We start from the raw sequence: 57671 nt of genomic DNA, 5'->3' as shown, positions 1-57671 counted from the left end.
TACCGTAAATTCGGCTGGGAGCTTTATATCGAGTACAAAACATACACGCTGGAAACCTCCAAGCTGCCCGCGTTTGCCGATCCCGGCGGACATATGGAAACGACCTCGGACATCGCTCTGCTGAATCGGATCTACGAAGCGTACGCCGTCGGCTACAACGGCATGCTGATGCGCGACGAGGCGTGGTGGAGACGCAATCTGTTCGAATCCAAGCCCGGTATAGCGGCTGTCTATTATAATGGGGAGGGCGTGCCCGCCGGATACGTATACTATCAGGTCCGGAATTTTGAGATGACCGTTCACGATATGGCATTTTTGGACGAGCAGGCGCGCAAAGGGCTTTGGCGGTTTCTCGCGAACCATGACTCGATGATGAAAAGCGTCGTGATGAGGGCGCCGGTTGACGATCCTTTGCCTTTTATGCTCGATGACCCCAAAATCAAACAGGAAATCGTTCCGTATTTTATGGCGCGCATCGTCGACGTACAAGCGCTGCTGCAGCAGTATCCGTTTGTCCCGGGTGCGAAGAGGCAGCTGCTGCTGGAGATAAACGACGCCCATGCGGCGTGGAACGACGGCGTTTTCGCCGTGCAGATCGACGAAGCGGGGAAGGCGTCTGTCGAACGGCTTGAGAAAGGAAAGCTGTCCTCGGAAGCGGCTTTCGCAGGCGGAGGGGAAACGAAACGAATCGCTTGCGGGATCGGCACGCTGAGCGCAATGCTGATGGGTTATATGAGGCCGGCACGGCTTCACGCGCTCGGCCGTTTGAACGGCAGCACGGAGGATGTGGCGATATGGGAAGCCTCACTGCCGGTACGGACGACATTTTTGGCCGACTACTTCTAATGGATGGAATGGCTGAATTCCAGGCCGGAAGTCTGTCCTTACGTTGAGGGAGCCGTTTGAGTACGACAAGTCTATAATAACGGCCGGTTTCTGCGAGGGTTTGCAGGCTCGGCCGTTTTTTACGAGCAGGGTGTATCCGGTGATCTTCTATGAAACTTGCAACCGTTCCGCTTATGTTTTTCGTTTGAGATTAAGGACGGCGGGCAACAATGGTTACTAGAATCGGAAAGCTCGGCTTTTCGGGAAGTTTCGGAAACGTTCTAGGAGGAACCATGGAAGAGATAGGGATCACACTGGCGCGGACGCTGGCCGGGTTTTCGGTATTGCTGTTGATGACGCGTCTGCTGGGCAAAAAGCAGCTCGGTCAACTGACGTATTTTACCTATATTACAGGTATTGCGCTCGGGAATATTGCCGGAGATATGGTTGTGCATCGGGATATAACCATGACGTCCGGCATAACCGGCTTGGTCGCTTGGGCTTTATTGTCGATAGCGATGGAGCTCATCGCTCTCAAATCTTCGAGAGCGCGCGTGCTGCTTGACGGCGAGCCCAGCATCGTAGTCAAAAAAGGGGTCATTCAAGATCGGGTACTTGCCCGGCTCCGCCTGAACATGGACGATTTGAGCATGCTGCTGCGCAATAACCAGGTATTCAGCGTTAAGGAAGTGGAGTATGCGATTCTGGAGCCGAACGGGCAGCTTAGCGTGTTGAAAAAGCCGGAGCAGGAAACCGTGACGAAAAGCGATTTGTCCTTGCAGCCGTCCAAACGGAAGTACGTACCGACCGAGATGATTGTCGACGGGAAAATCGTCCGCAAAAACTTGCAGGAGCTTCAACTGTCGCGCGAATGGCTGGAGGGCGAGCTCCGCGAGGCCGGAATCGAGTCGGTCGAGGACGTGTTTTTCGCCGAGCTGCAAAGCGACGGCTCTTTGTATGTAACGAAACGGAGCGGTAACGGACTGCATTAGGGCGGTGAACCTAAGGCTCCCGAGTACAGGCCCGGCGAATTCCCGGCGGTCGGCGTTTTCGATCGTCGATACGGGAATCGCCGGGCCTCTTTTATAATATAAGACTTGGGGCAAGCTTGAGGTCTTAGTCCTGCTCCCCCGTGGGTCGGACGGCTGCCCCGACTTAGGTCCAGGTGCAAAAACCGCCGCCGGTCCGTTTTGGCAAATCCCGAATCAGTCTAGAATAAGGACATAAGCAAGCGAGACATAAACGAAAGGCGGTGAACGAAAATGAGATTGAATCGAAACGGCGGCTTCGCACTTTTCCTGATCGCCTGCGGCGCGCTGATCCTGCTGGATAAAGTCGGTTTTGGTTTCGGTTGGCTGATGGGTTACCTGATCCCGATCGCGATGGTCGGACTCGGCTTCTACGGAATGAAAAACGGCAAAACGTTTATCGGATTGGCACTTATGGTGGTCGGCGCGATTATCCTGCTTGGGAAATTCTCCGGAATCATCGGCGTTCTGATCGCGATCGCGCTTATCGCATACGGCGTATCCCGGCTTAAGAACAATGCAACCTATTAAACAACGCAAACACATAGGATAAAGAAGGTTCGTAAATACAATCGGGCAAAAACCTGGGCTCCCCGCAAGGGCAAATCGCTTGGCTTTCCGGGGATCAGTTGAAGGAGGATAAGCAATGAGCATACTACGACGAATGCGTGACATGACGGTCGCTACCTTAAACGAGCGGCTCGAGCAATCCGAAGATCCGGTCCGCTTGATCGATCGCTACCTGATCGAGCAGCGGCAGCACATTCAAGAAGCCGAGAGGCTTTACACACAAGCGATGCATCACGCTCAAACGCTGCGGCAGCATTATTTGACCGCCGAGCAGTATAAAGAGAAACGCGAGCAGCAAGCGCTGGTAGCCTTGAAAGCCGGCGAAGACGAAGTGGCGCGGCTTGCCCTGCACGAGAAAATGCAGCACGAGGAGAAAAGCAACCAATACCGCGAGCTCTACGAACAGAGCAAGCAAGCGATTCTCGAGCTGGAGGATCAACTGCGGCAGCTGAAAGCCGATCACGACGAAGTCGCGGCCAAGCGCAGCTACTACATGGCTCGCATCGAAACGGCCCGTCTGCAGCAGCGGATGAACAACTACATGGGGTCTACCGGCTTCAATCCGACCCCGCGCATGTTCAACCGTTTGGAGGATCGTGTGTCCGACATGGAGATGGAAGCAAGATCGCTCAGCGATCTGCGTAAAATCGGCCGGGAAGCGATGCTGCAGGTCGGCATGACGCTGAACACCGCTCTCGACCAAGAATTGAACAAACTTAAACAAAAGCTTGAAAAGGAAGGCTGGTCGTCGAAATGAGAAAACTGTACCGTTCCCGCAGGGACAGCAAGCTGACAGGTTTGTGCGGAGGACTGGCGGAAATGTTGAATGTCGATCCGACACTGCTGCGGCTTATCGTTGTGGCAACGGCGATCTTCTCGGGCGGCGCTCCCGTCATCTTCCTGTACATTATCGCAAGCATAGTGATTCCGAAGGAGCCGCAATTTCCGGGAATGTTCCCGCCGAACGGCAATCCGTTCGGTCCGGGGCCGGCGCAGCCGCCGATGTACGGCAGCCAGCCGATGCAGCCTCCGGTAAGCAGCTATGGCTACGGAGCCCCTGCAGCCGCGCATCAGCCGCAGCCGTCGGCCGCGCCGAAAGCAAGCCAATCCAATCAGGAATTGGATGAAATGATGAAAGACATCGAGCAAAAAGCAATGCGCAAAGAACTTGACGAACTTCGGGCCAAACTGGCCAAATACGAGAAGGGAGAATAAAACAATGGGCGTATTTACACGAATTAAGGATATGACGAAAGCATCGATCAACGAAGTACTGGACAAGGTGGAAGATCCGATCATTATGCTCAACCAATACATCCGCGACATGGAGGAAGAAATCGCACAAGCGGAAGTAACGGTCGCCAAGCAAATCGCCAACGAGCGCAAGCTTCAGCAGCGCCTGCAGGAGTCGATCAAGCTGTCGGCGGAGCGCGAAGTACAAGCGGGCAACGCACTCAAGAACGGTCACGAAGAGGCCGCTCGCCAAGTGCTGGAAGAGAAGCTGTATCACGACCAGAAGGTTGCCGAATACACCGATATGCATCTTCAATCGAAACAGCAAGCTGAGGAATTGGTGCAGCAGCTGCACGAAATGAAAGGCGAGTACTACAAATTGCGCAACAAGCGCAGCGAGCTCGTATCCCGTGCCCAGCTGGCCAAAGCGAAGAAGCAAATGGCGCAAGTGACGTCGACGAACACGATCGAATCCGGCCATGCCGCACGCGGCTTCCACCGTATGGAAGAGAAAATCATCCAAATGGAAGTGGAAGCGGAAATCTCCCGCAAGCCTTACGTGCCGACCGGCGCAAGCTATGCATCGGCCGCAGGATATACGGCGTACGCACCGGTCGATCCGGTTAAGCAGCAGCGCGTCGACGAGCAACTTCAACTGCTCAAAAGCAAGCTTGGCGTAAACGAGCCGCAAGCTGCGCAAACTTCCCAAGAACAAGAGTAAACGATCTTACTGAAAAAGCGCTTTGAGCGCAGGAAAAATTATGATATGCTAGCGAGTGACCAAGTTAGAAGCCATAGGGTAACGACTCTATGGCTTTTCTTCCCATTGGAACGTCAGGCAAGCCGAACGATTTGCGACAAGGAGGTGCGGCAATGAACGAATCAAAACGGTACAACAAACGAAATACTTACATGGTTTTGATCGCCGCCGGCGTCTTTCTGCTCGTGAACAAGGCGTTCGGCGTTTACATTGTCGTGGCCTTGAGCTCGATGATATTGGGGCTTCACAATATCGTGACGCAGTCGGGGAAGAAAGGATATATTCTTCTTGCGATCGGCGCGATCATCATTTTAGGCAATAATTTTCCGCTGGTCATCGCCATTATTTTGCTGTCTTTCGGCTTTTTTTATTTGCGGTCCAAGAAGATGCACCCGGATGATTCCTACATCCAGAAGCATAAGCTGATGGAAAGCATGAAATGGGACAAATCGCCGTGGGTGCTCAAAAACATGAGCGTATGGAACATCATCGGCGAGGTCAACATGGATTTATCGCTTGCGATACCCGAGCAGAAGGAATCGGTCGTTATTCTGCAAGGCATTATCGGCGATATCGATATTGTGGTTCCCGAAGATATGGGCGTGTCCGTACAGAGCTCGCTTATGTTCGGGCAAGTCGATGTAGCGCGGGAGAAGGAAGCCGGCCTGCTGAACAAAGTGGCTTGGCAGTCCCCGAATTATGAGACCAGCGAACAAAAAGTGAAACTGATCGTCTCCTATATCGTAGGAGATGTAGACATAAAAGTGATGTAAGCCAGTCCCGCAAAGCTTTCGCCGCCGTCGAACGGCATACGGATCATGCATCCGTCCCGTAGCTTACGATAAAGCCCGAGCTCGGCATCCGGTGCCGGATTTCGGGATTTTGGCCGCTTTGCGGGGCTGTAACGTCGAATATATTCGGGTATTTGTTTATACCCGGGAACATAGAGAATTTAGATCGGCCGGGAAGGAGAGACAGGGATGAACCGCAAGCTGACCAATATGATTTGGCGCAACATGGGAGAGTCCATACTTCTCTGCCTTTTTTTATTTGGCGTCGTCATATACATTTTATCCTCCGGCGGATTTTTGCGTCCGTTCGAGACGTGGCAGGTCGGGGTTAAAATAAGTCTGATGCTGATCGGCATCGTGGTAACGGCCGGTGCCGCGTTCGGCTACTGGTATACGAACAGGGTGATCCGCAGACTCGATCAATTGCGCGAAGCGATGTTATACTTGGAGAAGGGAAATTTGTCGCGGACGATTCCGCCTCTCGGCGAGGACGAGATCGGAAGGCTGGGCGAGCAGCTTGGGCGCATCAGTCAAAAATGGGAGGAGCAAATCAATTCGCTACAGAGGCTGTCGAACGATAACGCGCAGCTTGCCGAGAAGGCGCGCTATTCTGCGGTAATCGAAGAAAGGCAGCGGCTGGCGCGGGATTTGCACGATGCGGTCAGCCAGCAGCTTTTTGCCATCTCGATGACGGCAACGGCGGTGGCCCGGACGCTGGAGAAGGATTTTGATAAAGCCAAGCGGCAAATTCAGCTGATCGAGGAAATGTCCGCGGTCGCCCAATCGGAGATGCGTGCGCTTCTTTTGCACTTGCGGCCCGTTCACCTTGAGGGCAAGCGTCTTGCCCAAGCGCTGCTCGAGCTGCTGCAGGAGCTTCAAGCGAAGGTGCCGATTGAGATTGACTGGGAAATGGACGAGGCGATCCAGCTTGCCAAAGGAATCGAGGATCATCTGTTCCGGATCGTGCAAGAAGCGCTGTCGAATGCGCTGCGGCATTCCAAGGCGTCGAAGCTGGAAATCCGGCTTGTACGTCCTGCGTCCGATGCGGTGCGGCTCGTAATTCGCGACAACGGGGTAGGCTTCGAGCTGGACGCCCAGAAGCATGCTTCATACGGGCTCGTATCGATGAAGGAACGGGTGAATGAAATCGGCGGCTCGATCAACTTGGTTACCGCTCCGGACAAAGGGACGAGAATCGACATCAGAATTCCGATTACCGTCCAGGTTACGGCCGGGGAACAGGCTCCCGTCCCGGAGCATGCAGGTGCAGCCGATTAAAATGCTCATAATACCGGAAGGGAGATGTACAAGCTGATGGATACGCCGATTAAGGTGCTTTTGGTAGACGATCATGAGATGGTGCGGATCGGGCTTGCCGCCGTACTCGGAACGGAAGACGGCATCGAGGTGGTGGGCGAAGCGGGGAGCGGCGCGGAAGGCATAAAGCTGGCGCTGGAATACAGACCGGACGTTGTGCTGATGGATCTTGTGATGGACGGCATGGACGGGATCGAGACGACGCGGCGCCTGCTTCAGCAGCATCCCGACTGCAAGGTCATCGTGCTCACCAGCTTTCTTGACGATGAGAAAATGTACCCTGTCATCGAAGCCGGGGCATTCAGCTATTTGCTTAAAACCTCGCGGGCAAGCGAGATCGCGCAAGCCATTCGTTCGGCGGCGAAAGGACAGCCTGTGCTGGAAGCCCAAGTTGCGACGAAAATGATGAACCGGTTCCGCCAGCCCAAGCAGGAGGCGCTGCCGCATGAGGATTTGACCGAGCGCGAGATGGAGGTGCTTCGTCTGATTGCCCGCGGGAAGTCGAATCAGGACGTAGCCGACGACCTGTTTATCGGGGTTAAGACGGTCAAGTTTCATGTAACGAACATCCTCGCCAAGCTGGGTGTTGAGGATCGTACGCAAGCAGCCATTTACGCCTTCAAGAACGGCTTGGCGGAATAGCTGCTTTCGATGTTGTCTATCGGAAAAATCATGGATGCGGCTCTAAAACCTGCGGTTAACGCCGGCATAATAGATATCGGCAGGCGTTAATCCTTAGGGAGTGAGGAGATGTCTGCTATGGAAGCATGGATATACGGAGGGCTGGCTGCCGCCGCCGCAGCGGCCGGTCTTACATATGTGCAAATACGCAAGCGCGGCGGCCGGAAGGGTAAAGTGACAAACCTGACCGCGTACAGAAAGCTTACGCAAAAATGCTCGTACTGCAAGAAGAAAGCCGACAAGCTGATCTTTTATTCCAATTCCGAGGGGCAGGTTGTAGGGCTGTGCAAAGCTTGCAAACCTAAGGCGGAGCGCCAAAACATGCTGCCGATTTAAAAACTTGGATTTGATTAGCTATACGCAGATGCAGGAAGCTTTCGCAGAGACGCGTCTGCTGCGCAGGCACGGGAATATGACGGGGCATCATAGGCAAAGGTGAGGAATGGGAATGACGAACATCGGCAGGACGCGTTATGCCCTGTATTTCGGGCTGCTCGGAGCAGTTTGCTTTATTATTGTGGCCTTGTTGACCTTTAACAGAGGGTTGAGCGGCTTTGACAAGAGCTTGATCGGACATGTACAAGGTCTCGAATCGGAAGCGCTTACGCCATTCATGAAAGGCATATCGTATATCGGCACGACGGTACCGATGGTCGTGTTGTCCTTATTGATCATGATATTTTTGTTTACGGTGCTGAAGCACCGGATGGAGCTCGTGCTGTTCGTCGTTGCCGTGCTCGGAACAAAAATTTGGAATGATTTGCTGAAAAACTTGTTCGAACGCGACCGGCCGGTCGAGCACAGGCTCGTCGAAGAGGTCGGCTACAGCTTTCCAAGCGGCCATTCGATGGTAGCTTTCGCTTTTTACGGAATACTCGCATTTTTACTGTGGCGTCATCTTAGAACGCGCACGGCCCGCACGGTCGTCATTGTATTGGCGATTGCGATGACGCTGCTGATCGGGATCAGCCGCATTTATTTGGGCGTGCATTATCCAAGCGACGTACTGGGCGGGTATTTGGCAAGCGCGTGCTGGCTTGGGGTTACGATTTGGCTGTTCCAGTGGTATATGGAGCGGAAGGCTCGCAGGTAGCGCCGGACTTTGACTAGAAACGCAAAGCGTTTTACAATGGAAGGGAAAGGTATGCGAGCGAGGAGCCCGAAACGGCATGTAGCGGACGGTTGGAAATGAGGGATAGGGCTTGGATGGAACGGCTAAATGGATCGTCATCGGCGTTGTGGTGATCGTTTGTGCGCTTTTTCTATGGCTGATGCGAAAAAAATATTAAGGGCTATGGCAAGCTTGCGGTCCAAGGACAGCTAGACGACAGCCGGAACATTCGAACGGAGAGCGATCGTACAACGATAATCCCCGCCAGCTTTGTTCGGGGCTGTCTGTTTTGTTATAAGGCATTCGAAGGCGCTCCGGCGGCGAACGACCGATTGAACGGCCCAAGCGGGCAAATGACGGTACGAAGGCTGTCTTCTTAGCGTACACTATACGGACACGGTATCGGTGCTGCAAGCAAGCGAAACGCACAACCGTACCTGTGTAAGGAGTGATCGGGATGATCCGCTTAAGGATGCCGAGTCTAGATGATCCGCATCTGTATCGACTCATTGAACGCGAGCTTGTACCTTACGCCAAGGCGGTTTTCCCGACCTTGCAAATCGGCAGGAAAGACGTCGAGAAAATGCTGGACCGCAGCAAGGTGTATGTCGGCGAGCACCGCGGAGGCAAAATGCCGATCGGCTTCGTCAGCGTTTCAAGCGCGCAGCGCGTGCTTCGCGTTGAAATGCTTGCCGTCGAGCGGGATTTTCAAGGCAATGGATGGGGGAGCGCGCTCATGGCCGTGGGGGAAACCTACGGCAGGCAAACAGGCTGCACGCGCGCGCAGCTGTACGTTGACGAGAGCAACGATAAAGCCAAACGCTTTTATGAGCGTATCGGCTATGCGACGAATTCGTTCGTACCGGAATATCAATGTTATTTACTTGAAAAGCCGTTATGATGTCCGCCGCAGCATGAGAGACAAAACACATAAAACCAGGGACACAGCCGGCGCTGCCCTGGTTTTGTTTGTGTAAAGCCCTTCTACAAAAATACCGGAAACAATAATGCCACTGACGATAGATCGACGGCCACGCGTTCTCCGTAAGGGCGGAAAGGAACGGGGCGGTAAGGACTCGGCGGAAGTTGACTAGCCGATACTTCAGCTTTTTCGCTTTTGTTTTTGCTTTTTGTTTTGTTTTTCTTAATGGATGTTTTGCCGGCATCTTCATCATCGATTCCTGCGGCTCCCGGACGATCGTTCAAAACAAGGCGGCCCTTCTCTAGACCGCTTAATATGCCGATATGACGGCTTCCGTCGTTCTTGACGACGCAAACCGCCCGGCCGACGAATAGCTTGCAATGTTCTTCGTTTATCGGATGAACCAAGTGCATGCCCACACCTCCGCATGATCATCTACGATATATGTTATTCAACCGTAGGCGTTTCGGCATAGACGAATGTCTTGGGTACCGGCTTATTATATTTTGCAAGCATAGGCCCGAGCGTGTTCGGAGATAGAGGGAACGGAATTTCGAATATGGCGCGTGAAAAGGAATTCTTTGCAGGAACGGAGGTATGGCATGGAAAAATGGCTGTACGCCGCCGTGCTTTGTCTGATCGCGGCGATTGTCGCAGGCGGGCTGATCGGACAAGCGGGGGCCGAGAACGGCAAGGACATGCTGGCGGTTGCCGGATATGCGGAAGAACAGATGGAAGGCGCGAAGGATGTGACGATTCGCTTCGGCGGCGAGCTGGATGCGGATGTTCAGGCGGAGGGCTGGCTGACGGCAGGCAAAAGACTGTCTCGTCTGCTCGACTTGAAGGAAGAGACGGCTCCGGCAGGAGCGGCTGCGGGGAGCGGAGACGGGGGAACGGATAAAGCGATGTATCGGGCGAGCACAATTTTGCCGTACGGCGGGGGGAGCATTTCGCTTGTGCTTTTCGACACCGGCGAAGGGAAGCAAGGGTATGCGGTCGTCAAGCGGGAGCTGAAGGCCGATCGCTTGGACGGCGAGGCGCTGGCGGAATGGCAGCGGCAAGTTTCGGAAATGCTTCTGGAGAACGGCTTGCACGGCAAATGGAACATCGCGGTGCAAGGCCTCGTCAGCGAGAAAGCGCTCGGGTCCGGCGAGAAGACGGACGTGCTGCTCAAGCGGATCGGCCAATATTTTCACGGCAAGGAGCTGGAGAGATATACGGATAACGGAACGGTGAGCGTAACCTTTTCGTCCAAAAAGCTGAAAGGAAGCGTGCGCAGCGGCATGTACCGCGTATCGCTGCAGGCGGCTCTGCACAAGCAGTCGCAAGACGGACGGTGGCGGTTAACGATCGGAACGCCGGTGATTACGACCGAATATTGAGCGAATGTCGAATGCTGTCGTTCACAATGGCGCGTTTATCAAGATTGTGGTAAACTAATGCATTAGAATGGCCGAGGCCAGAGTCATTATGTTATAGAAAGTATGGTGCGACAGTGTACCCAACCAACGTGGAAGTAAACGATTCGAAAATAAAGCTCACCGACAATATGAAGGAAACGGGAGCCGTCTTTTTCATATTCGGAGCAACCGGCGATTTGGCGCGCCGCAAGCTTTTTCCGGCGATTTACAGCTTGTTCTGCGAAGGCAAGCTTTCGGAGAGATTTGCCGTGATCGGTTTGGCGCGGCGTCCCCGCACGAACGAGCAATTCCGCGAGGATGTATACCAATCGATCGATCAGTTTGCACGGCATAAGGCGTCTAAAGAGGATGAGGAGTGGCAAAATTTTGCCTCTCATTTCGAGTACATGCCGCTCGATATTACGAATGTAGATGCGTTCCTCGAGCTGAAAAAAACGGCGGAGCGCGTCGAGGGGCAGTTCGGCATCGCCGGAAACCGCTTGTTTTATTTGGCGCTTGCACCGGAATTATTCGGCAGCGTGGCGCATCATCTCCGCGACGGCGGACTGCTGGAGACGCGCGGCTGGCACAGGCTCGTCATCGAGAAGCCGTTCGGCTACGATCTTCCTTCGGCGGAGAATCTCAATACGGAAATCCGCAAAGTGTTTAACGAGGAAGATATTTACCGGATCGACCACTATCTCGGCAAGGAAATGGTGCAGAACATCGAGGTCGTCCGTTTTGCGAATGCCTTTTTCGAGCCGCTGTGGAATAATAAATATATCGCCAACATTCAAATCACGCTGAGCGAAACGGTCGGCGTCGAGGAACGCGGCGGCTATTACGACAATGCGGGCGCCCTGCGCGACATGGCTCAGAACCATATGCTGCAGATGGTCACTATGATGGCGATGGAACCGCCGAGCCGGCTGCATCCCGAGGATATCCGCGACGAGAAGGTTAAGGTGCTCCGGAGCTTGCGGCTGTACGAATCGCCGGAGGATGTTCGCGCTCACGTCATCCGCGGCCAATATGCCGAAGGCGAAGTGAAGGGCGAGCTGAAGCCGGCATACCGGGCTGAGGATTCGGTCAATCCCGAATCCAAAACGGAAACCTACGTTGCCGCGAAGGTGCTGGTCGATAATTTCCGCTGGGCCGGCGTGCCGTTTTATGTTCGTACGGGCAAGCGGATGCCGGTTAAATCAACCGAGGTCGTCGTTGAGTTCAAGAGCATGCCGGACAATGTTTATTTGGCCAAGAAGGGCAAGCTTCAGCCTAATCTGCTTGTCTTCCGCGTCAATCCGATGGAAGGCATCTACATTAAAATCAATGCCAAGGAGCCGGGCTCCGAGGGGACGATTTTGCCGGTTGCGATGGACTTTTGCCAAAGCAATCAAGTCGGCTTGAATACGCCGGAAGCCTACGAGCGTCTGTTATTCGACGCGGCGCGCGGCGATTCGACGTATTTTACGCGGTGGGACGAAGTCGCATCCGCCTGGCAGTTCGTCGACCGGATCGCAGCGGCGTGGTCGCAGAACGACAGCGATTTGCAGTTGTATCCGGCCGGCTCCTGGGGACCCGAAGCGGCGGACAAGCTGCTTGAGGAGGACGGCTTCCACTGGTGGCCGGTGAACGGCCAAGCCGAAAGCGACGTCGTCTGGAAGTCCGGACGGCAAAGCTAAGGGATTTGACGCGCTGCCCGGTTCGCTTGTTGCAAACAAGCGAACCGGGCAGCGTGCTACATAAGAGGGCGGTAAGCACCGTTGTCGCAGGAAACCGGCACAATGAGTGCGGGCTTCCGAGGCTTTTTTCGCTGAAAAGTCGGGGTACGTGAGCGCTAGTGAGGAAAGAGTTATTATTAGTGAAGCAAAAGTTACTAATTTTCGCTGAAAATCCGGGTTACGTGAGCGCTAGTGAGGAAAGAGTTATTATTAGTGAAGCAAACGTTACTAATTTTCGCTGAATAGCCGGGTTATGGAGTGCCAGTGAGGAAAAGGTTATTATTAGTGAAGCAAACGTTACTAATTTTCGCTGAAAAGCCGTGTTATGGAGTGTTAGTGAGGAAAAAGTTACTATTAGTGAGGAAAAGGAAATAAGTAGTATACTTTTCCTCACTAGTTGAGACAAATGGACATTTTACCGGCTGAATAGTGAAGACAGCTTCATTAGTAGTGAATATAACCTCACTAACGTTGAAAATAGCTCATTAGCTGTAAAGGTAACCTCACTACCATTGAAGGCGGCTTCAACTCATTTGCTGTGAATGAAGCTTTTTAACAGTGAAAGTAGCTCTTTAGGGGTAAAGTCCGACTCTATAGCTCTTAGCGGTGAAGGCAGCTTCATTAGCAAAGGTTAGCCTCATAATGGCACGGTGCCGGAGAATATAATCACACGGACGGAGGTAACTGCATGTTCAAAATATACGACATCTCGATGACGATCCATGAAGGGATGCAGGTTTACAAAAACAAGGAAGAGAAGAAGCCGAAAATCATCAACCGGCAAAACTTTTCCAATGCGAAGGCGTACGAAACGGATCTGAAAATGGACGCGCATACCGGGACGCATCTCGATGCGCCGCTGCATATGCTTGACGGCGGCGATACGATCGAGACGATACCGCTCGAATCGCTCGTCGGTACGGCCCGCGTGCTTGATTTCACGGGCGTCGAGGAGTCGATCGGGAAGGCCGATCTCGAGCCGTACGGCATCCAGCCGGGCGAGTGGCTGCTTTTCAAAACGCGTAATTCCTTCTCCGAGGAGTTCGACTACAAGTTCGTTTTCCTTAACGAGGAAGGCGCGCAGTATTTGAAAGAACGCGGAATCAAAGGCGTCGGTACGGACGGTCTCGGCATCGAACGGGATCAGCCGACGTACGGCACGCATAAGACGCTCATGAACGCGGGCATCCTTATCGTCGAAGGCTTGCGCTTGAAGGATGTCAACGCGGGGACGTATTTTATGGTCATCGCTCCTTTGAAGCTGACAGGCATCGAAGCTGCGCCGGCGCGTGCGTTTTTGCTGGGACAATAGGTGTCATCGCTGCATTGCCTATAGAAAGATGGAAAGGCTGTTCCTGCGGGAGCAGCCTTTTTTCGAGCTTACATGTTGAACATACCGGAAAAATAAAAGCTGCAGACCGCACGGGATATGGTAAACTACGGAGGAGATCAGAGCATTTATATAAATCTACATTATCGTTCGTAAATGCTTCCGATTCGGCTGATGAGCCGCGGCGGCGTTTATGCATACAGGAGGTCGATCATGATGGGGTTGAAAATCGCTTTTTTGGGGACGGGCGGCATTGCGCAGACACATGTCAGCCGGCTTGCGAAAATCGATGGCGTGCAGGTAGCGGGCTTTTGCGGAACATCGCTTGAGAAGGCGGAACGTGCGGCAAGGGAAATTGCGGGCGCCAAAGGATATGCGGACTTTACGCAAATGCTGGACGAAGTGAAGCCCGATGCGGTATACATAACCGTGCCGCCGATGGCGCACGGGGAAGCGGAGCTGGCGCTTATCGAGCGGGGCATTCCGTTTCTCGTCGAGAAACCTTTGGGCGTGGAGAATGGCCTCGTTCAGCGGCTGGCTGCGGCAATCGCGGACAAGAAGCTGGTTACTTCCGTCGGGTATCATTGGCGCTATTACGAAGCGCTTGCTAAAGCGCGCGAACTGCTGGCCGAAAGTAAGCCCGGCATGGCGCTCGGTTACTGGATGGGCAACATGCCGATGGTGCCATGGTGGAGAAATCAGGAGCAATCGGGCGGCCAATTCGCCGAACAAACGACGCATATCGTCGACATGCTGCGTTATCTTTGCGGGGAAGTGACCGAAGCATATGCCGCGTTCGCACAGCGCTCCATGCATGAGAAGGTGGAAGGCGTTACGGTCGCCGACGTCGGCACGGTTACGCTGAAGCTGTGTAACGGGATGGTCGCGACCGTTTCGAATACTTGCCTGCTGCCTGTGGGCCATACGACAGGTCTTGATTTATATACGGACCGCGGCATAATGGAAATACGCTCGACAGGAATGAAGGCAATCGAACGTGAGCGTACGACCGAATACCGGAATATGAAGGACCCGTTTCAGCTGGAGAACGAAGCGTTCATCCATGCCGTCCGTACGGGCGATACATCGGGTATTTTATCCGATTATGCCGACTCCGCGAAGACGCATGCGGTCACGATGGCAGCGAACGAATCCGCCGAAACGGGACGAGCCGTGACGATCTAGTAGTGTTTCAAATCTAAAACCAGGGATTGATGACTTGAAAACAAACACGGATATCGTAGTTATGCACGAATCGTGCAATTAGTGGAGAAAACCTTATTGTTCATGAGGCTGGCCTCACTATTTCGAAGGTAAAATACTCGTTCTCGCCCTCTAGTGAGGCAAACGCAACTATCAATTTCGTTTGCCTCACTATTAGTTGCGTTTTCCTCATTATGCCACCAGAACACGGATTTTCAGCTAGAAACAATGAGGTTTGCCTCACAAATAGTTGCGTTTGCCTCATTACCTCACCAAACACGGGTTTTCGGTTTGAAAGAGTGAAGTTTGCCTCACGAATAGTAAACTTCACCTCATTATGAGGTCACTATCCGTTGCACGATCAAATGCTTTACATCCTTGAAATCTATAGTATAAGACTTGAAAGACTACTAGTTAACCGGCCGGCTCAAGGGGCTGTATTTCGCTGTAAATCGTCTGCCGACCACAATTGACTGTGAGGCTAACTAAGCCGCAGGGTGTTTCGCTGCATGGGCCTGCCGTCCGACGACGATTGACATGCGAGGCTAAAGGCCGCAGGGTGTTTGGCCGACCGCAATTGACTGTGAGGCTAACTAGGCTGTGAGGCTAACTAGGCGGAATGGTGTTTCGCTGCATGGCGTCGGCCATCCGACGGCAATTGACATGCGCGGACTTCAAGCCTGCCTCATGCCTTGCTGCCTGTATTCGCTAGGCGTAATGCCGGTTTCTTTTTTGAACTGGTGGCTGAAATAATGCAAGTTGGCATAATTCAACTTGTCCGCGATAACCTCAAGCGTCTCTCCGCCCAGCAGAAGCTGCTTCGCCCGTTTCATTTTTTCCGTGATCATGTAATGCTTGGGCGTTCTTCCGGTTTCCTCCTTAAAGAGCTTCGTAAAATGGGCGGGGTGGTACCCGCAGAGGGCGGCAAGCTGTTCGACCGTCCATTCGCGTTCGGGGTCGGCTCGCATGGCCTCGAGCGCGGCTTCTATCCGTTGAGGTCTTACTGCTGAAGCCCGATCTGCGGCATGCCGGACGAGCACGGCAATGAGCTCCATCATAAGAGCCCTCAGCATGAAGGCGTATCCGGGCTGCTCCAAACGATATTCCTTAACGATCCGCATCAGCAGCTGCTCCAGCTCGGGCGCTTCGAAACAGTGCGGGATCGCAACGTTACCGTAAACGGGAATATCCACTTCGTAAGGAACCGCTTGGAGCGATAAATCCTCGAACGAACACTCGCGTATGTGAAGGGCAGGGTGAACCGGCTCCGGCGATTCATGGCTCCAATGAAAATGCACGCTGTAGCAATCAACCTCCGTAATCGTCTGCAAGCGGTGAGGACTGTCCGAGCCGTAAAATACGCACCCGCCCGAAGAAATCCGATAGGTTCTCCGATTCATTTGCAGCTCCGCTTCTCCCTCGATCACATAAAACAACTGGCAATCCGGAATCGTTCTGGGTCCCCAAACCATATTCGCATCGACTGTGTCGCGCCTCGCAAAGTTGATCACCGGCAGTAAAGCAAGAATGGAACCGACATTCATCTCCGCACCCTCCCTAATACAGCGCATCTTGGAAAAGTATAAATGCTTCTTGCGTTCGTTTAAATACTTCACTCTCACCGTTCGGTATAGTTACTATATCACCGCAATATAAGCGGTTACAATGGAGGGAGAGCTAGTCATGCTGAACGCGGCTCAAGTGGAGGCGTTTGATAGGGACGGGTTCCTGAAAGGCGATGTCGTGCTGACAGACAGTGAGGTCGAGGTGCTGCGCGAGGAGCTGGAGCTTGTCATGGAAGGGAAGACGGATAGAAAGCCGGTGCTGAACCACAACATGAAGGAAGCCGGTTCGCCGTATGACGGCATGAAAATTATCGTTAACGAGAAAGTGATCCAGATCGTCAATATTTGGATGGCGAGCGACGCTTTTCTCCAGCATGCTTCGCATGCCCGCATTTGCGAGGAAATTGCTCAACTTTGCTGTACGGATACGCTTCGCATCTGGCATGATCAAGTTCAATACAAGCCGCCGGTAACCGGGGGAGCGACCGCTTGGCATCAAGATCATCCGTTATGGCCGATCATTCAGCCCGCGGATCTTGTGAGCGCATGGGTAGCTCTGGACGATGCGACGATCGAGAACGGCTGTATGTGGATGGTTCCGGGTAGCCACAAATGGGGAAATCATCAAAAATACTTGTCCAGCGACGCCGCCTTCATGCCGATTCACAAACAGCCGGAGCTGCTGCCCGAAGGTGCTATAGTAAAAGCCGTTCCGTTCGAAATCAAAAAAGGGCAGGTCGGCTACCATCACTCGTTGACTTGGCATGGGAGCCCGCACAACCGTTCGGAGAAAAAACGGCGGGCGATCGCCGTTCACTACATGCCGGGACATACGCGTTATGAGCCGAGCAGAAACCATCCGATGCTGGAGTACGTACAAATCCAGCCGGGCGAAATTTTAGCGGGCGAGCACTTCCCGGTCGTTTATCAGCGCTGAGCCGGAGGGGATAGCGCTGTATTGGGGGCTTTCCAGTATAAGAAACGCCGTGCAATGGACCGTCCAGTCGGACGCCCACTGCACGGCGTTTATGATGTGGGGGGCTATTACGCCTTAGATTCCTGCTCGACATTGGAGCGTCGTCCAACATGCTCGCTCGGGATACGGACATGCCGCAATGCGAGACTACTTCGAGAGCCGGTAAACGGCGAACGGCGCACCGTAACGGGAAGCGTCGCTAAGCCGGTCGAGCTTATCCATAACGGCGTCCTCGAGTTCCAGCGATACGCTCTTGAAATTTTCTTCCAGCTGCTCTACGCGCGTGGCTCCGACGATGACCGTCGAAACGGCCGGTTTGCGCATCAGCCATGCAAGCGAGAGTGCGCCAGGCGTGCAGTTCAATTCTGCGGCAAGCTGGACGACTTGATCGCCTAGGGCCAGCTTGTCCGGCTGAAGAAATCGTTTGAAATTCGGATCGGCGTCCGCGCGGGAGCCCGTTGGAACATTGTCCGCCGACGTATATTTGCCGGTCAGGATACCTCCTGCCAGCGGGAAGTACGGGATTATGCCGACGCCTTGATCGAGGCATAGCGGCACCATTTCCTGCTCTGGCGCCCGGTCGGCGAGCGAGTAGCTTGTTTGCATCGAGACGAACCGGTTTAGTCCCAGCTTCTCGCTGATGCCGATTGCTTTCATCAGCTCCCATGCGGCATAGTTCGAAGCGCCGATATAGCGTACTTTGCCTGAGCGGACCATGTCGTCCAGCGTGCGCAGCGTTTCCTCGAGCGGCGTATTCGGATCGAACGTATGGATCTGGTATAAATCCACATAATCCGTGCGCAGCCGCTTCAAGCTGCTTTCCAGCTCCTGCATCAGGTGGTAACGCGACGATCCCCGCGCATTCGGACCTTGCCCGCGCGGCAAGCCGGCTTTGGTCGCGAGCACCGCTTCATGGCGCCGGCCTTCGAGCGCGATGCCGATAATCCGCTCCGATTCGGTGCCTGTGTAAATGTTCGCCGTATCGATAAAATTGATCCCGAAATCAAGGCATTGATGAATAATGTTAATCGACGCTTCCTCGCTTGCCCTCGTTCCGAAGGCATTCGTGCCGAGACCAAGTGCAGAGACATTCACTCCGCTGTTTCCAAGACGCCGGTATTGCATAGGGGACACGCTCCTTTTGTCGAAAGATAGTGGATGCTTCGAATATGGTCATTATAACATTATGAATCGGGAAGTGCAGGTTCGCTACCGATCCAATCCGTCAGTCTCGTCCGAGTCAGCTCCCATATACAGAAGCGAAGGGCTGCCATTCGGCAGCCCTTCGGTTTTCAACTAACGCTTGAATAAGGCTTGATTGTCCCCTTACAGGAGGTTGTATAGTTTGAATCATCAAGCAGCTAGCTGTAATGGAGGAGGATTTATTCTTATGAGGTCTTTTGAAATGTTGTCTGTCATCTTTAATATCCTACTGCTCGGTTGGTTACTGTTTGCCAAGAACAAGCCGCAGCGAGGACTTATTTTCGGTTTCGGCGTTTCCGCTATATTGGTGCTTATGCACGGGCTGATGGAAGGCATGCGTTGGCAAATGATTCCGAATGATTTGATCATGTTAATCCCGCTGGTTGTTTTTGCTGTCAGGTTTAATCCAAAATCGAAGGAAGAAACGAAAAAAGGTTCCACATCCCCAGCGCGTCTTGTTCTTCTTACAATACCGGCGGTGCTGTATACTTTCGCAGCCGTGGCTCTGCCCCTTCTATTGCCGGTTTTCTCATTTGAAAAGCCGACAGGGCCATATAAAATAGGAACCGTTACTTATGCTTGGAAAGATAATGGACGGGAAGAAACCTATACGCCCGAGTCCGGCGATAAGCGTGAACTAATGGTCCAGATTTGGTATCCGGCCGATTCAACAGCCAAAGGCGATCCTGCCCCATATGTTTCCGACCCGAGTATTTTTGCGAATGGCTACAGTATGGCTCTGCATATGCCGAAGCTGCTGTTTACAAGTATTGGTTTTGTCCAAACGAATGCCATCGAGAACGCGGAGATTTCCAATCAGGAATCTGACTATCCGGTGCTCATTTTCTCGCATTCATTAAACGGAGTAAAAAATCAGAACACATTTCAAATCGAACAATTCGTAAGTCACGGCTACATCGTGGTAGGCATTGATCATACTTACAACAGCACAACTTCCATTTTTCCTGACGGCCGTGTAGTGCATTTTGTACCGCAAGAAAGGAATACGATCGACTACTTAGATAAATTAAATGAAGGATGGGTGGAAGACGCTAAATTTGTGCTGGATCAAGTGGAGAAGTTGGCCGAGAATGATCCGGACCACCGGTTCACAGACCGAATGGACCTGAAAAACATCGGCATGTTTGGCCATTCCTTCGGTGGAGCAACAACGACTCAAATGTTGATGACCGATACCAGAATTCAAGCGGCAATCAACATGGATGGAGGACTGTACGGCAAACTACGGGTTCCGGCAGACGGACTGAAAAAGCCGTTTCTGATGATGAGCGCCGATGACACGCTAGCCGGCACCAAAAATATGAGCGATGCGAATATCGCTTCCCAAGGGACGACAAGAGAGGAGTTGACCAAGTTTTTTGATGACACTTTTGCAAGGTACGAATCTGTAGCTGCAGGCGGTAACTACTGGATGACAATAAAAAATATGAAGCATATGGGCTTCTCGGATACGTATCTGATCTCGCCTCTATATGAACGGATGGAAGGAGTCAAAATTAAAAAGGTCCATCGGCTTATTAATGAATTCTCCCTGGATTTCTTCGATCACTATTTAAAGCAGCAGCCGTTTAAACGCTTGGATCAAAGTATCGGTGACCATCCGGAATTTACGTTGCAGAAAGGCTGACCCGATTTCTGATATGGATCATGAATAGCCCGAGGGCGCTTAGCCCTTCGGGTGTTCACATTATTGTTTACATATGTTCAAGCTTCCACTGTATACCCTGAAGCAATAAAAGGTTTCCTTTCGAAAACTGGCGGAATTTGGGGCTTAAGATGGAACATAACGTGTTGAATCTTTCGATGCGTTCTGTTCGAATGGTTTGTGAATATTTGGCAAAGTAACGAAAGAAATCTTCTTTATCGACCGACTGCCCCGGATTCGCATACAACATGGCCGTATCCTCGACAATGGCTTGCACGAACCGGTGATCGGCAGGTAATTTCTTCTTTAATGCCTTATTCAATCGAATATGAATGTCCTCAAGCTTCTTAACCCAAGTAGCCGCATCAAATTTGGGCTGATGAACCATATTAAAAAACAGGAACTCGCCGTTTCTCAGGTCCGATATGAACTGGGGATCGTTAATGAGCTCCTGCAGCTCATTCCAAGCGACAGTTTGTTTGGCGGATACTTTTATTTGATTGATAATGTATTTATTAAAAAAATATAAAAGGGAGCCTCTCCATTCTTCAGGAACCCCGTCAAAAAAATTGGAGGCTTCCACTTTCTCGCTGATGAATCGACTGCGTTTCTCGCTGTTTGTTGTCCGTGCGTTGACCAAATCATAGATATAACGTAATGAATCCCCTTGATGCTTCTTCGCTTGACGCAAAATCGATATCATATTCGTAAGCGTAGCAGCCTGTGTCTCCAACGATTCGATCTGCCAGTCGAGCGCTTTATCAACCGGTATTTCTCCGGATATCACCTGACTTATTTCATCAATTCCAAAATCCAAATAGCGCAAGGTTGTAACCAACTCCAGACGCCATAAATCTTCCATTGTGTATAATCGATGCCCCCCTTCCGTATAGCCGGCGGGTTTCACTAATCCGATTTCATCATAGTAACGTACGGTTTTGATCGTGGAGCCGATCATTTTGGCCGCTTCCCCAATCGAATAGGTCCTCTCTTGATCCATAGAAGCAGATCCCACTTGTTTTTGCCGATCCGTTTCGTTTTTTGAATGCAAAACCATTCACCTCCGGTATGTTAGTTTACTATCTCCTGTAACTGGAGTTTCAATCGATTTTACTTATCCTGTTCTATTACCCTCGCAAAAAAAACGACTCCCGAAAGGCGTTCGGCGATACGCCGGTCACCTGCTTGAACACCCGCGCAAAATGGCTCGTATTAACGAAGCCGAGGCTTTCGGCTACGTCGGCAACCGATTTTTCGGCGAACTCGACGAGATCTTTTTGGGCCTGCAAAATTTTGAGCTTCGTCATATATTCCTTGGTCGATACGCCGAATTTCTGCTGAAACAGTCTGCATAAATGCTGCCGGGAAATATGCAGCTTTTCCGCAAGTTGCGTGATGTCGGCCGGAGCGTCCACATTTTGCTTCATCCAGTTGATGGCGGCTTCAAGCCTCTTCTCTTGCCGATCCCGGTCCGGGATTCGGGCGGAGCCGCCGTTATGCTTCAGCTGCAGCATAAATTCGATGGCGATTCGATACAGGACGGCGGATATGCGCTCGAGCGCGAACGGATCCTCCGCATGCTCGAAGACGGACATGATGTCCAGATGCAAATTCGGATGTGTCCGGTCTTGGATGATCGCGAAAGGAGAATCCGCGAAAAGCCCGCTGCTGCTCTGGCACAGCTGCTCGATTAAAAAGCCGTCGAACGAAACCCAGGAGACGAAGCAGGCGTCGCCGTTTTTCGCGTATTGATGATGAACCCCCGGCTTCATGAAAATGACGGAGCCTTCGGTTAACGGGAAGGACTGACCTTGCGTGAGGTATAGCCCTTCGCCCTTGTAGCAGCAAACGAACTGGTAGAAAGGCCAGCAGTTCGGTTCGTAATCCGTGCGCAGCAGCTTCTGGTAGCCGACATCGCAGGCGAGCAGCGGAAGCGGGATCCCGTTCGGCTTAGGCGCGAATTTGATATACATATCGACATTCCTTTTCATTTGTTCGTTACGTCTATCATAAGGTACTGCAAGGGTCGTGGGCAATTGTACATGTTCCTTTTGGAGCATTCGGTTGCAATTGGAGCGTTTACGGCAGGCTGTGCGAGAACGGATAATGAGGGTGTCGCAGGAGCGATGATCGAATCCGAATCCAATCCGTGGGAGGAAATAAACATGACCCGATTCAAAGAGCAATATGATAGAGACGGCTATGTCATTGCGGAAAATATGTTCTCGATCGAAGAGGTGGCGGCGTTCAAACAGGAAATTCGCGATACGCTAGCGAAGGTTGAGGAACGGGAAGGAAGCGGCAAGCATTTTACGCACGGCGTTTATGTCGGGCTTGCTCTGCAAAGCGAAATGTTCCGCAAGCTTGCGGCGGATTCGCGGATTGCAGCCGTGCTGCGGGAGGTAATCGGCGACCAGGTGCTGTTTCTTTCGGATAAAGTGGTTGCGAAGGACGCAAGCAAAGATTTCGCATCGCCTTGGCATCAGGATTGGCCGTATTGGAAAGGCAGCAACAAGGTATCGGTTTGGATCGCGCTCGACGACGCTTTCCCGGAGAACGGCTGCCTGAAAATGGTCCCGGGCTCGCATCGCAGCGCCGTAGATCATGTTAATCCGGACGACGCGTCGGAAGGGTTCGTCAGCAGGCTGCGCCCGGAGGATATCGACGAAAGCAAAGTCGTTGCGATTCCGGCGAAAGCGGGGACGGCGGTTATTTTTCACGATCTGACGTTCCATGCCTCGTATCCGAACGTAACCGGCAAAGACCGCTGGGCGCTGATCAGCACGTATAAAGACGCGAGGGAGCCCGATCCCGAGTACGGCTGGGCGAATCCGATTCAGGTCGTAGGTTAAGGGAGCAATAGCTTTGACTTAGGGCTGCACGCTAGAAAACCGTCCCGTGATTCGGGCGGTTTTCTTTTTTTGTCAGTCTGGAAGTGCCCCTGCAGAGTATCTTCCGTTTTCTCTCGAAAACTAATTTTTGCGCGGCATCCTAGTATCTGTTAGTGTTGAGGTAACCGTATTGATTACGAAATTATCCTCTTGGCCTTAAAAAAAATGATAGGGTTGTCGATTCGGCCGACAGCTGTTCGTCGTATACATAGAAGCGGAAATAACCGGAACGGTCCAATTATTGATACCGCATCCGAAGCTTCATTATAAAAACTAGGAGGCGTACATTTATGAGATTTATGTTGATCGTTAAAGCTACAGCGGATTCGGAAGCAGGGGTAATGCCCAGCCAGGAGCTTATCGATGCGATGCAGAAGTATAACGAGGAACTTGTTAAAGCGGGCGTTTTGCTCGCTGCCGACGGGCTGCAGCCCAGCTCAAAAGGAATCCGAATTTCATATCCGGAGCCTGGAGGCAAGCCTAAAGTGATTGACGGACCGTTTACGGAGGCCAAAGAAATAATCGCGGGATATACGTTGATTGAAGTCAAATCCCGGGAAGAAGCGATTGAATGGGCGCTGCGCATGCCGGATCCCCATGGATTCGGGCAGGGGGAAATTGAGCTTAGGCAAGTGTTCGAGGTGGAGGACATTATGGACAATCCCGAATCGCTGGCGAGAGAAGCGGCGCTTCGCGAACAGGCCCGGGAGCAGAAAAAAGCATGAGTTTGCCTCATGCACTTCGAACCGTCGATACGATATGGCGAATGGAATCGGCAAAGCTTATCGCGGGGTTAACGCGAATGGTTCGGGACGTGGGACTCGCAGAGGATCTTGCCCAGGATGCTTTGGTCATTGCCCTCGAAAAATGGCCGGAGACGGGCATCCCGGACAATCCGGGCGCCTGGCTGATGACGACGGCCAAACGGCGCGCGATCGATCTCATACGCAGAAACAAGCTTCGGGATCAGAAGTACGCAGAGGTCGCCCGCAATACGGATTTATATACGGAAGAAGACGTCAATGGCGCGTTGGACGGGGAGATCGGCGACGATCTCCTTCGTCTGATTTTCATGACCTGTCATCCCGTACTATCCCAGGACGCCAGAGTTGCCTTGACGCTTCGTTTGTTGTGCGGGCTTACTACAGATGAAATCGCACGTTCGTTCCTCGCCGCTGAATCGACGATTGCCCAGCGAATTGTCCGGGCGAAGAAAACCCTTAGCGCGGAGAAGATTCCTTTTGAAGTGCCTTCCGGGGAGGAGCTCAAAAGCCGTCTCTCCACTGTACTTGAAGTGATTTATCTTATGTTCAATGAAGGATATTCGGCAACCTCCGGGGATCGCTGGATCCGTCCGATGTTATGCCAGGAGGCGCTGAGACTGGGGCGCGTGCTTGCCGAGGTCGCGTCTAACGAACCGGAAGTTCATGGCTTGGTCGCCTTAATGGAGATTCAATCTTCGCGGTTCAAAACCCGGGTTAACGCCAAGGGTGAACCGGTTCTTCTCATGGATCAAAACCGCGCGTTATGGGATCGGCTGCTCATCCGCCGAGGCTTGGCGGCACTGGAACGCTGCCGGAAGCTTGGACGGCCGCTTGGGCCTTACTCGCTGCAGGCCGCGATTTCCGCTTGCCACGCGATGGCGCCGACCGCGGATGAGACGGATTGGATCCGCATCGCCGCTCTGTATGAAGCGCTGTCCAGAGCAAAGCCTTCGCCGATCGTCGAATTGAACCGGGCGGTTGCCATATCCATGGCGTTCGGACCGGCCTTCGGGCTGCAAATTGTCGACGAGCTGAATAACGAGAATTCCTTAAAGGGATACCATCTGCTGCCGAGCGTTCGCGGCGACCTTCTGGCGAAGCTGGGACGGCACGATGAAGCCCGTACGGAATTTCAACGCGCCGCATCGATGACCCGCAATGAGCGTGAGCGGACGCTTTTACTGAACCGTGCGGCCGAATGTTGGCCCGGAACGTCGAAATAAAATATTTTAGCGCTGCCTTGTCGATTATGAAGGTTCCCGTTCGTCGTTAAAGTAAGAGGGAGAGTGAAGGGAGCGGCGCTGCCTTCGAGTTTTCTTCCCAAACGATGCTTACGAAGCAGGTTTGCGAGCAAACCTTGCAGGAGGGGGGAACCAGAATGCGATTTATGTTGATTGTCAAAGCGAGCGGTTATTCGGAAGCTCGGGTAAATCACAGCCGGGAACAAAACGACGCTATGAATGCGTACTTAAAGTCCTTGGCCGAGGAGGGCGCGCTCCTTGCCGCTGAAGAGCTTCAGCCAAGCTCGGCAGGGGTAAGGATATCGTATCCTGCGGATGGTGGAAAGCCGGAGCTGTCGGCCGGTCCTTTTCCAGCAGATCAGGAGCTAGTTGCGGAATACTGCCTGATCGATGTGAGAACGGAGAACGAAGCTTTGAGTTGGGCGCTCCGGATGCCGGTTCCGAAAGGACGCGGCAAATGCGAGATCGAATTGCGCAAGCTCGAAGAGAAGCCGAATTCCTTGAAAGAGCCCAGAATAAAGGCATTGGAAGCCGACCTGCAGCACCAGCTCGACATGTTAAAAAAAATTTAAATATTTTTTTATTCATCTGTCGATTTCGTCAATATTCATTCGTCATGTTAGTAGAAAGACAAAAAATAATGGAAAGGTTGTTGGAAAAATGGGAGCGCAATTAAATGCTTATCTGATGTCGGAGGATGCAAGAAGCCAAGCGAATTTTTATGCGGAGTCGCTCGGAGGGGAAATCGTATCCCTTGCCACATACGGCGAGGCGCCGGGTACGCCGGAAGCGATGAAGGATAAAGTCATGCATTTGGCTTTGAAGGTGGCGGGAACGAATATGTTGATGATGAGCGATTCCTTCGAGCCGGTAGCCGGCAGCCGCAGCATCAGTCTTGCTTTGAGCTACGACGATGAGACCGAAGCCAGAACGGCATATGACAAGCTTGCCCAAGGCGGCGAAAACAAGTTTCCTTTCGCTCTTCAGCCATGGGGCTATTATGGAGAGGTCGTAGATAAATTCGGCGTCACGTGGATGATTACCAAACGGTAAACGGGATTAATCAAACTGCTGACTTTAAGGAGTGTATGCAAAATGAACCAGGAAGTAACCGATTTTATTGAAACGTTAAAAGAACCATGGCAGGGTGAGCTTTCCGCCAATCTGCGTGAGGTTGTCCGCCAGGCTATACCGGATGTGCATGAACGTTTGCAGTACAAGAAGCCTCATTTTTTGAAAAACGGAAAATATGCCGCTGTCATTTCGACATCGAAGGACGCTGTCAGCTTTACGATTTTTAACGCCGCCGGGCTTGAGCTTCCGGAAGGGATGTTCGACGGCCCCGCGGAAAGAAAGACGGTAAAGCTGCGTAAAGGCGATACGTTTGATTCCGGACAGCTGGTGTCCTGGGTCAGCCACGCTTCAGGCTCGCTTTAAATACGTTTACACATAAAACTCACAAAAGGACGGCGCTTAACTTTGTAAAATCAAAGTTAGCCGCTGTTCTTTTTTGTGCCGCAAGTTGGGTTATTCGGCCGGCACTAGGCCGCGGCGGAGGTGCAGCCCGACTTTTTCGTGCTATCTGGCCCGCACCGCGCCGCGGCGGAGGTGTAGCCCGACTTTAACGGGTTATTTGGCCCGCACCGGGCTGCGGCGCTGATGTAGCCTGACTTTAACGGGCTATTTGGCCTGCACCGGGCTGCGGCGCTGATGTAGCCCGACTTTGCCCACTTGGACAAAGGAATCAAGCTTCCCCATATGCTGGAGTCCGAATTTTCCTGCTTGGAGAGAGGATTTACCGGTGTACTTAGCCAAACAGCCGCTGTAAGCGGGCATTTTCGAATTGCGGATAAGGAAAGGAAGCTGAACTCGATTCCAATCGGGTAAAATCGGACTCCAGCGCAGCTCGCAGTATTCTTCCGCACCACGCGTGACTCCCGGCATGCAGTGCTCTCCCACTGCGCGCGCCGACGTGTGACCGAGCACCGCGTGCCGTGATGGCACCGCGCGCCGGGAGGCCCACGCGGTGCGGAAAAGCCCCCAGCACACGCAGGACTCTTCCGCACCGCCGCGCGCTACTCCCGGCGCGCGGTGCATTGCTGCTTAAGGCCGACCGCATGCGTTCTCTAGCGTGGTGCGCTTAACTCTAGCATTCCTTGCCGCTCTTCAAGAAAAAAAACGTGGAAAAAACGGCGATATTATGATACATTTTGTATCATAATAACCGTGTATCGGAGATGTTAGAATGAGATATTGGAAAAAGATGTTGCAAATTGGCGCCATTGTCTCTATTGTTGCAGCCACATGGGGCGTATGGGAGCTTCATCCGTCACGTCATTTTGGATACAAAACGTATCCGGTATTGGCGATGCCGAACGAAGCGGATGAGCATTCGCCGACTAGCGGTAAGCTTGCCGACGCTTCTGCCTCGGCTTCCGCTTCGCCCCAACAAAACGCAGCGGAGCCGTCCTTAGCGAATACCGCTTCGAATGAAAGTCCGGGAGCCTTATCAGAAGAGATCGTTTCCCCTGCCGAGAAGGATGAGAAAGCGTTTAACGTGCTTTTGCTCGGTGTGGATACGGATAGCGAAGAGGCGGCGAGGACGGACGTTATAGTCTTGGTGCACGTCATGCCGACGCTCAAGAAGCTTTCCGCCGTCTCGGTGCCGCGGGATACGCGCGTCAATCTGAAGGGGATCGGCGAAACGAAGATCAACCATGCGCATGCGCTCGGCCATGCCAAAGGCGGCAGTCAGGGCGGTACGGATGCGGCGATCCAGGCGGTCAGCGATATGCTCGGCGTGCCGATCCACTATTATGCCAAAATGAATTTTAAAGGCTTTACCGAGTTTATCGATATGATCGGCGGCGTGGACCTTTATTTTGAGAAGGATATGCACATAACCGGCACCGATATAACAATGAAAGCCGGGGAGCAGCATCTTAACGGCAGTACGGCGTTAACCCTGGTCAGAGAGCGTTATTCGCTCGCCAACGGCGATTTCGGCAGACAAGCGGAGCAGCTTCGGCTTATGAAAGCCGTCCTGCACGAGCTGGTACAGCCGGAGCGGCTTGTGGAGCTGCCCGGTTTGATCGGCAAGGTGAAGAAGGACGTCGTCGATACGAACTTTTCCGACGCGGATTTGATCAGCTTGGCTTGGCTGTTTAAGGGCGTAAGCTTCGACGACGTCAATTATATGCAAATACCGGGCAAATCCGCGATGATGGAAGACCCTCTCATGCGGATGCAGCTGTGGTATTGGATTCCGGACAAGGAACAGGTGAAGAAGATCGTCAAACAGTATTTGTCTTCATGAAGCTGCGGAAATAACTGCTCACGGTTTGCGGATCTCGATCCACCAAAAAATTCACACTAAATTCATATGGGCGGTACTATAATCTTTGTATCAACAATGCCGCAAAAATAGCAACGTGCCGGGCTCGTCGGGATGAAACATTTCTCGATGCCCCGCACGTTCTTTATTTGCCGATCGACGATGTTACAATTAACCGTTTCATGTTACCATGAATCATTATGCGATTCGATTGCAAAGGATGATTTTCAAATTGGAAAAGAAGAAGCATGTGCTGATCATTGATGACGAACCGAAAATCGTCGAAGTCATTAAAGCTTATTTGGAGCGTGACGGATGGCGAACGACCATTGCGTATGATGGGGACACCGGCCTGAAGTATTTTCAACAAGATCAGCCCAATCTCATTATTCTTGATCTGATGTTGGCCGGCATGCCGGGGGAAGAACTGTGCAAACGGATGAGAGAACGGTCCACCGTCCCTATTATTATGATAACTTCAAAATCGAGAGAGAATGACAGGATTAACGGGTTGTATCTTGGCGCAGACGATTATATCGTAAAGCCTTTTAGTCCGAATGAATTGGTTGCCAGAGCGCATGCCGTATTCCGCAGAGCCGCATTGTACGTCGACCAAGGACACGGTGGAAAGTTATCGTTTAATCAAGGCCAATTGGTGTTCGATCATCAGAAGATGAAGGTAATCGTAAAGGGAAAGGATGCCAACTTGACGAAAACCGAGTTCAAAATATTGTCGGCCATGTCGGTTGCGCCGGAAAAGGTGTTCACGCGTGCGGATTTGCTCTACCATGTTCAGGGCTACCGATTTATCGGCGATCCCCGGCTCATCGATGCCCATATTAAAAATATCAGGCATAAAGTGGAGGATAATCCCCGCGAAGCGAAAGTGCTTGTCACGGTAATTGGAGCAGGTTATAAATTTGGGGGTTCCCGCGATGGGTAAACAAAAGAACATACATACGCTCCTGGTGTGGTGGGGGGCGGTTTTTCTGGTAGTAGTCATGCTATGGATTAGCGGCTTGGCTTTTTTTTATTTTAGATGGGATTTGCGATATCCCGACTTTGTGCAGCAGCATCTCGAGGAATCGTTCCGGACGATTGCCGGCCGCATACGCGATCAAACTGTCTCCGGACGGCAGGGACTGACCGAGCAAGCGAAACGGACAATCCTGGAAGCCGCGCAAGCGGAAAACGTCTATATTCGTTTTACCGATCCCGAGAATAATCGATGGCTGGACACCTTGCCTGCCGCACTCCCTTTGACTCCGGATGTGTCACTCGATATATGGGGAAATTCGCAGGTTGTCGGGCGATTGGAAATATACTGGACCGGGAAGGAAGAAGGGTATCCGACGTATCATACGAAGCGTTATTTGCAAAAACAGTTGTTTGAGACCGGCGGATACGGGATACTTGCGGCATTTCTATTGAGCGGCTTGTTGGCGTATATGATGTCGCGTCCCGTACGGAGGCTGGCAGAGCGCACGGATATTCTGACTCAAGGCAGCATGCTGTTGTATATGCCGGTGCAGGGAACGCAAGAGCTGAAGAAGATCGCGCATGCGGTCAATCATCTCTCGGGCTTGCTCGCGGAGCAGGAACGCTGGCGCCAGATTTTGATGGAGGATTTGGGACATGAGCTAAGAACGCCGTTATCGATTGTTGGCAGTCAATTGGAGGCGCTTGTAGACGGAGTGTTCGACCTGGAACCGGAACGTCTGCGGACGATGCTGGACGATATTGCGCGTCTCACCCGGCTCGTGCAGGACATGGAGAAAATATTGCAGGCGGACGGCGCCATATTTGAGCTGATGCCCGAGGAGATGGACTTGGTGCCTCTGTTGAAGCAGGTGCTCTATTTGCTGCAGCCCGTTTTTGAGGATAAGTCTATTCAAGTTACGCTAATTACGCCGAAAAAGCCATGCCCTGTCCTTATCGACGTCGACAAGATGATCCAAGTCTTCGTCAACCTCTTATCGAATGCAGCCAAATACAGCGAACCAAACGGAAATGTAAGCGTTATTACTGAGCTTGATAGGAGCGGAGAAACGATATTCGTTCACATCCAAGACAATGGGATAGGCATTCCGCCAAATGAGCTGGATAAGATATTCGAACGCTTCTATCGGGTGGACAAATCCCGTTCGCGAGACACCGGGGGGAGCGGACTCGGATTGACGATTGCCAAACGTTTGGTCGAAGCGCATAAAGGCTCGATCTCCGTCATGAGTCAAGAGGGGGTCGGGAGCAAGTTTACCGTTACATTACCGCTCGTAAGGATATAGCCCTCATGTACTTTTCCATCCAGTGCAACGAAGCGGAAATTCACACTAAATTCAAAGGCGGCTGTTTATAATCGAGGTATGCATAGGTGCCGAGCTTCCGCAACAATCGCGGGGTGTCATGACGACAAGGAGTGATAACGTGGCTAGAGTGATGTTGAATCATGTTTCCAAACGATACGGCCGATCCAGTCCTCCGGTAGTGAAGGATTTTCATTTGGAAATAGAAGACGAGGAGTTCATGGTTCTTGTAGGGCCTTCCGGATGCGGGAAATCGACGACTTTGCGAATGGTTGCCGGTTTGGAGCAGGTAAGCGCAGGTGAAATTTATATCGATAACAAGATGGTTAACGATATTCCCCCGAAAAAAAGAGATATCGCGATGGTTTTTCAAAACTACGCTTTATACCCGAACATGGACGTGTTTGAAAATATGGCGTTCGGGCTCCGTCTCCGGAAGATGGAGAAGAGCTTCCTGGAGTCGATGGTCAAGTCCACCTCGCGCACGCTTGAAATCGAGCATTTGCTGTCCCGCAAGCCGATGCAGCTTTCCGGCGGCCAAAGGCAGCGCGTTGCTCTCGGCCGGGCGATTGTGCGCAAGCCGCAAGTATTCCTGATGGACGAACCTCTGTCGAATCTCGACGCCAAGCTGCGGGTGCAGATGAGAGCGGAGATCGTGGACCTGCACCGAAGATTGGGAACGACGATGATCTACGTGACGCATGACCAGACCGAAGCGATGACGATGGGAACAAGGATCTGCATCATGAAGGATGGCTATATTCAACAAGTCGATACGCCGGAAAACGTCTATATGCGGCCGGTCAATATGTTTGTAGCCGGCTTTATCGGCTCGCCGCCGATCAATTTCATTCATGGCAAAATTATCGAACAGGACGGAGAACTCAAGTTCGATACGAAGCGATTTATTTTGAGCATTCCCGCACAGTTCGGCAAAGCGCTGAGGCAGCGCAATTTGATCGATCGATATGTCGTTCTCGGCATACGGCCGGAGTACGTGACGTTGTCCGACAGCATGGAACGTCAAGAAGAGCACATTAAGGCGACCGTGCACTTCTCCGAATTATTCGGAGCGGACCGTCACCTGCATCTCGATCTTGGGATTGACGAGAAAGTGATTATGCGCGTTCCGGCTTATGTGAGAATACCTGAAGGCGCAGGCATAGAAATTTCATTGAATACGGAGTATATGTTATTTTTCAATCGCGATACCGGGGAGGCCATCGGTTAGTTTCTTTTTGAAAGGGGTTACAGGAATGTCTTTTTTAATACCAAAGCGGATGATTGCCATAGGTTTTGTACTTGTGCTGATCATTCTGGCTGCGTCTTATTACTGGCCGGGACAGAAGGTTCGTCCGGTAAGGGGCGAGCCGATATACAGCGATGCCGATAACCCTTGGAATTTGCAAGGGGACGCGTATTCGCAAGTGCTGAGCGAGTGGATGAAGCGGGGGGCCCATGATGCGCAGGGACAAGACATATTTCTCTCTGCTGCGGATTACAGTACCGCCGCCGAGGGGATTTCGGCCATTAAAGAAGCAAAGGAAGGAAAAACGGACGTTCTTCTATTGGAGCGGGAAAACGACTGGGTGGAATATACCTTTACGGTTTCCGAAGCGGGGCTTTATCAGCTCCGGCTGCAAACGATGCCGCTTCCCGGTTCGCTGGAGCCGATCCGCTTCCGCTTGAAGGTCGACGGGCAATTTCCTTTCGACGAAGCGAAATATTTGGCGATAAGCCGCAATTGGAAGGACGGCATTTACCCCGCCGAGCAGGACGAAAGGGGCAACGATATACGGCCGCCGCAGCTTGAATTGCAGCAATGGACGGAACAGTGGGTTGCCGATGCCAAAGCCGAATATTACGAACCTCTACGGTTGTTATTGGACGCGGGCAAGCATGTCCTGAGGCTGGAAGCGAGCCAAGGGGCATTTTATTTGTCCCAATTGGCGGTCGCCGCACCGGAAAAAGTAGCTGCGTATAAAGAAGTGAAATCAGCCAATAACGCGGAACCGAAAGGCAGTATAGATGAAAACTGGTATGACACGATCGAAGCGGAGCAAATGGCGCTCAAATCGGATTCGTCCGTTCAAATGCAGGCATCTTATGACGATCTGGCATACCCGCCCTCCAAGGGGAAAATCATCTTGAATGAAATGGGCGGCGACCGCTGGAAGCAGGGAGGCAAGTGGGCCGAGTGGTCTTTCGAGGTTCCGGAGGATGGCCTATACGAGCTGCAAATGAAGGTTAAGCAGTCCTATACAAAAGACGTGTCCAGTTTTAGACAAATTAAAATCGACGGAAAGGTTCCGTTTCGTGAGCTGCTTGCTTACCCGTTTCCGTACGGGCGCGAATGGCAGCTTGAAGTCTTATCGGACGGCGAGGGTAACCCGTTCGAGTTTTACCTGACGAAAGGAAAGCACACGCTTTCCATGAACGTAACCCAAGCGCCGCTGAGACTGGTAACGGAAGCGATGAAAGCGGCCATTGCCGAGCTTCAGGATATCAACGGCGCCGTAAGGCTTGTCACAGGCATTCGCGATACCGGTGTCGTAGACAAAAACCGGGATTGGAATCTGGAAGCCGCGATTCCCGGAATCGCGAAGCGTTTCGAACGGTTATCCTCCTTGCTGGAAGAGCAGATTTCCTATTTGCAAACGCTTTATGGCAACGATGCGAACGGCGCTTCAGGCATACGTAACTCGATCGACCAATTGCGGCAATTGGCGGTTAAGCCCGAGATTCTCGCCAGCCGGCCGGAAATGCTGCCGCGCATCCAAGAAACGCTCGGCATGTATATGGATCAAGCGGCTTCGCAGCCGCTCTCTTTGGACCAAATATATGTGACGAAGCCGGGTGTCGAGCTGGAGCATTTGCTGCCCGGCAGATGGAAGATGATGAAGAATACCATAACCACGTTTGCACGGACGTTTTCGCCGAACTACAACTACAAGGGACAGCGCAATCCGGAAGCGATCACGGTTTGGGTCAATCGCGGTCGCGATTATGTAACGCTCATGCAGCAATTGGCCGACGAGCTCTTTACGCCTGATACAGGCATTAGCGTCAACGTCAATCTGATGCCGAGCCAGCAGCAATTATTTCTAAGCCAATCGTCGGGGCGCCAGCCCGATGCGGCATTAGGGCTGGATGCGGCGACATCGGTTGATTTGGCCATGAGAAATGCGCTAGTCGATCTCCGGAAGTTTGCGGATTACGACGATATTGCCAAGCGTTTTCATCCCGGCTCGCTCCTGCCGTTTCATTACGATCATGGGGACTACGCCTTGCCGGAGACGCAATCGTTTAACGTGATGTTTTACAGGACCGATATTTTGCGGGAGCTGGGCCTAAAGCCTCCGGAAACGTGGGACGAGTTGTACGACAGCCTGCAGACGATTCAGCAGAAAGGGTACGATTTCTTTATGCCGAGCGGGAACGGGCTGCCGTTTTTTTACCAGAACGGCGTCTCTTTCTATACGGCTGACGGCTTGAAATCGGGCTTGACTACGCCGGAAAGCTTCCAAAGCTTTCGACAATGGACGGATTTGTATACGGTTTACGGCATCCCTAAGGAAGCTAATTTCTACATGCACTTCCGTAAGGGGACTATTCCGCTCGGCATATCCGATTTCAACACGTATTTGCAGCTGACGATGGCGGCCCCGGAAATAGCCGACAGTTGGGAAATGGCGCCGATTCCCGGCATGAAGAAAGATAGCGGGGAGGTCGAGCGATGGGCGGGAGGAAGCATTCAAGCCGGGATTATCATGAAATCGTCGAAGCGGTCCGAGGATGCTTGGCAGTTTCTCAAGTGGTGGACCTCGGCGGAGGTTCAGGCCCGCTTCGGCAACGATATCGAATTGTATAACGGGCTCGAATTCCGCTGGAATACGGCGAATCAGGAAGCGTTCAAACGGCTTCCTTGGCCCTCCAAGCAATTATCCGCCATTTTGGAGCAATGGAAATGGTTTAAAGAAATTCCTAACGTGCCTGGCGGCTATTTTACGGCTCGCGAGCTGTCCTTTGCCTGGAATCGAACGGTGCTTAGCGGCGTCAATTACCGGGAATCGCTCGAGCAATCGATTCGGGAGATTAACCGGGAGCTGCTGCATAAGCAGCAGGAGTTCGGATTTGTCGATAAAGACGGAAAGGCGCTGAAGGAATTGGATATTCCGGTTATCGACCGGGCATGGGAGGGAGGAGAGCGATGAATACCGGAATCGCCAAGAGGAAATTATCGGCATGGAATGCGGCAGCGGCTGCCGGGAGAGTGAAAAAGCTGGGCTTGGACATGCGGAAGAGCTGGTTGTCTTATCTGTTCATCGCTCCCTTCTGCATTACATTCATCGTTTATATTATGATCCCGACGGTGGCGGCTATCGTTCTTTCTTTTACGCGCTTCAATTCGGTCGAGCCGCCTGAATTCGTAGGCTTGCTGAACTATAAGGTGCTGCTGACCCAGGATTTGATCTTTTGGAAATATGCGATACCGAATACGTTTCTGTTTGCGGTTGTCGTAGGACCCGTAGCGTACGTGCTGTCCTTCGGGCTTGCCTGGCTGATTTCCCAACTTCCGTCCAAAATCAGGTTATGGTATACGCTGGCGATGTATACGCCTTCCTTAACAGCGGGTATCGCCATGGGCGTCATATGGCTCGTTCTGTTCAGCGGCGACCGACTCGGCTATTTGAACAGCTTCCTGCTGCAGCTCGGGATCATCGATACGCAGCAGCTCTGGACGACCGATCCCAAGTTTTTGATGAAGATCATGATTATCGTCACGTTATGGTCGAGTATGGGGGTAGGTTTTCTGGCTCTGCTTGCCGGTATACAGAATGTCGACCCTACACTCTACGAGGCGGGGAGGATCGACGGCATCAAGAGCCGGCTTCAGGAAATTTGGTACATTACGATTCCGGCCATGAAGCCGCAGATGCTGTTCGGCGCCGTCATGGCGACCGTCGGCACGTTCAAAGCGGGAGCGATCAGTACGGAGCTGTCCGGATCGAATCCGAGTCCGCAATATGCCGGGCATTTGCTGATCAATCATATCGACGACTACGGATTTATCCGCTACGAGCTCGGTTACGCCTCTACCATATCGGTCGTTCTGCTGTTGGTCATCTATTTTACAAGCAAGCTGTGCTGGAGATTGTTCGGTTCGAAGGAGGATGAATAACCGATGCGGGGGCTTTCTTTGAGGCGGATATTTCGTATCAGCAAATTTCAAGTGTTTCTGGTAGCAGGTCTTACCCTGCTTGCCGTGTTTATGCTGCTGCCGATCGTTTATATTGTCAACCATGCGTTTAAGCCGTTCCATGAATTGTTCTTGTACCCGCCGACATTTATCGTAAAACAGCCGACGGTGCAAAACTTTTACGATTTGCTGCTGGTCACGCAAACGTCCATCGTCCCGATGAGCAGATATCTGTTCAACAGTATTTTCTCTACCGGACTGAACGTGCTGGCTACCCTGTTGTTTAGCGTATTATGCGCTTATCCGTTGTCCAAGCATAAGTTTCCGGGGAAAAATCTCATTTTCTCCACCATCATTCTGTCGCTGATGTTCGCGCCGGAAACGGTGCAAATCCCGCGTTATTTCGCCGTAAGCGAAACGGGGATTATGAACACCTATCTGGCCCATGTTCTTCCGCTCGTGGCAATGCCGGTCGGCGTATTCCTGATGAAGCAATTCATCGATCAATTGCCCGACGCGTTATTGGAAGCCGCCAAATTGGAGGGCGCCAACGAATGGACGGTTTTCCTTCGTATCGTCATACCGCTGTGCATGCCTGCCGTGGCGACGATCGGGATTTTGGCGTTCCAATCGTCTTGGGGCAATGTGGAAACGTCCACGTTGTTTACGGAGGATGAAACGATGAAGACGCTGCCGTTTTATGTGTCGACACTGACGAGCGGACTTGCCAACAATGTGGCGAATCAAGGGGTGGCTGCCGCTGTTTCCCTTCTTCTGTTCATACCGAATTTCGTCATCTTCCTGCTGCTTCAGCGAAAAGTGATTTCCACGATGGCGCATTCGGGCATCAAATGAGGGGAGAGACGATCGGTTTATCGCCAAAGGAGGTATCGAAGCTTGTTTATACGTAAATGCTGCATGGCTGTCATGGCCGCGGTATGGATCTGCATGGCCGGAGCCGGAACAGCTGCCGCCGCTCCTCCTTATAAGACGTTCTCTTACGATGCGGAAGGGCGGAGATTTGCGGTGCAGCCGGCATACATACCCGAAGGGTATCTCGGCTTTCAGCTGGTGCCGCGGCAGGAGGAAGCGAAAGGCGGAGGGCCGCCCGGACTTAACGGGCCGGAAGACTTGTTCGTCGGCGCGGAGGATCATCTATACATTGCCGATACGGGGAACAGCCGGATCATTCATCTGGACGCGAACGGCGCTTTCGTATCGGTTATCGGGGCGGAACCGGAAGGGAAAGGGAAGCTGCTGGAGCCTAACGGCGTTTTTGTAACGAAAGAAAAAACGATCTACGTGGCGGATACGAAAAACAAACGGATTGCCGTGTTCGATCCGTCCGGCACATTCGTTCGCGAATATTTGCGCCCGCAAAGCGACTATATTTCCGGTACGCTGCAATTCGAGCCGACGAAGGTCGTTGTCGATAAACGAGGCTTTATGTATGTTACGCTGCGAAACGGCTATCAAGGAGTTATGCTGCTGAGCCCGGAGGGAGAGTTTCAGGGCTACTACGGCGCGAACCGCGTGCCGTTCAAGGCCGTAGATTCGCTCAAACGGATGTTTTATACGAAAGAACAGCTGGCTAAAGAAGTGACCAAGCTGCCCGGAACGGTAAGCAATGTCGCGATGGATGCCGGGGGGTTCGTGTATACGTCCAGCGTGGCGGTCGCCCAGGGGCAACTCAAGAAGCTGAATTACGCCGGCAAGGACTTATTGGGCGAGAAGGTATACGGAGGAGAAGAGCTGAAAATCGATGAAGAGCGATTGTTCGTCGATTTAACGGTGGACGGCAAAGGGAACATCAGCGCGATCGACGCGCAGACAGGCGTCATCTATCAATACGATGCCAACGGCGAGCTGTTATTCGCATTCGGCGGGAAGAACGAAGGAATCAACAAGCTCGGCCTGTTCAACTATCCTTCCAGCATTGCCGTCAATTCCAAAGGAAAGCTGTATATCGTCGACAGAACCGCGAATATGATTCAAATTTTCCATGCCAGCGAATTCGCGGAGCTCATTCATCAAGCTACGGCGCTTACTTTGGACGGTAAATACGAAAAGAGCGCCGGCATATGGAATCAGGTGCTTCACTTGAACGGCAAATATTTCAAAGCGCATCTCGGATTGGCCAAAGCCCACTACCAGAAAGGCCAGTGGAAAGAGGCGCTGCAGGAATTCAAAAAGGCCGGATCGGTTGCCGGCTATTCGGAAACGTATTGGCAGTATCGGATGGTTTGGCTGCAAAAGCATTTTACGGAAGCGTTTATCGGCGCTGCAGCCGCATTATTGACCGTATATGCCGGATATCGCCTGTTCCGCCGCAAGCGGCTCGAAAGGAGGGGACAGCATGGGGACGCAATTGCTGCAGGCGCTGCGGATCTTGAAGCATCCGGTGACCGGCTTCTGGGAGCTTCGTTACGAGAATAAAGCGGGGATCGTTACGACCTTGCTGATGATATTCGCGGCCTATTTCGTGACCCTCGGCTCGGAGCTGACGACAAGCTACATTTTTTATCCGGTGGAGAACAAGTTCGTAGACCCTTTCGTCATCTTTATCAAAATCGTCGTGCCTTTCGCGACTTGGGTCGTGGCGAACTATTTGGTCAGCTCCATTATGCGCGGTCAAGGGCGGCTTATCGACGTTTTGAACGGCAGCGCTTATGCGCTGATGCCCTATATTTTATTCACCATGCCGCTCGCGATCGTATCGAACGGGCTGACGCTGTCCGAAGCCGCGATTTATTCGTTCTGCCGCGCCGTTATTTATGGCTGGTGCGCCTTTTTGTTCTTCGTTTCCGTGCGGGAAGTGCACAATTATGAAATGGGTGAGACGGCGCTCAATATTTTCTTGTCGATTCTGTTCATGCTTGCGATTTGGATATTGCTTGTCATTTTCACGGGATTAACGGGTCAATTGTTCGACTTTATCAATCAAATCTGGGAGGAGGTATCGATTCGATGAAGCGGGGGATAACGATCGGCCTTGTGGCGATTGCTATAGCAGGTGCGGGAGTTCTTGCCAGCTTCGGTTGGCAGGCGGAGGCCGTCTCAAGCGGCGTGAACGGCAACCGTACGGAAAATGCGACCGGGGAGCAGGAATCGTCCGGCTTGGTGAAGCTGGAAGCCGAGACTGGGGGGCGGGAACAAACCGGCTTGAAGCTCGCAGCGGACGACACTTCCTTTAAGCTGATCGCGGAAAGCGCGGGTTTGCAGCTGTCGATTAACGGGATGGGCCAGGTGTCGATTTACGATAAGCGGAACGGCGTACAGTGGAGAAGCAACCCGGATGCCGAGGCGATGAGCAAGGAAACCGCGCAAGGGCATTGGAGGGGCAACCTGCAATCGGCCTTCTATGCGGAATATGTCGATCAGTCGCTCGCCGTATTGAAGCAGCAGGTCGGCAACGCGCAGGAGCTGGAGGCGCAGGTCTCATTCCGGCAGCTGCCGGAAGGCGTCGAGCTAACGTACGACTTGCGGAAAATCAATATCAGCTTTACTTATGTCATCTCACTTAAAGACGATTATTTGGAGGTAGCCGTTCCGGCCGACCGGATCGATGAAGCGGGAAATTACCGGCTGACAAGCTTATGGGTATTGCCGTTCCTGGGCGCGGCGCAGACCGCGGATGCCGACGGTTATATGTTCGTTCCGGAGGGCGTCGGCGCCGTTATCCCTTTCAATAACGAAAGGCAGCTGCCGTTCCGGTACTCGACGCGCATCTACGGTCAGGATCTTGCGGTCGGCGTGACAAACGAGGCGTCTACAGGCGCATTGATGCCCGTTTTCGGCATGGTTGCCGGGCAAAACGCCGTTCTAGGCATTATTTCGGAGGGCGCTCACTCCGCCAAAGTGAATGCCACGCCGAGCGGGCTATACACGACTTTTAATTGGGTCGGGCCGCAATTCGTCTATCGGCAGGACTATTACAAAAGAACGAGCCGATTCGGCGAGGGATTCCAAATATTCGAAAAGGAACGGAGCCTCGGGAATAGCGCTGTCCGCTATTACTTTCTAAGCGGCGATCAGGCCGATTATGTGGGGATGGCGGCCGTTTACCGGAATTATTTGATGGAAACGGAAGGCTTGAAGCGGATTCAAGGCGCCGAAGACGAGCTTCCCGTGGATTTGCAGCTTCTGGGCGGCGATCTGGAGCCCGGCTTGTTTAAACGCAGCTTCGTGACGATGACCACCTTCGATCAAGCGCGCGAAATCGTCAAGAAGCTTAAAGGCTCGGGAATCGGGCGAATGAATGTGTCGTATTCGGGGTGGTCGCAAAACGGGCTGCACGGCTCCCAGCCGAAGCGTTTTCCTGCGGAGGAGGGCTTGGGCGGAAATGACGGCTTGAAGCGATTGGTCGACGAAGTGCAGCGGCTCGGCGACCGCTTTTTTTTAACGAACGATTACACGGCTGCTTATTCGGAAAAGAACGGCTTTAACCCCCGGGTGGATGCCGTCCGCGACATCGACGGCAGAGTGGTGGAGCAGCAGCTGCCGCTAGGCAACCGCTTCTCGCTCGTCAACCGGAGCACGATGCATGTTATTCGGCCGCGGCTGGCAATGGACTACATGACGGAAGATCTTGAGAAGTATAAACAATTGGGGATCGACGGTCTGGCGTTTGACGGCCTTGCCTCGCATTTGTTCTCGGATTATTCTCCTTCGGAGCGTAACACCCGGAAGGATACCGCAGGCATTTACAAAGACATGCTGAAGAAAGCGCAAGATACGTTAGGCCAAGCGGTTGTCAGCAACGGGTACGCCTACGCGCTTGGACATGCCGATCATATCAGCTCGCTTCCGATCGATGCCAATTATGAGCTGCTGGCCGAGAAGACGGTGCCCTTCTATCCGATTGCGCTGCACGGCCTTGTCTCTTATTCGGGCAATCCCGGCAATTTGCGCAATGAAAACCGGCTGGAGTTTCTCAAGTCGCTCGAATACGGCGCCGTTCCTTCGTATCTTCTGACCTATGAAGACTCTTCCTTGCTTGACGATACGCTTAGCAAAGGAATCTACAGCAGCCGCTTCGACGGTTGGATCGGCACGATGACGGAAGAAGCTCAGCAAATGAACGAGGCGCTTGGCGATGTGCAGGATAAGTGGATCGTCGAACATACGGAAAAGGCCCCGGGCGTGTTCGCAACGACATTTGAGGGCGGCAAAACGATCCTTGTCAATTACAATTCAAGTCCCTATCTAACAGGCGACGTGCAGGTTCCACCGCGCGATTTTATCGTCCTTAAAGGAGGGAGGAGCGGGTGAACGCCGTACTGAGAAAGATGATTCCATATGAGAAGAGACAAGCGCTCGTCGGTTATTTGTTTTTGCTGCCGTGGCTGGTCGGGCTTTGCGCGTTCGTGCTGTACCCGTTAGGGTATTCCTTCTTTATGAGCTTTCACAAAGTCAGAATCACGTCGGACGGTCTAGGAATGAAGCCGGTCGGCTGGGACAACTATAAGTACGCCTTTCTGCAGGATAATCAGTTTGTGCTGATGTTCGCTGCCGTATTGAAAGAGACGTTGATGTATATCCCGATTATTACGGTCTTCGCTTTATTTGTGGCTGTACTGCTCAATTTCAGGTTTCCGGGCAGGATGCTGTTCCGGGCGGTCTTTTTTCTGCCGGTTATTTTCGCCACGGGGCAGGTACTGACGGAAATTTTCAATCAAGGCGCCGGCGGGCTCGATATTTTGGTGAAGTACGACGTGGCCTCGTTTATTCAATATAATTTGCCGAAGTTTTGGGCGGAGCCGTTATTGAATGTGCTGCGCGCGTTTGTCCTGATTTTATGGTACTCGGGGGTGCAGATCATTATTTTCATCGCCGGTTTGCAAACGATCGGCCGAACCGTATATGAGGCGGCGACAATCGACGGCGCTTCCCCTTGGGAAACGTTTTGGAAAATAACGCTGCCTGCGATTTCTCCTTTTATCGTATTGAATATGCTCTACACGATCGTCGATCTGTTCACGTTTCCTTTTAATCCGATCGTATCGTGGATTTCATGGAATATGACCAATTCCGGCACCGGATACGGCTACGCCAGTGCGCTTGGATGGATTTATTTCACAGCGGTTTTTCTGTTAATTCTCGTTGTCCTCGGCGTGACGAAAAAGTTCGTCTTTACGAGAGAAAGGTAGGAAGACGCCATGAGCGCCAGACGAATTGCCCTTGGTTTGAAGCATGTGCTGTTCGGCAGGAGCGAGCGAAGCGGGCTGCTTGCCAGACTGCTGCTGTATCTCGTATTGCTCGACGTGGCACTGCTGTATTTGACTCCGATCCTCTATATGATTTCTACCATGTTTAAAAATTCGACGGATTTGCTCGATCCGACCGTTCGCTGGATTCCGCGGGCGCTGGAGTGGGAAAATCTGCGAATGGCGTGGGAGGGGCTGCGGTTTCCCAAGACGTTTGCGAATACGATCGTTTTGGCCGGAGCCGGCGCGGTCTTTCAAGTCGTCTCTTGCTCGATTGCCGGTTATGCCTTTGCGCGTTTCAAGTTTCCGGGCCGCCATCTATTGTTCGGGCTGCTCATTTTCAGCTTCCTGATTCCGCCGCAGACGGTGATGGTGCCGTTATTCGCGCTGATGAAGGAATCCGGCTTGTTGAATACGAAATGGGCGATTCTGGGACCGGATTTATTCGGACACGGTATTCGCGGCTCTTTATTCGTTATTATTTTTCGCCAATTTTTTCGCACCTTGCCGTTTGAGCTGGAGGACGCGGCACGAATCGACGGCGCAGGCCCGTTCAAGCTGTTTCTTAAGGTTATGGTGCCGCTGGCCGTTCCCGCGATCGTCGTCGTGTTTATTTTCTCGTTTATTTGGCATTGGAATGAAACCTATTTAACCGGCATGATGGTCGGGGCCGACAATATGACCTTATCCAACAGCTTGTTCAAGATGACGGAGGTTTTGAAGCAGTTGGCTGGCAGGACGGCCGAAGTGAACGAAACCGTAAAAATGGCCGCTTCGTTCCTCATTATTTTTCCGCCGCTGATCTTGTATGCCATCACGCAGCGCTGGTTTATTGAAGGCGTGGAACGAACGGGGCTTGTCGATTAACCGATAACATGACGAAAAGGGGAAAAACCAGATGAATCACGTTCAAAAAATCGCTTTACGGCCGCTTCCAGGCAGCAAAAGCACCGAGCTTTTACGCAATCCGGACAGAGGGTTCCGCTTGGAGATCGCGCTCGACGTCGGGCGAAATTATAATTCGCATGTTCCGGAGGTTTCGGGGACTACGGCTTTTTTGCAGAAGCATTATGAAGATTACAAGGGCGATTGCCCGATGCTTGCCCAAACGTATTTTTATCTTTCCGCTTACGAGAACAAAGACTTGGACGATATCGCTTTCGATACGATGCAGATTTTTTTGGATGAATTGCGGCAAATGGGGATGCGTGCTCTTCTAAGGTTCGCTTATCAGATGGGTTATTACGGACCCGAGTGTGCGGACAGGGATCAAATGCTTAGGCATATGGAGCAATTGGCGCCGTTTATACGCAAAAACAAAGATGTCATTCATGTATACCAGGCGGGATTTATCGGCTCTTGGGGAGAGTGGCATTCATCCAAATACGAATTCGACCGCAAGGAAATGCTAGAGAGCATTTTGCGTATGGTGCCTGAGGAGCTGCAGGTGCAAGTTCGGCTGCCCGAATATAAAGGTTTGCTCGGAAACGATCACCCGCAGTATAAGCGGGTAGGGTTTCATGACGATTTTATTGCAATAAAGCCAAACAGCGGGGATGGAGGACTGATTCCGGGTTCGGCCCAATACGCGCAGTTCTGCGAGGAGTCTCCTTTCCTCTTGATAGACGGCGAGCTTCCATGGGGCGAATGGTCGTTCGGGGATGGCTGGTACATCGACCCTTACGGGACGATTATGCGTCTCGCGGAGCATCATTACACTTCCTTGAGTCTGATTCATAACAACCGTGAGGAGTATTATCGGCAGGGCGACGATGACGGGAAATATTCGATGGAATATTGGAAGGAAATCGGCATCGATCCATCGTGGCTGCAGCTGAACAGGCTTCCTTATGCGGACGCCTGGTTTTTGGACGAGCATGGAAACGAGATTCGCCGAACGACTTTCGACTATATCCGCGATCATTTGGGCTATTACTTGCAGGCCGGCAGGCTGGAAATTGGGATGCTGCGGGAGAAGCAATTGGCGTCGCTTACGCTGGAACTCCGGAATTACGGCTTCGCCGCGCCGCACGGACTGGAATCTGCGGCGTTCGTATGGATCGACCAGCAAGGAAATGAAATACAGGCTTCTTCTGCCGGGGACCCGAGGCATTGGCATCCGCACGAGCCCGGAGACGCCAAGAGAAGCTTGCTTGCGCATGTCGTTCAAGCGAGTCTTCCCTTGCCCGAGCATGCAGGCGTATACCGATTAGGCTTGAAGATCGGCAACTCCGCGGGGCATTCGGTCCGTATAGCCAACGACATCCCGTTCGTTCAGGGGGTAAACGTGCTGACCGAGGTCGAATGGCAGGCATAGCTCGGGACGATCGGTGAAGACGCGAATTCATACTAAATTCATATCAAAGCTTTTATACTTGAGCTGTTCGATTAAGCGCTTTCAAGCTTGGCGACCGTACGTACATGTACCGATGCATTTTTGGGGAAACGGAGGGGGAACAGGCGGTTTATCAACAGCAGAGGAACAGGACTTTGCAAGGAGCAGTATTACCTACAAAAATCATGAGGTGAACGTATCCATGAAAAGAATGATTTCGATAGCGCTACTATCCGTACTCTTTCTAATTATGATCGCCGGATGTTCAAGCAATGACGCCAAGCAGCCATCGACGACCGAACCTTCAACCGCGCCATCAGCTAAGCCTACGGCTGAAGAAGGGAAAGACAAAGGAAAATCCGATCCCGCTTCATTCTCAGGCGAAATCAGCTTTATGACGCCTTGGCCTCACTTGCAAGCGCAGCTGGAAGAGGTTGTGAAGGCATTTAACAAGACGTATCCGAACGTGAAAGTCAAGCTTGCATTCGGCGGCGAGGCGGATTTGACGAACATGGTTACGAACGGGATCGCTCCCGAGCTGTTCCTTACGGGCACTCCTTTAACGAACGTCAATTTCATCAAAGACGGGATCTACGCGGACTTGACGCCGTATTTGACGAAAGCTCCGGATTTGAAAAAAAAATTTCCCGATACGAATAAAGCGCTGGTTACCTACAATGAGAAAATGTACGGGCTGCCATTCGATACGATGACGTTATTTCCGATTTTCTATAACAAAAAAATACTCGATCAGTATGGAATGACGGAATTTCCTAAGTTAAAAACGCTTGCGGATATCGACGCTTTCTTCAAAAAGTTTTGGGTTGTCAAGGACGGGAACCAGGAGATGACCGGCCAACTGCCTCATATCATCTATAATTCCATGACTGCGTTCACCACATTTGCATACGCGAACGGAGCGGACGACAAAACCTTCTGGAACGCCGAAACGAAAACGGTAAATTTCAGCGATCCGAAGGTGGTCGAAGCGCTTGAGTGGATGGTTCGGTTTAAACGGGAAAATATCGATGATGCGCGCATGCAAAAGATGAATCAATCTTTCCCTAAGGATACCGATGCGTTCATTAATGAAAAACAAGCGATGGGCTTGCTGCTGCCGGCTTCGGCAAAGTTTTATTTGTCCAAAAATCCGGAACTGCAGCTGGGAGTAGCGTCAATGCCGGAGGATGCGCTTTATATTTCCGGGCAAAGCGTGATGCTGGTCGGCCCGAGCAAAAACAAAGATCTTGGCTGGGAATTTATGAAGTGGCTGACGTCGTCAGAGGAAGGAACATCCTCCTTTGCGAAAAATCTGGGCTTTGTCCCGGCGTTGAAAGACAATTCTTATGTGGCATCGCTGTCGGATCCGCTAGAAAAACAAGCGGTTGAGCTTTCTGCGAAAGCGAAGAAAGTGCAGTTTATTATTCCGGTTGATATCTCCGGAGAATTCGAAAAACTGTTCGGGGATGTCATGGCAGGCAAGATGGAGCCGAAAGCTTTCCTGGATCACATGACGCAATATACGCAAAATTTGATTAAAGAAGCGAAGTAGCGGCTAGCCATCCATAGAGGCTTGACGGGTTCCGCCGGTTTTCAAGTTAATCGGCATGTATATCGCGGATGAGGTTCTAAACCTACGGTAAATGCCGGCGTCAAAGACGCCGGCATGCATTTATCCTTGATAAACGGGAGGCAATGATATGTCGGAACGGAATGAAAAGCAACGTCAATCTGATTCTTCTTGGGGCAAGAATGGCGAACAAGGGATGCTGCTCAGCCGGAGAAAAATGCTGGCCGCGATCGGGATCGCAGGCGCTTCCGCAGCGGTTGGCACGTTATTCCCCGGCGGCACGAGCTACGCCAAGAAAAAGAACAAAGGCAGCGATGAGCTGCTGGGCGGTGCAATCGACAGCGTGGCCGATATTTCGCAATTGAAGCAGAAGGATTTGGAGGACGGGCAGCTAATCAAGCTTTTCGGGTATCACCCCGGTACGGATACCGGCGGCGGCTGGTTGTACTACGACGCCAGCCGCCCGAAATCCGATCATAACGGCGGGACGGTGTTCAGCGTCTCCGTTCCCTGGAACGGGCAGCAGACGGTGCTGACCAATTTTTTGAAAGGAACGGGCGAGACGAACGGCAGCGGGCAAGGCTGCCTGGTGAGGCTGACGGAGGAGTCGATATCTCCCGTACACTTCGGCGCGCGGATCGACGGGGTGACCAACGACAAGGCGGCCATTCAAGCTGCTATCGATTACGTTTCCGGCATCGGCGGCGGGACGGTGGAGTTCCCGTCCGGCACGGCCTTGTTGGATGGGCTTGAGCATGCAATCGTTACTATGCCTTGGGGATGGACGGAGCCTTATTGGATGCTGCTGAAGGGGAAAAGCAACGTACGTATCAAGGGGCAGGGCTGGAGCACGATACTGAAAGTAGCGGGCGGACTCGTAGCGACTAATGCATCCGAATATCAAACGAAAGGATTCATGGTATTCAGCGACGCCGGAAACTACAGCATCGAAAATTTTAGCGTCCAAGATTTGAAGATCGATTTCAACGGCGAGAACAACCTGCTCCCTCCGTTAAATACTTATGGAAGTCAGTCCTTGTGCCCCGGCATTTGGTTTCTCGGCGGTAAAAACTTCAGCGTCAGAAATGTATGGTTCGATAAAAATCCGGGGCATCAGACCGTCGTGTTCGACCGGGCTGTCGATGGAGCCGAGGTGGTTGACTGCTTATTTACGTTTAATGGAGGCACATTAACCGGCAATGACCATATCAACGATCACTCCACGATATACTGCTTGGCCGATCATTATATCATATCGGGCAACCGGTTTATCGGGCGGGGCGGCCGCACCAGCTACGAAAGCACGGCTTTGGAAATTCACGGCCGGCATGGTCTCGTATTCGGAAACCTGGTTGACAGTTATAATACGGGAATGGTTCGCGCGGCTTTCGGCAAGGACAGCGTCAACGTTTCCGTGTATGGAAACACCTTCAACGAAGTCGGTTTCGGCTTGAACATCGATGCTGCAGCCGGCAGCCGATTGGTAGTCGATTTTTATGAGAACAAAATTACGAATCGCAGCGTCAGGCCTTCTCCCGGCAGAGTGAACACCGCCGTGGGGGCCACCATGTATCAATTTGCTTATGTAACCCCGTCGTCCGGTAATTATACGGAAGTCAATATTCTCAACAACGAGTTCGAACAGTTTGCGCCGGATGCCGATTGGTCGATTTACAACAAGGGGGAAAACTCCATATTTGAAGGCGGCAAATATGACTCCGTCACGTTTAAAGGCAATAAAGTTACAGGGTACCAAGGGGCTGTAATCCGAGCGTTATACCATGCTCCCGCCAGATATGATTTCGACGGGAACTTATTCGTCAATTGCGGCTTCGCAGGCGAAGATGCCCGTCCGGTCGTTCATCTCGATAACGTAGATGAGGCTTGGAACCAGCGTATCGGAATGATTTCGTTAACCGGCAACAAATTTGTAAACGTTAAGTACACGCATGCTTTCGTTTTTTACAAACCCCTTACTCCGGAGAAAATGGCGTTTACCGGAGAGGTTTCCGGATGGCTCTCTCCTTATTCCGGTCATGAGCCAAACGGGTCGGATTTTTGCCGCTTCGATTACTCGGTCGGAGAAGTGAATGAGAATATGCCGATCGCCTACAACGCAAATAGCGTTCATGGGAAAATCAAGCTGTCTTCTGCCGAGGAAACCTATTTCTTCAAACTGAAAAATACAATAGTACCGTGGAATTATGCCGGGAAAAGCGAGGCTGCCCCAACCGCGCCCCGATATTTCGGCGATAGACGCGGCGATTATTATGAGGCTGTATTGCCTTCCGCCGGCAGCTTCATGCGCTACGTTTGCGTAAACGACTCTCCTGGAGCGACGACGCTCGGCACGTGGAAAGGAGCCGGAAGCATCGAGTCCTAGTAGGTTGACATGGGGAAGTTAAACCTGAGAAGTCAGACGGAAAGGAGGGAAAGGAATGAGTTCAAAAGTAGCTCTGGTAACAGGCGCCGGAAGAGGAATCGGTAAGGGGATTGCCATAGCCTTGGCCAGGGCGGGATACGACATCGGAGTACATTTTCATCAAAGCGCTGTCATGGCAGAGGAGACTGCCCGCGAGATTGAGTCGGTCGGCCGCCGAGCCGAGCTGCTCCAAGCCGATATTTCGACCTTGGACGGCATAGAGGCTTTGTTTGCCCAATTCACGGCTTGCTTCGAGCGGCTTGACCTACACGTCAATAATTCCGGTATTACGCGTATGAAGCCGTTTCTGGAAATGACACCGGAATTGTTCGATGAGGTGGTGAACACCGATTTCAAAGGACTTTACTTTTGCTCGCAGCGGGCGGCACGTCTGATGGTCGAATTGGGCATCAAGGGGACGATTATACATATTAGCTCCAACCATGCAAGCGGAAACTGGAGCGATTCGACGGTGTATGCAGCAGTCAAAGCGGCGGTAAACAAATTGACTAAAAATATGGCGCTTGATTTGGCTGTTCACGGCATTCGCGTGGCCGGCGTTGCGCCCGGTTACACGATGATCGAGCGGCTTGAGGAGCAGATGCCGCAGGTGAAGCCGTTGATCGATCGGATTACGGAGCGTATTCCGCTCGGCAGATTTGCAACGCCTCAGGAAATTGGGGAAGCTGTCGTATACTTGGCATCGGAAAGCGCCGGTTATATTACCGGTACAACGCTTGAGGTGGATGGCGGTGCGCTGCTGCCCGTATGGGCGGATCGCAGTTAATCGGGTTCGGGAGGAGAAGCGGAAATGAAAATAACGGCGATGAAGCTGTTCCATGTGAAGCCGCGCTGGCTGTTTCTGAAGGTGGAGACGGACGAAGGCATCTCAGGCTGGGGCGAACCGATCGTGGAAGGCAGGGCGTTAACCGTAGCGACCGCTGTAGAAGAGCTGAAGCGATATCTGATCGGGGAAGACCCGTTAAAGATTGAGCATCACTGGCAGGTGATGTACAGAAGCAGCTTCTACCGCGGCGGTCCGGTTCTGGTGAGCGCAATCAGCGGAATCGAGCAGGCGCTGTGGGATATTAAAGGCAAATACTACAATATGCCCGTCTATGAAATGCTCGGCGGCCGCTGCCGCGATAAAATCAGAATGTATTGCCATAGCGGGGGCGTAACACCGGAGGAATGCGCAGCCAATGCGATGCGCCGCATAGAAACCGGGTTCAGCGCGATCAAGATCGGTATCGATGCTCCGGTGCGACAAGTCGATACGCTGCGCTTTGTTGAGAGCCAGGTTGCCAAACTGGCAGCAATCCGCGAGGCGGCAGGAAGCGGGATCGATATCGCCATCGATTTTCACGGCCGCGTCAGCCCGGCGATGGCGATCCGACTGGCGCAGGCGTTCGAGCCGTATTATCCGATGTTCATCGAGGAGCCCTGTCTTCCGGACAATGTCGATACGATGGTGCGCATTGCCCAATCCACTACTGTGCCGATTGCGGCGGGCGAGCGGTTGTTTACGCGCTGGGGGTTCCGGGAAGCGCTGGAGAAGCAGGCGGTGTCCATCGTGCAGCCTGATCTGTGCCATGCCGGAGGCATTTTTGAAGCGAAAAAAATAGCCGCAATGGCCGAGGTGTACTACGGATCCATTGCGCCGCATAATCCGCTCGGTCCGATCTCGCTTGCTTCTTGTTTGCAGCTCGATGCTTGCACGCCGAATTTTCTCATTCAGGAGCATCCTTCAATGGCGGAAGGCTGGGATTTGGGCGAGGGATACTTGAAGAAGCCGTTCGTCATTCAAGACGGATATATCGATGTACCGACCGGCGCCGGCTTGGGCATTGAAGTCGATGAAGATGCTTTGGCCGAACGAAAATATGACGGTACTTGGGATACGCCTCGACTTTATTATGAGGACGGTTCGTTTGCGGAGTGGTAGTAAGCGGGGCGCACGTTATGTACTTAAAAATGCCAAACTATACTTCTTTATCGTTTACATTTCATGACAATCAAGACATAATGATGTCGAAGGTACTTGTTCAAACAGGAGATGAAGCGGCATGGTAAATGTCTTGAAAAAAGTAAAGATAGGTGTTATCGGGCTTGGCGGACGAGGGAGAGGGCTGCTTTCGACTCTTCTGGACATGGAGGACGTGGAAATAACCGCTGTCTGCGATTTGTACGAGGAGCGGCTGCAGCTTGCGCTTGAGCTTTTCGATCGGGCGGGCCGTCCGAAAGCGGATGTTTACGCGGATTATAAGGAGCTGCTCGTCCGCGAAGACGTGGAAGGCGTTATTATCGCGACGACATGGATTACGCATGCGGAGATCGCCGTTGCGGCGATGAAAGCGGGCAAATATGCCGGTATCGAAGTAGGCGGAGCCGCTTCCTTGGAGGAATGCTGGGAGCTGGTACGCACCTCGGAGCAGACCGGAGTGCCGTGCATGCTGCTCGAAAACTGCTGCTACGGCCGCGACGAGCTTGCGGTTTTCAATATGGTGAAGCAGGGACTCTTGGGCGAGCTGATTCACTGCGCGTGCGGCTACGAGCATGACTTGCGTGATGAAGTCGCTCTGGGCGAGCAAACCAAACATAACCGCTACCACAATTATTTGCACCGCAACGGGGAGCTTTACCCGATTCACGGGCTGGGACCGGTTTCGAAGACGCTCGGCATCAACCGGGGCAACCGGCTTGTATCGCTGACTTCGATGGCTTCCAAAGCCCGGGGGATCAAGCATTGGGCTGCGGAGCAATTCGGAGAGAACGCTCCGCTCGCCAAAATGGAGTTCGCCCAAGGCGATATCGTGACGACGATGATCAAGTGCGCCGGCGGCGAGACGATTCAGATCATCCACGACACGACGCTGCCTCGGCCGTACTCGAGAGCGGGGAGAGTGCAAGGCACCAAAGGGATTTGGATGGAAGACAACAATTCGATCCATATCGAAGGCAGAAGCCCGGCGCATACATGGGAATCTTTCAACTCGTACCGCGAGCAATACGAGCATCCGATCTGGAAGGAATACATACGGATGGGCGTTCGCGGCGGGCACGACGGAATCGACTATCTGGTGCTTCGCGCCTTCCTCGAAAGCGTGACGAACCGGACGCAGACGCCGATCGACGTGTACGATACGGCGGTATGGATGGCGATTACCGTATTGTCCGAGGAGTCCATCGCGCTTGGCAGCGCGCCGGTCAGCATCCCGGATTTCACCAAAGGCAAATGGATCAAGCGGGAAGTGGCGCCAGTTGGCCGTTATTCGCTCTATACGATTGAAGAAGAGATGTTTACCCTGTAATTCGGTGCAGGTATCGGTACGGCCATTAGGCGGGCCGGTACCTTGATTTTGCCGAAAGACGGTTTCATTTTATGAGAAAAAGCGGAGTTGTCCCGTAGGTAGGTTGAACGGACCTTGGGACGGCCCCGCTTTTTATTTTGATGGACAATGACCGTACCATTTGATTCGCAGCGATGCATGGAGTGTTTAAATCTATATCAAATTCGATCAGAATCATCGAGAGGAAAGTAAAGTTCACCCAATGTGTATGACATTTTAAATAGAATGAACGGGATGAACGCAAGTACCGTAATCTATATGAAATTTCACATAGAATGGTCGAACAAAACGTAAAGTACCCAATTGTGTATGAAATTTCGCATAGAATCATCGAGACGAACAGCTAAGTCCCGTATACGGTATGAAATTTCGAATACAATGGCCGCCAACTAAAACATAGTCACGGATATGACGTAGCGTCATCTGCGGGTCTTATAAGAATGAGTTACAAGGCCAATTTGACACTAAAAAGACGACACATCTCTTGTATAATGGGGGATTGGTCGTCTTTTTTATGTTTCATTTCATGGCCCCTATTAAACCACAAGTTCTTTCAGTGCCTCGTGAACTTCTGGGTTGTTTTTCTTACTTTATGTGAAGCGATTACTGGAGATAACCGGGGGCCCCAAAATCGGGATGTCTTCTCACTGGGAAGGAAGCTTCTTAAAACTTTGCATAAAGGTGCAATCGAATAAGAACATATGTTTGGTATAATAGGTATAACTACCATGACCATACTTGTTATGCCGAAAAATGTTATAATGAAAAGGAGGATCACCAGTGAACCGTAAGCGTTTTAAGCCGCAAAACGATTTTATTTTCAAACGTCTTTTCGGGGAAGCGGAAACAAAGGATTTGCTTATTCATCTGCTTAATGCGATATTTTTGGAATCGGGCGGCAAACCGATCGTCGATCTGACCATTATCGAAAATAAGGAATTGACCAAGGAACTCATTGACGATAAAACGGGCAGACTGGACATCCGTGCCGAAACGATCGAGAACGAGCAAATCAATGTCGAGGTTCAGGTGGCGGAACAGAAGCATATGGAGAAGCGCTCCTTGTTTTACCTGGGAAAAATGTTCGTGGAATCGATTAAAGCCGGAGAACAATATGAAAACCTTAAGAAGACGATTACCATAAATTTATTAAACTTTTCTTTCTTGCAGACGGAACGGTATCACAGCTCGTTTCATTTGTATGAGGATCGCGATAAGACGCAAATGCTGACGGATATAATCGAGATTCATTTTATCGAGTTTCCGAAGTTTCGCAAAATAACGAAGGATTTGCAAAACCCGCTGCACCGATGGTTGTTGTTTTTAGAGGAAAAGCTGGCGGAAGACCAATTGGAGGAGTTGATCGGAATGGATCCGGTAATCAAGAAAGCGGAAGATCGGCTGGAATGGTTGAGCGGCGACGAGGAGACGATTCGTTTGTACGAAGCGCGCGAATTTTCCAAGTATGAGCGAAACAGTATCATTTCATCCGCGAAGCAGACAGGCCGTGAGGAAGGCATGCAAGAAGGATTACAAGAAGGACTGAAAGAAGGAATGAAAACAGGCATAAAAGAAGGAGAAAAGAAAGCCGCAAAGGAAATCGCGCAAAATTTGCTTTCGATGGGGATCGAGCCGGCAAAGGTTGCCCGGGCGACAGGTTTATCGGAGCAGGAAGTAGAGCAACTGAGTCGAGATACGAAGTAGAGCGGCAAGGTCGAGGCACTCATGCCAGAAGATTATTTTCTTTCGATCCGTGCCTCGCGCAACAAACAGCTCCTCTTAGGAGCTGTTTGTTGCGCGAGTTGGTCAATCATACGGCTAACGATGCAAAGGCATTGGGTGGCCTATTTCCGCTCCGCGCGGGACTCCCGGCGTAGGGTGCTTGGTTACGTCGGCTGACAAACTTCGTTTTATCAATTTATTTACTGCAATCATCGGTTGTTTATAGTATATTGGTAATACCATATTACTTATTCGGTCTATATAGCCGAATTCAGAAATAAGTATCGCAAATAGGGGAGAGTGGGGAACTCATGCATACGAAACAGCTGTTCGATCTTGAAGGGCAAATTGCGATCGTCACCGGCGGCTCAGGTCTTTATGGCGCGCACATCTCACAAGCGCTTTGCGAAGCGGGGGCGACGGTCATTATCGCTTCCCGGAATGCTGAAAATTGCGAGCAGGCGGCAGCGAAGCTGCAAGAAGCGGGACATCAGGCATACGGGATGCAGTTGGATTTGGGGGACGAGGCGAATATTTGCAAATTCGTCGCCGAAGTGATCGAGCGTTTTAAGCAAATCGATATCCTGGTCAACAACTCCGTGTCCCGCGTCGGCTTGAACGATTTGGAGAAGACGACCCAAGAAGGCTGGGAAGCGGCGCAGCATGTCAACGGGACGGGTACGATGCTGATTACGAGGGAAGTCGTCAAAACGATGGTTCCCCGCCGCAAAGGCAATATCATTAATATCGGCTCCATCCAGGGAACGGTTGGACCGCATTTTCCCGTATACGGCGATACCGGCATGTCGAGCGGCATTGAGTATACGTACGCCAAATGGGGCATGGTCGGGATGACGAAATGGCTGGCGAATTACTACGGCCGCTATAACATCCGCGCCAATTGCATCAGTCCGGGCGGGTACAATCCCGGCGTGGAAAACGATGTGCAGCGGGGCGAATTTGTCGACAACTACAAAAGACTGACGCCGCTCGGCCGATTCGGCGACGACGACGATATTAAGGGGCCGATCGTGTTTCTCGCTTCGGAAGCATCGCGTTATGTGACGGGTCATAACCTGGCGGTAGACGGCGGCTGGACGAGCTGGTAATTAGGCGTGTCTGAACACTCACTCAGGGTCATCTTTCACCGCCTTTTCGCCCTCTGCTTCGTTCCGTTTGCTTGACATACCTCCGATATGCCTTCACAAATGCGCCTTGCATAGAACAAAAATTCGGCAAAATCTGCTCCCTTCGGAGTATTCAGACACGCCCTAGGAGGAGGACACGATGAGCAAGATTCATATTTGCGGAACGCCTTTATCGGCGATGACGCTCGGCACGGTTCAATTGGGCATCCCATACGGCATTGCGAACAATAGCGGAAAACCGGATCGCGACAGCGCATTTGCTATTATCGAGGCTGCCGGCAAAGGAGGCGTAACCGGCTTCGATACGGCAGGCAGTTATGGAGACGCCGAGGTTTTGCTCGGCGAGTATTGGGCGGATAAGCCGCAGAAGCCTATTCTCGTTTCCAAAATGACGCTGCCGCTCGATACGGGACTGTCCGCAGCCGAAATCGAACGTCAGATGAACGAAAAAACCGAATCGACTTTGCGCCGTCTGCAAATCGGGCAATTGCCCGTCATGCTGCTCCATAATCCGGATGTGCTTCTTATGCATGGGGAAACGATTACGCACACGATGCGTTGCCTGCATAGAGACGGCCTCATTGCCAAAGCCGGCATCTCGATCGACGGGCATTCGGACGAACAGTACGCATCGATGCGGGATATCATCAATGAAGACATATACGAGGCGCTGCAAATCCCGCTTAACGTGCTCGACCATCGTCTGATCCGCTCCGGCGCGATTCGCGAATTCGCCGCAGCCGGAAAAATCTTGTTCGCGCGAAGCGTTTTCCTGCAGGGACTTCTTCTGATGGACGAGAACAAAATCGCCGAAAAAGTTCCCGAGGCGCTTGCGCATGTACGAACGATTCGTTCGCTGGCCGAAGAGGAAGGCGTATCTTTAGCGGAGTTGGCGATTTCCTTCGTCCGCGATATGCCGGAGATTGCGAGTCTCGTCATCGGAGCGGAAACCGTTGAACAGCTTAACGATAATGTCAGGCTCATGAGCTGCCCGCAAATTAGCGAGGCGACGCGCGATAAGATTCATCGTCAGCTGGGCGACATTCCGCCATCCATCGTCAATCCGGTGAAGTGGGTGAAAAGGTAAGGAAGGTTGATTCGCCAATCTGCGGTCGACAGTCCCGGCGACGCGGTGAAACGCCACTTGTTGGGAACAGCGCGTATTGCGTAAAAGTTCGCCGTTTATGAAAAGCCAAAGGACTCTTCTCAGCGTGAGAAGTCTTTGGCTTTTTTTGGTTTTGGGCGTTGATAAAGCGAGCGCGACCGGAAGCAGATGCGCTTGTAAGGGAGGGCTGCATCGGTCTGACCGCTGCCATGCGCTGAAACGAGTACCGGGAGAAAGGCGTGCCGGGAAACAATGGGATCAGCACTGAGGTACCAGTCATGTGATGTCCGAATCAGCATACAAGTTGGCAGCATCATCTAAGTACTGGAAAAAGCGCTTATGATATACTTTGGTTAACTCGCAAATACACCCCGATGCCGTTAACTTTTAAAGAGGAATTCGACATGCGCCGGCCGCAAAGCGGCTTGTGCCCAGATCCTATCAGGAGTTAAGGAGGCGGCTCGCCTATGTCCCCCACGATTCTCAGACTTCAAGCCAAAACGTTCAACATGACGAAAGCGTTTCCGTTTTATTTTTTTCGCTGGATGCATGATCATTATGCAAAGCTGCCTCTTCATTCCCATGATTTTATCGAGCTGGTTTTCGTATGGAACGGGTCGGCGACCCACATCTTCAATTCCAGACAGTTCGGCAGGCTGGAGTACAAAATTTATCCGGGGGATATTTTTATTATCAGTCCCGGCGAAGAGCATACGTATCATTTGGATCCCGGCGAGAAAGTGGAAATTATCAATATGCTTTTTTACCCGGAGATGCTGGAATCGTCGCTGCTTTTTGAATCGTACCAGGCGGAAAGGGAGCTGATGGATTTTTTGTATGTTCAGCCTTTTTTGCAGAAAGAAGCGCGTTTTAGCTCCATCCTGAAGCTGGACGCTATAGCGGCTGAAGAAGTCATGACGCTCGTCGCCAAAATAGAGAAGGAGTATACCGCCCAACAGAAGGGCTACCAGTCTCTTGTCAAATTATTGTTAACGGAACTCGTTTTGCGTTTGGGCCGTTTTTATTCGGAGCGCCCGAGGCTGATCAGCGAAAGGTTATTGGTCGTTCAGGGAGGAACGAAGGATAAGCTGAATCGGGTTTTGGGTTATATGGAGCATCATTACAATACGGATTTCAGCGTGGAACAGCTGGCGGAAATGGCTTCCTGCAGCGAGCGCCAATTTGCCAGGCTTTTTAAACAAGCGACAGGAACGACGGTCATTAATTATTTGCATAACCTTCGCATCAAACGCGCCCAAAAAATGCTGTCCCGGACAAATGAGAAAATAGCGGCTATCGGGATGGAGGTCGGGTTTCATGATATCAGCTTTTTTAACCGAATTTTCAAGAGGATTGTCGGCATGAGTCCGAAGGAGTATCAAGCCGGTCTTAGTCGGGGAGGCGAATTGGAGGGCAGAACGGCCGACTAGTACTCGAACCCCTAAAAATCCCAACAGTTGTATTCGGGATTTGATTGCCGGCGGCCGCGGGTAGAACCTGGTAAATGGATGGGGGGTATGTTTTGGTGTACTAGGAGCAGTCGGCGAAAGGTCTGTTAGCGCCCCGTAAGGTTATTCGATGTTTTTTATGGCAGTCCAAAGCATATCGAGTTTGCTTCATGCAGATACGATATGCATTTTAAATATCGGCTCAATAGAAAGCGCTTTCATTTTGTGCGAAGAGAGAACCTAGATGAATCAAAACTTCGAAAGGGGCTGGTATACGTTTAAAGGGAGGAGATGGGCAAAAGCCGTTTTATCGCTGGTGCATTTTGATGT

The 57671-nt window shown here is 52.0% G+C and carries 52 protein-coding genes (1 of these 52 cut by a window edge); 46 read left to right on the top strand and 6 right to left on the bottom strand.

All coding sequences use genetic code 11. The features are described from left to right. The 12 genes from DQG23_RS22005 to DQG23_RS21950 all read left to right on the top strand — a co-directional run. Nucleotides 1–846 carry the 3' portion of a GNAT family N-acetyltransferase gene (locus DQG23_RS22005; protein ID WP_113033035.1) on the top strand. Its footprint begins 363 nt before the window's first position, so only the last 846 of its 1209 coding nucleotides appear in the window; the start codon falls outside the window, past its left edge; it ends in the stop codon at nucleotides 844–846. Between the two features lie 272 nt (nucleotides 847–1118). After that, nucleotides 1119–1817: a YetF domain-containing protein gene (locus tag DQG23_RS22000; protein ID WP_113033034.1), complete on the top strand. Its 699-nt coding sequence runs from the start codon at nucleotides 1119–1121 to the stop codon at nucleotides 1815–1817. Nucleotides 1818–2087: 270 nt separating this feature from the next. Next, a complete protein-coding gene (locus DQG23_RS21995) occupies nucleotides 2088–2384 on the top strand; it encodes a LiaF transmembrane domain-containing protein (protein ID WP_113033033.1) in 297 nt (98 codons plus the stop codon). A 115-nt stretch (nucleotides 2385–2499) separates the two neighbouring features. Then, nucleotides 2500–3180, top strand: coding sequence for a PspA/IM30 family protein (locus DQG23_RS21990; RefSeq protein WP_113033032.1), 681 nt, complete (start codon nucleotides 2500–2502; stop codon nucleotides 3178–3180). Continuing rightward, nucleotides 3177–3638 (top strand): PspC domain-containing protein, encoded by a 462-nt coding sequence (locus DQG23_RS21985; protein WP_113033031.1) that lies wholly within the window; start codon nucleotides 3177–3179, stop codon nucleotides 3636–3638. Before DQG23_RS21990 ends, DQG23_RS21985 begins: the two co-directional genes overlap by 4 nt. 4 nt (nucleotides 3639–3642) lie before the next feature. Further along, on the top strand, nucleotides 3643–4377 hold the full coding sequence (locus DQG23_RS21980) for a PspA/IM30 family protein (RefSeq protein WP_113033030.1): 735 nt from the start codon (nucleotides 3643–3645) through the stop codon (nucleotides 4375–4377). A 152-nt stretch (nucleotides 4378–4529) separates the two neighbouring features. After that, nucleotides 4530–5189: a cell wall-active antibiotics response protein LiaF gene (gene liaF / locus DQG23_RS21975; RefSeq protein ID WP_113033029.1), complete on the top strand. Its 660-nt coding sequence runs from the start codon at nucleotides 4530–4532 to the stop codon at nucleotides 5187–5189. A 207-nt stretch (nucleotides 5190–5396) separates the two neighbouring features. Continuing rightward, nucleotides 5397–6485 (top strand): sensor histidine kinase, encoded by a 1089-nt coding sequence (locus DQG23_RS21970; protein WP_113033028.1) that lies wholly within the window; start codon nucleotides 5397–5399, stop codon nucleotides 6483–6485. 36 nt (nucleotides 6486–6521) lie between these two features. Then, on the top strand, nucleotides 6522–7166 hold the full coding sequence (locus DQG23_RS21965; RefSeq protein WP_113033103.1) for a response regulator: 645 nt from the start codon (nucleotides 6522–6524) through the stop codon (nucleotides 7164–7166). Nucleotides 7167–7283: 117 nt separating this feature from the next. Beyond that, nucleotides 7284–7541, top strand: coding sequence for a hypothetical protein (locus DQG23_RS21960; RefSeq protein ID WP_113033027.1), 258 nt, complete (start codon nucleotides 7284–7286; stop codon nucleotides 7539–7541). A 112-nt stretch (nucleotides 7542–7653) separates the two neighbouring features. Next, entirely contained in the window at nucleotides 7654–8298 is a 645-nt protein-coding gene (locus DQG23_RS21955) for a phosphatase PAP2 family protein (RefSeq protein ID WP_113033026.1), read from the top strand. A gap of 475 nt (nucleotides 8299–8773) precedes the next feature. After that, the gene (locus DQG23_RS21950; RefSeq protein ID WP_113033025.1) at nucleotides 8774–9217 is read left to right on the top strand and encodes a GNAT family N-acetyltransferase; all 444 of its coding nucleotides are present in this window, start codon (nucleotides 8774–8776) and stop codon (nucleotides 9215–9217) included. 83 nt (nucleotides 9218–9300) lie between these two features. On the opposite strand, the gene DQG23_RS21945 is transcribed toward DQG23_RS21950, so the two are convergent. Then, nucleotides 9301–9651 (bottom strand): hypothetical protein, encoded by a 351-nt coding sequence (locus tag DQG23_RS21945; RefSeq protein WP_113033024.1) that lies wholly within the window; start codon nucleotides 9649–9651, stop codon nucleotides 9301–9303. A gap of 189 nt (nucleotides 9652–9840) precedes the next feature. On the opposite strand from DQG23_RS21945, the gene DQG23_RS21940 reads away from it, so the two are divergent. From DQG23_RS21940 to DQG23_RS21925, 4 genes are all read left to right on the top strand, one after another. After that, complete coding sequence (locus tag DQG23_RS21940) at nucleotides 9841–10620, top strand: YwmB family TATA-box binding protein (protein ID WP_113033023.1); 780 nt, start codon at nucleotides 9841–9843, stop codon at nucleotides 10618–10620. 167 nt (nucleotides 10621–10787) lie between these two features. Next, entirely contained in the window at nucleotides 10788–12320 is a 1533-nt protein-coding gene (gene zwf, locus DQG23_RS21935; RefSeq protein WP_113033102.1) for a glucose-6-phosphate dehydrogenase, read from the top strand. Between the two features lie 727 nt (nucleotides 12321–13047). Beyond that, nucleotides 13048–13671, top strand: coding sequence for a cyclase family protein (locus DQG23_RS21930; protein ID WP_113033022.1), 624 nt, complete (start codon nucleotides 13048–13050; stop codon nucleotides 13669–13671). Nucleotides 13672–13902: 231 nt separating this feature from the next. Continuing rightward, on the top strand, nucleotides 13903–14874 hold the full coding sequence (locus DQG23_RS21925) for a Gfo/Idh/MocA family protein (RefSeq protein ID WP_337589406.1): 972 nt from the start codon (nucleotides 13903–13905) through the stop codon (nucleotides 14872–14874). 692 nt (nucleotides 14875–15566) lie between these two features. Here DQG23_RS21925 and DQG23_RS21920 read toward each other — a convergent pair. Then, complete coding sequence (locus DQG23_RS21920; protein WP_158560633.1) at nucleotides 15567–16436, bottom strand: helix-turn-helix domain-containing protein; 870 nt, start codon at nucleotides 16434–16436, stop codon at nucleotides 15567–15569. 139 nt (nucleotides 16437–16575) lie between these two features. On the opposite strand from DQG23_RS21920, the gene DQG23_RS21915 reads away from it, so the two are divergent. Further along, nucleotides 16576–17394: a phytanoyl-CoA dioxygenase family protein gene (locus tag DQG23_RS21915; RefSeq protein WP_113033019.1), complete on the top strand. Its 819-nt coding sequence runs from the start codon at nucleotides 16576–16578 to the stop codon at nucleotides 17392–17394. 186 nt (nucleotides 17395–17580) lie between these two features. On the opposite strand, the gene DQG23_RS21910 is transcribed toward DQG23_RS21915, so the two are convergent. Then, a complete protein-coding gene (locus tag DQG23_RS21910; protein ID WP_113033018.1) occupies nucleotides 17581–18558 on the bottom strand; it encodes an aldo/keto reductase in 978 nt (325 codons plus the stop codon). Between the two features lie 220 nt (nucleotides 18559–18778). Here DQG23_RS21910 and DQG23_RS21905 point away from each other — a divergent pair, with 220 nt between their 5' ends. Then, nucleotides 18779–20284, top strand: a complete 1506-nt coding sequence (locus DQG23_RS21905) for an alpha/beta hydrolase family protein (RefSeq protein WP_238177973.1) — start codon at nucleotides 18779–18781, stop codon at nucleotides 20282–20284. A 67-nt stretch (nucleotides 20285–20351) separates the two neighbouring features. Here the strand turns inward: DQG23_RS21905 and DQG23_RS21900 are convergent, their stop codons facing one another. Together DQG23_RS21900 and DQG23_RS21895 are read right to left on the bottom strand one after the other, a co-directional pair. Continuing rightward, on the bottom strand, nucleotides 20352–21359 hold the full coding sequence (locus tag DQG23_RS21900; RefSeq protein ID WP_238177972.1) for a MerR family transcriptional regulator: 1008 nt from the start codon (nucleotides 21357–21359) through the stop codon (nucleotides 20352–20354). 70 nt (nucleotides 21360–21429) lie between these two features. Continuing rightward, nucleotides 21430–22275, bottom strand: a complete 846-nt coding sequence (locus tag DQG23_RS21895; RefSeq protein WP_158560632.1) for an AraC family transcriptional regulator — start codon at nucleotides 22273–22275, stop codon at nucleotides 21430–21432. Between the two features lie 192 nt (nucleotides 22276–22467). Between DQG23_RS21895 and DQG23_RS21890 the strand changes: the two genes are divergently transcribed. The 6 genes from DQG23_RS21890 to DQG23_RS21865 all read left to right on the top strand — a co-directional run bounded on the left by DQG23_RS21890 (nucleotide 22468) and on the right by DQG23_RS21865 (nucleotide 26635). Continuing rightward, the gene (locus DQG23_RS21890; RefSeq protein ID WP_158560631.1) at nucleotides 22468–23154 is read left to right on the top strand and encodes a phytanoyl-CoA dioxygenase family protein; all 687 of its coding nucleotides are present in this window, start codon (nucleotides 22468–22470) and stop codon (nucleotides 23152–23154) included. Nucleotides 23155–23483: 329 nt separating this feature from the next. Beyond that, nucleotides 23484–23918 (top strand): YciI family protein, encoded by a 435-nt coding sequence (locus DQG23_RS21885; protein WP_113033014.1) that lies wholly within the window; start codon nucleotides 23484–23486, stop codon nucleotides 23916–23918. Continuing rightward, complete coding sequence (locus DQG23_RS21880) at nucleotides 23915–25180, top strand: RNA polymerase sigma factor (RefSeq protein ID WP_113033013.1); 1266 nt, start codon at nucleotides 23915–23917, stop codon at nucleotides 25178–25180. The genes DQG23_RS21885 and DQG23_RS21880 overlap by 4 nt, the downstream gene beginning before the upstream one ends. 155 nt (nucleotides 25181–25335) lie before the next feature. Continuing rightward, nucleotides 25336–25770, top strand: a complete 435-nt coding sequence (locus DQG23_RS21875; protein ID WP_113033012.1) for a YciI family protein — start codon at nucleotides 25336–25338, stop codon at nucleotides 25768–25770. 88 nt (nucleotides 25771–25858) lie between these two features. After that, nucleotides 25859–26251, top strand: coding sequence for a VOC family protein (locus tag DQG23_RS21870; RefSeq protein ID WP_113033011.1), 393 nt, complete (start codon nucleotides 25859–25861; stop codon nucleotides 26249–26251). 42 nt (nucleotides 26252–26293) lie between these two features. Next, nucleotides 26294–26635 carry a DUF1801 domain-containing protein gene (locus DQG23_RS21865; protein WP_113033010.1) on the top strand — a complete coding sequence of 114 codons (342 nt, stop codon included), beginning with the start codon at nucleotides 26294–26296 and terminating at the stop codon, nucleotides 26633–26635. A gap of 243 nt (nucleotides 26636–26878) precedes the next feature. On the opposite strand, the gene DQG23_RS21860 is transcribed toward DQG23_RS21865, so the two are convergent. After that, a complete protein-coding gene (locus tag DQG23_RS21860) occupies nucleotides 26879–27142 on the bottom strand; it encodes a hypothetical protein (RefSeq protein WP_113033009.1) in 264 nt (87 codons plus the stop codon). Nucleotides 27143–27443: 301 nt separating this feature from the next. Here DQG23_RS21860 and DQG23_RS21855 point away from each other — a divergent pair, with 301 nt between their 5' ends. From DQG23_RS21855 to DQG23_RS21750, 22 genes are all read left to right on the top strand, one after another. Next, nucleotides 27444–28514 carry an LCP family protein gene (locus tag DQG23_RS21855; protein ID WP_113033008.1) on the top strand — a complete coding sequence of 357 codons (1071 nt, stop codon included), beginning with the start codon at nucleotides 27444–27446 and terminating at the stop codon, nucleotides 28512–28514. Between the two features lie 250 nt (nucleotides 28515–28764). Further along, complete coding sequence (locus DQG23_RS21850; protein WP_202865940.1) at nucleotides 28765–29475, top strand: response regulator transcription factor; 711 nt, start codon at nucleotides 28765–28767, stop codon at nucleotides 29473–29475. After that, entirely contained in the window at nucleotides 29468–30817 is a 1350-nt protein-coding gene (locus DQG23_RS21845; protein ID WP_113033007.1) for a sensor histidine kinase, read from the top strand. The genes DQG23_RS21850 and DQG23_RS21845 overlap by 8 nt, the downstream gene beginning before the upstream one ends. 139 nt (nucleotides 30818–30956) lie before the next feature. Beyond that, nucleotides 30957–32066, top strand: a complete 1110-nt coding sequence (locus tag DQG23_RS21840; protein ID WP_113033006.1) for an ABC transporter ATP-binding protein — start codon at nucleotides 30957–30959, stop codon at nucleotides 32064–32066. A gap of 25 nt (nucleotides 32067–32091) precedes the next feature. Then, on the top strand, nucleotides 32092–35049 hold the full coding sequence (locus DQG23_RS21835) for an extracellular solute-binding protein (RefSeq protein ID WP_113033005.1): 2958 nt from the start codon (nucleotides 32092–32094) through the stop codon (nucleotides 35047–35049). Then, the gene (locus DQG23_RS21830) at nucleotides 35046–36017 is read left to right on the top strand and encodes a carbohydrate ABC transporter permease (RefSeq protein WP_113033004.1); all 972 of its coding nucleotides are present in this window, start codon (nucleotides 35046–35048) and stop codon (nucleotides 36015–36017) included. The genes DQG23_RS21835 and DQG23_RS21830 overlap by 4 nt, the downstream gene beginning before the upstream one ends. An 18-nt stretch (nucleotides 36018–36035) precedes the next feature. Continuing rightward, nucleotides 36036–36890: a carbohydrate ABC transporter permease gene (locus tag DQG23_RS21825; protein WP_238177971.1), complete on the top strand. Its 855-nt coding sequence runs from the start codon at nucleotides 36036–36038 to the stop codon at nucleotides 36888–36890. A gap of 42 nt (nucleotides 36891–36932) precedes the next feature. Beyond that, entirely contained in the window at nucleotides 36933–38471 is a 1539-nt protein-coding gene (locus tag DQG23_RS21820; protein ID WP_146762354.1) for a 6-bladed beta-propeller, read from the top strand. Then, nucleotides 38392–39006, top strand: coding sequence for a YIP1 family protein (locus DQG23_RS21815; RefSeq protein WP_158560630.1), 615 nt, complete (start codon nucleotides 38392–38394; stop codon nucleotides 39004–39006). Before DQG23_RS21820 ends, DQG23_RS21815 begins: the two co-directional genes overlap by 80 nt. Continuing rightward, nucleotides 39003–41306, top strand: a complete 2304-nt coding sequence (locus DQG23_RS21810) for a DUF5696 domain-containing protein (RefSeq protein WP_113033000.1) — start codon at nucleotides 39003–39005, stop codon at nucleotides 41304–41306. The genes DQG23_RS21815 and DQG23_RS21810 overlap by 4 nt, the downstream gene beginning before the upstream one ends. Further along, nucleotides 41303–42184: a carbohydrate ABC transporter permease gene (locus DQG23_RS21805; protein ID WP_238177970.1), complete on the top strand. Its 882-nt coding sequence runs from the start codon at nucleotides 41303–41305 to the stop codon at nucleotides 42182–42184. The genes DQG23_RS21810 and DQG23_RS21805 overlap by 4 nt, the downstream gene beginning before the upstream one ends. 9 nt (nucleotides 42185–42193) lie before the next feature. Next, complete coding sequence (locus DQG23_RS21800; protein ID WP_113032999.1) at nucleotides 42194–43108, top strand: carbohydrate ABC transporter permease; 915 nt, start codon at nucleotides 42194–42196, stop codon at nucleotides 43106–43108. Between the two features lie 31 nt (nucleotides 43109–43139). Next, nucleotides 43140–44558 carry a DUF4874 domain-containing protein gene (locus DQG23_RS21795; protein WP_113032998.1) on the top strand — a complete coding sequence of 473 codons (1419 nt, stop codon included), beginning with the start codon at nucleotides 43140–43142 and terminating at the stop codon, nucleotides 44556–44558. 220 nt (nucleotides 44559–44778) lie between these two features. Then, nucleotides 44779–46128, top strand: coding sequence for an extracellular solute-binding protein (locus tag DQG23_RS21790; RefSeq protein ID WP_158560629.1), 1350 nt, complete (start codon nucleotides 44779–44781; stop codon nucleotides 46126–46128). A gap of 148 nt (nucleotides 46129–46276) precedes the next feature. Further along, the gene (locus DQG23_RS21785; protein WP_113032996.1) at nucleotides 46277–48529 is read left to right on the top strand and encodes a glycosyl hydrolase family 28-related protein; all 2253 of its coding nucleotides are present in this window, start codon (nucleotides 46277–46279) and stop codon (nucleotides 48527–48529) included. A gap of 55 nt (nucleotides 48530–48584) precedes the next feature. Beyond that, nucleotides 48585–49355: an SDR family NAD(P)-dependent oxidoreductase gene (locus DQG23_RS21780; protein WP_113032995.1), complete on the top strand. Its 771-nt coding sequence runs from the start codon at nucleotides 48585–48587 to the stop codon at nucleotides 49353–49355. A 24-nt stretch (nucleotides 49356–49379) separates the two neighbouring features. Continuing rightward, on the top strand, nucleotides 49380–50513 hold the full coding sequence (gene dgoD / locus DQG23_RS21775; protein ID WP_113032994.1) for a galactonate dehydratase: 1134 nt from the start codon (nucleotides 49380–49382) through the stop codon (nucleotides 50511–50513). 121 nt (nucleotides 50514–50634) lie between these two features. Then, nucleotides 50635–51879 carry a Gfo/Idh/MocA family protein gene (locus tag DQG23_RS21770; RefSeq protein WP_113032993.1) on the top strand — a complete coding sequence of 415 codons (1245 nt, stop codon included), beginning with the start codon at nucleotides 50635–50637 and terminating at the stop codon, nucleotides 51877–51879. A gap of 819 nt (nucleotides 51880–52698) precedes the next feature. Beyond that, entirely contained in the window at nucleotides 52699–53622 is a 924-nt protein-coding gene (locus DQG23_RS21765; RefSeq protein ID WP_113032992.1) for an Rpn family recombination-promoting nuclease/putative transposase, read from the top strand. A gap of 329 nt (nucleotides 53623–53951) precedes the next feature. Continuing rightward, nucleotides 53952–54749, top strand: coding sequence for an SDR family NAD(P)-dependent oxidoreductase (locus DQG23_RS21760; protein ID WP_113032991.1), 798 nt, complete (start codon nucleotides 53952–53954; stop codon nucleotides 54747–54749). A 178-nt stretch (nucleotides 54750–54927) separates the two neighbouring features. Continuing rightward, nucleotides 54928–55875: an aldo/keto reductase gene (locus tag DQG23_RS21755; protein ID WP_113032990.1), complete on the top strand. Its 948-nt coding sequence runs from the start codon at nucleotides 54928–54930 to the stop codon at nucleotides 55873–55875. Between the two features lie 485 nt (nucleotides 55876–56360). Then, nucleotides 56361–57323, top strand: a complete 963-nt coding sequence (locus DQG23_RS21750; RefSeq protein WP_113032989.1) for an AraC family transcriptional regulator — start codon at nucleotides 56361–56363, stop codon at nucleotides 57321–57323. Nucleotides 57324–57671 lie beyond the last annotated feature (348 nt).

Source organism: Paenibacillus contaminans (assembly GCF_003285015.1).
GTDB lineage: Bacteria > Bacillota > Bacilli > Paenibacillales > NBRC-103111 > Paenibacillus_V > Paenibacillus_V contaminans.
Note: the sequence above shows the minus strand (reverse complement) of the source record. Positions and strands in the feature narration are given on the sequence as shown.

What these genes read in the sequence shown, in the direction of transcription:
- DQG23_RS22000 (WP_113033034.1), top strand. Translation starts at nt 1,119, where the DNA reads ATGGAAGAGATAGGGATCACACTGGCGCGGACGCTGGCCGGGTTTTCG.
- DQG23_RS21995 (WP_113033033.1), top strand. Translation starts at nt 2,088, where the DNA reads ATGAGATTGAATCGAAACGGCGGCTTCGCACTTTTCCTGATCGCCTGC.
- DQG23_RS21990 (WP_113033032.1), top strand. Translation starts at nt 2,500, where the DNA reads ATGAGCATACTACGACGAATGCGTGACATGACGGTCGCTACCTTAAAC.
- DQG23_RS21985 (WP_113033031.1), top strand. Translation starts at nt 3,177, where the DNA reads ATGAGAAAACTGTACCGTTCCCGCAGGGACAGCAAGCTGACAGGTTTG.
- DQG23_RS21980 (WP_113033030.1), top strand. Translation starts at nt 3,643, where the DNA reads ATGGGCGTATTTACACGAATTAAGGATATGACGAAAGCATCGATCAAC.
- liaF (WP_113033029.1), top strand. Translation starts at nt 4,530, where the DNA reads ATGAACGAATCAAAACGGTACAACAAACGAAATACTTACATGGTTTTG.
- DQG23_RS21970 (WP_113033028.1), top strand. Translation starts at nt 5,397, where the DNA reads ATGAACCGCAAGCTGACCAATATGATTTGGCGCAACATGGGAGAGTCC.
- DQG23_RS21965 (WP_113033103.1), top strand. Translation starts at nt 6,522, where the DNA reads ATGGATACGCCGATTAAGGTGCTTTTGGTAGACGATCATGAGATGGTG.
- DQG23_RS21960 (WP_113033027.1), top strand. Translation starts at nt 7,284, where the DNA reads ATGGAAGCATGGATATACGGAGGGCTGGCTGCCGCCGCCGCAGCGGCC.
- DQG23_RS21955 (WP_113033026.1), top strand. Translation starts at nt 7,654, where the DNA reads ATGACGAACATCGGCAGGACGCGTTATGCCCTGTATTTCGGGCTGCTC.
- DQG23_RS21950 (WP_113033025.1), top strand. Translation starts at nt 8,774, where the DNA reads ATGATCCGCTTAAGGATGCCGAGTCTAGATGATCCGCATCTGTATCGA.
- DQG23_RS21945 (WP_113033024.1), bottom strand. Translation starts at nt 9,651, where the DNA reads ATGCACTTGGTTCATCCGATAAACGAAGAACATTGCAAGCTATTCGTC.
- DQG23_RS21940 (WP_113033023.1), top strand. Translation starts at nt 9,841, where the DNA reads ATGGAAAAATGGCTGTACGCCGCCGTGCTTTGTCTGATCGCGGCGATT.
- zwf (WP_113033102.1), top strand. Translation starts at nt 10,788, where the DNA reads ATGAAGGAAACGGGAGCCGTCTTTTTCATATTCGGAGCAACCGGCGAT.
- DQG23_RS21930 (WP_113033022.1), top strand. Translation starts at nt 13,048, where the DNA reads ATGTTCAAAATATACGACATCTCGATGACGATCCATGAAGGGATGCAG.
- DQG23_RS21925 (WP_337589406.1), top strand. Translation starts at nt 13,903, where the DNA reads ATGATGGGGTTGAAAATCGCTTTTTTGGGGACGGGCGGCATTGCGCAG.
- DQG23_RS21920 (WP_158560633.1), bottom strand. Translation starts at nt 16,436, where the DNA reads ATGAATGTCGGTTCCATTCTTGCTTTACTGCCGGTGATCAACTTTGCG.
- DQG23_RS21915 (WP_113033019.1), top strand. Translation starts at nt 16,576, where the DNA reads ATGCTGAACGCGGCTCAAGTGGAGGCGTTTGATAGGGACGGGTTCCTG.
- DQG23_RS21910 (WP_113033018.1), bottom strand. Translation starts at nt 18,558, where the DNA reads ATGCAATACCGGCGTCTTGGAAACAGCGGAGTGAATGTCTCTGCACTT.
- DQG23_RS21900 (WP_238177972.1), bottom strand. Translation starts at nt 21,359, where the DNA reads ATGGTTTTGCATTCAAAAAACGAAACGGATCGGCAAAAACAAGTGGGA.
- DQG23_RS21895 (WP_158560632.1), bottom strand. Translation starts at nt 22,275, where the DNA reads ATGTATATCAAATTCGCGCCTAAGCCGAACGGGATCCCGCTTCCGCTG.
- DQG23_RS21890 (WP_158560631.1), top strand. Translation starts at nt 22,468, where the DNA reads ATGACCCGATTCAAAGAGCAATATGATAGAGACGGCTATGTCATTGCG.
- DQG23_RS21885 (WP_113033014.1), top strand. Translation starts at nt 23,484, where the DNA reads ATGAGATTTATGTTGATCGTTAAAGCTACAGCGGATTCGGAAGCAGGG.
- DQG23_RS21880 (WP_113033013.1), top strand. Translation starts at nt 23,915, where the DNA reads ATGAGTTTGCCTCATGCACTTCGAACCGTCGATACGATATGGCGAATG.
- DQG23_RS21875 (WP_113033012.1), top strand. Translation starts at nt 25,336, where the DNA reads ATGCGATTTATGTTGATTGTCAAAGCGAGCGGTTATTCGGAAGCTCGG.
- DQG23_RS21870 (WP_113033011.1), top strand. Translation starts at nt 25,859, where the DNA reads ATGGGAGCGCAATTAAATGCTTATCTGATGTCGGAGGATGCAAGAAGC.
- DQG23_RS21865 (WP_113033010.1), top strand. Translation starts at nt 26,294, where the DNA reads ATGAACCAGGAAGTAACCGATTTTATTGAAACGTTAAAAGAACCATGG.
- DQG23_RS21860 (WP_113033009.1), bottom strand. Translation starts at nt 27,142, where the DNA reads ATGCCGGGAGTCACGCGTGGTGCGGAAGAATACTGCGAGCTGCGCTGG.
- DQG23_RS21855 (WP_113033008.1), top strand. Translation starts at nt 27,444, where the DNA reads ATGAGATATTGGAAAAAGATGTTGCAAATTGGCGCCATTGTCTCTATT.
- DQG23_RS21845 (WP_113033007.1), top strand. Translation starts at nt 29,468, where the DNA reads ATGGGTAAACAAAAGAACATACATACGCTCCTGGTGTGGTGGGGGGCG.
- DQG23_RS21835 (WP_113033005.1), top strand. Translation starts at nt 32,092, where the DNA reads ATGTCTTTTTTAATACCAAAGCGGATGATTGCCATAGGTTTTGTACTT.
- DQG23_RS21830 (WP_113033004.1), top strand. Translation starts at nt 35,046, where the DNA reads ATGAATACCGGAATCGCCAAGAGGAAATTATCGGCATGGAATGCGGCA.
- DQG23_RS21815 (WP_158560630.1), top strand. Translation starts at nt 38,392, where the DNA reads ATGGGGACGCAATTGCTGCAGGCGCTGCGGATCTTGAAGCATCCGGTG.
- DQG23_RS21810 (WP_113033000.1), top strand. Translation starts at nt 39,003, where the DNA reads ATGAAGCGGGGGATAACGATCGGCCTTGTGGCGATTGCTATAGCAGGT.
- DQG23_RS21800 (WP_113032999.1), top strand. Translation starts at nt 42,194, where the DNA reads ATGAGCGCCAGACGAATTGCCCTTGGTTTGAAGCATGTGCTGTTCGGC.
- DQG23_RS21795 (WP_113032998.1), top strand. Translation starts at nt 43,140, where the DNA reads ATGAATCACGTTCAAAAAATCGCTTTACGGCCGCTTCCAGGCAGCAAA.
- DQG23_RS21790 (WP_158560629.1), top strand. Translation starts at nt 44,779, where the DNA reads ATGAAAAGAATGATTTCGATAGCGCTACTATCCGTACTCTTTCTAATT.
- DQG23_RS21785 (WP_113032996.1), top strand. Translation starts at nt 46,277, where the DNA reads ATGTCGGAACGGAATGAAAAGCAACGTCAATCTGATTCTTCTTGGGGC.
- DQG23_RS21780 (WP_113032995.1), top strand. Translation starts at nt 48,585, where the DNA reads ATGAGTTCAAAAGTAGCTCTGGTAACAGGCGCCGGAAGAGGAATCGGT.
- dgoD (WP_113032994.1), top strand. Translation starts at nt 49,380, where the DNA reads ATGAAAATAACGGCGATGAAGCTGTTCCATGTGAAGCCGCGCTGGCTG.
- DQG23_RS21770 (WP_113032993.1), top strand. Translation starts at nt 50,635, where the DNA reads ATGGTAAATGTCTTGAAAAAAGTAAAGATAGGTGTTATCGGGCTTGGC.
- DQG23_RS21760 (WP_113032991.1), top strand. Translation starts at nt 53,952, where the DNA reads ATGCATACGAAACAGCTGTTCGATCTTGAAGGGCAAATTGCGATCGTC.
- DQG23_RS21755 (WP_113032990.1), top strand. Translation starts at nt 54,928, where the DNA reads ATGAGCAAGATTCATATTTGCGGAACGCCTTTATCGGCGATGACGCTC.
- DQG23_RS21750 (WP_113032989.1), top strand. Translation starts at nt 56,361, where the DNA reads ATGTCCCCCACGATTCTCAGACTTCAAGCCAAAACGTTCAACATGACG.